The 56,642-nt window shown below is 67.2% G+C and carries 49 protein-coding genes and 1 pseudogene (2 of these 50 running past the window's edge); 24 read left to right on the top strand and 26 right to left on the bottom strand.

Annotated elements, in window-relative coordinates:
• Positions 1-467: the beginning of a thiolase family protein gene (locus tag H9645_RS02695; protein ID WP_191728173.1), read on the bottom strand. 709 nt of this gene lie to the left of the window's left edge; the window shows 467 of its 1,176 coding nt (coding positions 1-467); it begins with the start codon at positions 465-467; its stop codon lies beyond the left edge, outside the window.
• A 167-nt stretch (positions 468-634) separates the two neighbouring features.
• Here H9645_RS02695 and H9645_RS02690 point away from each other — a divergent pair, with 167 nt between their 5' ends.
• Entirely contained in the window at positions 635-3,475 is a 2,841-nt protein-coding gene (locus H9645_RS02690; RefSeq protein WP_225217919.1) for an autotransporter serine protease, read from the top strand.
• A gap of 117 nt (positions 3,476-3,592) precedes the next feature.
• Here H9645_RS02690 and H9645_RS02685 read toward each other — a convergent pair whose 3' ends face one another.
• The 3 genes from H9645_RS02685 to H9645_RS02675 form a co-directional block, all read right to left on the bottom strand.
• Positions 3,593-4,750 (bottom strand): isovaleryl-CoA dehydrogenase, encoded by a 1,158-nt coding sequence (locus H9645_RS02685; RefSeq protein WP_191728172.1) that lies wholly within the window; start codon positions 4,748-4,750, stop codon positions 3,593-3,595.
• Between the two features lie 109 nt (positions 4,751-4,859).
• Complete coding sequence (locus tag H9645_RS02680) at positions 4,860-5,963, bottom strand: Glu/Leu/Phe/Val dehydrogenase (RefSeq protein ID WP_191728171.1); 1,104 nt, start codon at positions 5,961-5,963, stop codon at positions 4,860-4,862.
• Between the two features lie 272 nt (positions 5,964-6,235).
• Positions 6,236-7,834: a phospholipase D family protein gene (locus H9645_RS02675; protein WP_425490184.1), complete on the bottom strand. Its 1,599-nt coding sequence runs from the start codon at positions 7,832-7,834 to the stop codon at positions 6,236-6,238.
• Positions 7,835-8,068: 234 nt separating this feature from the next.
• On the opposite strand from H9645_RS02675, the gene H9645_RS02670 reads away from it, so the two are divergent.
• The 6 genes from H9645_RS02670 to H9645_RS02645 all read left to right on the top strand — a co-directional run bounded on the left by H9645_RS02670 (position 8,069) and on the right by H9645_RS02645 (position 18,950).
• Positions 8,069-10,162: a C1 family peptidase gene (locus H9645_RS02670; RefSeq protein WP_191728170.1), complete on the top strand. Its 2,094-nt coding sequence runs from the start codon at positions 8,069-8,071 to the stop codon at positions 10,160-10,162.
• Between the two features lie 93 nt (positions 10,163-10,255).
• Positions 10,256-10,849 carry a biliverdin-producing heme oxygenase gene (locus H9645_RS02665; RefSeq protein ID WP_191728169.1) on the top strand — a complete coding sequence of 198 codons (594 nt, stop codon included), beginning with the start codon at positions 10,256-10,258 and terminating at the stop codon, positions 10,847-10,849.
• The gene (locus H9645_RS02660) at positions 10,846-12,546 is read left to right on the top strand and encodes a GAF domain-containing protein (RefSeq protein ID WP_191728168.1); all 1,701 of its coding nucleotides are present in this window, start codon (positions 10,846-10,848) and stop codon (positions 12,544-12,546) included. Before H9645_RS02665 ends, H9645_RS02660 begins: the two co-directional genes overlap by 4 nt.
• Positions 12,547-12,651: 105 nt before the next feature.
• Positions 12,652-16,215: a methylmalonyl-CoA mutase family protein gene (locus H9645_RS02655; RefSeq protein ID WP_191728167.1), complete on the top strand. Its 3,564-nt coding sequence runs from the start codon at positions 12,652-12,654 to the stop codon at positions 16,213-16,215.
• A gap of 41 nt (positions 16,216-16,256) precedes the next feature.
• Positions 16,257-18,185, top strand: coding sequence for a DUF262 domain-containing protein (locus H9645_RS02650; protein WP_191728166.1), 1,929 nt, complete (start codon positions 16,257-16,259; stop codon positions 18,183-18,185).
• A 6-nt stretch (positions 18,186-18,191) separates the two neighbouring features.
• Positions 18,192-18,950: an AlbA family DNA-binding domain-containing protein gene (locus H9645_RS02645; RefSeq protein ID WP_191728165.1), complete on the top strand. Its 759-nt coding sequence runs from the start codon at positions 18,192-18,194 to the stop codon at positions 18,948-18,950.
• An 89-nt stretch (positions 18,951-19,039) separates the two neighbouring features.
• On the opposite strand, the gene H9645_RS02640 is transcribed toward H9645_RS02645, so the two are convergent.
• The 4 genes from H9645_RS02640 to H9645_RS02630 all read right to left on the bottom strand — a co-directional run bounded on the left by H9645_RS02640 (position 19,040) and on the right by H9645_RS02630 (position 23,697).
• Positions 19,040-19,198: a hypothetical protein gene (locus tag H9645_RS02640; protein ID WP_191728484.1), complete on the bottom strand. Its 159-nt coding sequence runs from the start codon at positions 19,196-19,198 to the stop codon at positions 19,040-19,042.
• On the bottom strand, positions 19,161-20,405 hold the full coding sequence (locus H9645_RS14380) for a J domain-containing protein (protein ID WP_191728164.1): 1,245 nt from the start codon (positions 20,403-20,405) through the stop codon (positions 19,161-19,163). The genes H9645_RS02640 and H9645_RS14380 overlap by 38 nt, the downstream gene beginning before the upstream one ends.
• Before the next feature lie 203 nt (positions 20,406-20,608).
• On the bottom strand, positions 20,609-21,238 hold the full coding sequence (locus H9645_RS14130; protein ID WP_225217918.1) for a DUF3427 domain-containing protein: 630 nt from the start codon (positions 21,236-21,238) through the stop codon (positions 20,609-20,611).
• Positions 21,205-23,697, bottom strand: a complete 2,493-nt coding sequence (locus tag H9645_RS02630) for a DEAD/DEAH box helicase family protein (protein WP_225217917.1) — start codon at positions 23,695-23,697, stop codon at positions 21,205-21,207. Before H9645_RS02630 ends, H9645_RS14130 begins: the two co-directional genes overlap by 34 nt.
• A 109-nt stretch (positions 23,698-23,806) precedes the next feature.
• Between H9645_RS02630 and H9645_RS02625 the strand changes: the two genes are divergently transcribed.
• Positions 23,807-24,175: a hypothetical protein gene (locus H9645_RS02625; protein ID WP_191728163.1), complete on the top strand. Its 369-nt coding sequence runs from the start codon at positions 23,807-23,809 to the stop codon at positions 24,173-24,175.
• 10 nt (positions 24,176-24,185) lie between these two features.
• On the opposite strand, the gene H9645_RS02620 is transcribed toward H9645_RS02625, so the two are convergent.
• Positions 24,186-25,076 (bottom strand): nuclease-related domain-containing protein, encoded by an 891-nt coding sequence (locus H9645_RS02620; protein ID WP_191728162.1) that lies wholly within the window; start codon positions 25,074-25,076, stop codon positions 24,186-24,188.
• 140 nt (positions 25,077-25,216) lie between these two features.
• Positions 25,217-25,741, bottom strand: a complete 525-nt coding sequence (locus tag H9645_RS02615; protein WP_191728161.1) for a hypothetical protein — start codon at positions 25,739-25,741, stop codon at positions 25,217-25,219.
• Between the two features lie 233 nt (positions 25,742-25,974).
• On the opposite strand from H9645_RS02615, the gene H9645_RS02610 reads away from it, so the two are divergent.
• Together H9645_RS02610 and H9645_RS02605 are read left to right on the top strand one after the other, a co-directional pair.
• On the top strand, positions 25,975-26,670 hold the full coding sequence (locus H9645_RS02610; protein WP_191728160.1) for a hypothetical protein: 696 nt from the start codon (positions 25,975-25,977) through the stop codon (positions 26,668-26,670).
• A 72-nt stretch (positions 26,671-26,742) separates the two neighbouring features.
• A complete protein-coding gene (locus H9645_RS02605; protein ID WP_191728159.1) occupies positions 26,743-27,069 on the top strand; it encodes a hypothetical protein in 327 nt (108 codons plus the stop codon).
• 6 nt (positions 27,070-27,075) lie between these two features.
• On the opposite strand, the gene H9645_RS02600 is transcribed toward H9645_RS02605, so the two are convergent.
• Positions 27,076-27,519: a VOC family protein gene (locus H9645_RS02600; RefSeq protein ID WP_191728158.1), complete on the bottom strand. Its 444-nt coding sequence runs from the start codon at positions 27,517-27,519 to the stop codon at positions 27,076-27,078.
• A gap of 139 nt (positions 27,520-27,658) precedes the next feature.
• Between H9645_RS02600 and H9645_RS02595 the strand changes: the two genes are divergently transcribed.
• The 3 genes from H9645_RS02595 to H9645_RS02585 are packed head-to-tail and all read left to right on the top strand — an operon-like array spanning position 27,659 to position 28,125.
• Positions 27,659-27,814 (top strand): hypothetical protein, encoded by a 156-nt coding sequence (locus tag H9645_RS02595; protein ID WP_191728157.1) that lies wholly within the window; start codon positions 27,659-27,661, stop codon positions 27,812-27,814.
• Entirely contained in the window at positions 27,807-27,962 is a 156-nt protein-coding gene (locus tag H9645_RS02590; protein ID WP_191728156.1) for a hypothetical protein, read from the top strand. The genes H9645_RS02595 and H9645_RS02590 overlap by 8 nt, the downstream gene beginning before the upstream one ends.
• On the top strand, positions 27,931-28,125 hold the full coding sequence (locus H9645_RS02585) for a hypothetical protein (RefSeq protein WP_191728155.1): 195 nt from the start codon (positions 27,931-27,933) through the stop codon (positions 28,123-28,125). The genes H9645_RS02590 and H9645_RS02585 overlap by 32 nt, the downstream gene beginning before the upstream one ends.
• Positions 28,126-28,246: 121 nt before the next feature.
• Here the strand turns inward: H9645_RS02585 and H9645_RS02580 are convergent, their stop codons facing one another.
• Entirely contained in the window at positions 28,247-29,410 is a 1,164-nt protein-coding gene (locus H9645_RS02580; protein WP_191728154.1) for a threonine aldolase family protein, read from the bottom strand.
• 214 nt (positions 29,411-29,624) lie between these two features.
• Complete coding sequence (locus tag H9645_RS02575; protein WP_225217916.1) at positions 29,625-30,617, bottom strand: AraC family transcriptional regulator; 993 nt, start codon at positions 30,615-30,617, stop codon at positions 29,625-29,627.
• Positions 30,618-30,754: 137 nt separating this feature from the next.
• On the opposite strand from H9645_RS02575, the gene H9645_RS02570 reads away from it, so the two are divergent.
• From H9645_RS02570 to H9645_RS02550, 5 genes are all read left to right on the top strand, one after another.
• Positions 30,755-31,492: an SDR family oxidoreductase gene (locus H9645_RS02570; RefSeq protein WP_191728153.1), complete on the top strand. Its 738-nt coding sequence runs from the start codon at positions 30,755-30,757 to the stop codon at positions 31,490-31,492.
• A 30-nt stretch (positions 31,493-31,522) separates the two neighbouring features.
• A complete protein-coding gene (locus tag H9645_RS02565) occupies positions 31,523-32,287 on the top strand; it encodes an SDR family NAD(P)-dependent oxidoreductase (protein ID WP_191728152.1) in 765 nt (254 codons plus the stop codon).
• A gap of 26 nt (positions 32,288-32,313) precedes the next feature.
• A complete protein-coding gene (locus H9645_RS02560) occupies positions 32,314-33,162 on the top strand; it encodes an SDR family oxidoreductase (RefSeq protein ID WP_191728151.1) in 849 nt (282 codons plus the stop codon).
• 129 nt (positions 33,163-33,291) lie between these two features.
• Positions 33,292-33,753 (top strand): Rrf2 family transcriptional regulator, encoded by a 462-nt coding sequence (locus tag H9645_RS02555; protein ID WP_191728150.1) that lies wholly within the window; start codon positions 33,292-33,294, stop codon positions 33,751-33,753.
• A 35-nt stretch (positions 33,754-33,788) separates the two neighbouring features.
• Entirely contained in the window at positions 33,789-34,418 is a 630-nt protein-coding gene (locus H9645_RS02550; RefSeq protein WP_191728149.1) for a class I SAM-dependent methyltransferase, read from the top strand.
• Positions 34,419-34,646: 228 nt separating this feature from the next.
• Here H9645_RS02550 and H9645_RS02545 read toward each other — a convergent pair whose 3' ends face one another.
• On the bottom strand, positions 34,647-34,937 hold the full coding sequence (locus H9645_RS02545; protein ID WP_484497232.1) for an alpha/beta fold hydrolase: 291 nt from the start codon (positions 34,935-34,937) through the stop codon (positions 34,647-34,649).
• A gap of 31 nt (positions 34,938-34,968) precedes the next feature.
• Positions 34,969-36,085: pseudogene (locus tag H9645_RS02540) on the bottom strand (IS3 family transposase).
• Positions 36,086-36,901: 816 nt separating this feature from the next.
• Here H9645_RS02540 and H9645_RS02535 point away from each other — a divergent pair.
• Positions 36,902-39,484 carry an esterase/lipase family protein gene (locus tag H9645_RS02535; RefSeq protein ID WP_191728147.1) on the top strand — a complete coding sequence of 861 codons (2,583 nt, stop codon included), beginning with the start codon at positions 36,902-36,904 and terminating at the stop codon, positions 39,482-39,484.
• A 52-nt stretch (positions 39,485-39,536) separates the two neighbouring features.
• Here H9645_RS02535 and H9645_RS02530 read toward each other — a convergent pair whose 3' ends face one another.
• Positions 39,537-39,749 (bottom strand): hypothetical protein, encoded by a 213-nt coding sequence (locus H9645_RS02530; protein ID WP_191728146.1) that lies wholly within the window; start codon positions 39,747-39,749, stop codon positions 39,537-39,539.
• Entirely contained in the window at positions 39,746-39,934 is a 189-nt protein-coding gene (locus H9645_RS02525) for a VOC family protein (protein WP_191728145.1), read from the bottom strand. Before H9645_RS02525 ends, H9645_RS02530 begins: the two co-directional genes overlap by 4 nt.
• 226 nt (positions 39,935-40,160) lie before the next feature.
• Between H9645_RS02525 and H9645_RS02520 the strand changes: the two genes are divergently transcribed.
• A complete protein-coding gene (locus tag H9645_RS02520; protein WP_191728144.1) occupies positions 40,161-41,405 on the top strand; it encodes a hypothetical protein in 1,245 nt (414 codons plus the stop codon).
• Between the two features lie 53 nt (positions 41,406-41,458).
• Here H9645_RS02520 and H9645_RS02515 read toward each other — a convergent pair whose 3' ends face one another.
• Genes H9645_RS02515 through H9645_RS02505 form a run of 3 tightly spaced genes read right to left on the bottom strand, consistent with a single transcriptional unit; the run spans position 41,459 to position 43,853 of the window.
• Positions 41,459-42,613: a threonine aldolase family protein gene (locus tag H9645_RS02515; protein WP_191728143.1), complete on the bottom strand. Its 1,155-nt coding sequence runs from the start codon at positions 42,611-42,613 to the stop codon at positions 41,459-41,461.
• Positions 42,613-43,098 carry a YaiI/YqxD family protein gene (locus tag H9645_RS02510; protein ID WP_191728142.1) on the bottom strand — a complete coding sequence of 162 codons (486 nt, stop codon included), beginning with the start codon at positions 43,096-43,098 and terminating at the stop codon, positions 42,613-42,615. Before H9645_RS02510 ends, H9645_RS02515 begins: the two co-directional genes overlap by 1 nt.
• A 56-nt stretch (positions 43,099-43,154) precedes the next feature.
• Positions 43,155-43,853, bottom strand: coding sequence for an SIMPL domain-containing protein (locus H9645_RS02505; RefSeq protein ID WP_191728141.1), 699 nt, complete (start codon positions 43,851-43,853; stop codon positions 43,155-43,157).
• Between the two features lie 206 nt (positions 43,854-44,059).
• Between H9645_RS02505 and H9645_RS02500 the strand changes: the two genes are divergently transcribed.
• A complete protein-coding gene (locus tag H9645_RS02500; protein WP_191728140.1) occupies positions 44,060-44,608 on the top strand; it encodes a type 1 glutamine amidotransferase domain-containing protein in 549 nt (182 codons plus the stop codon).
• A 121-nt stretch (positions 44,609-44,729) separates the two neighbouring features.
• Here the strand turns inward: H9645_RS02500 and H9645_RS02495 are convergent, their stop codons facing one another.
• The 4 genes from H9645_RS02495 to H9645_RS02480 all read right to left on the bottom strand — a co-directional run bounded on the left by H9645_RS02495 (position 44,730) and on the right by H9645_RS02480 (position 49,241).
• Complete coding sequence (locus H9645_RS02495) at positions 44,730-46,586, bottom strand: glycerophosphodiester phosphodiesterase family protein (protein WP_191728139.1); 1,857 nt, start codon at positions 46,584-46,586, stop codon at positions 44,730-44,732.
• A gap of 140 nt (positions 46,587-46,726) precedes the next feature.
• Positions 46,727-48,250, bottom strand: coding sequence for an FG-GAP repeat domain-containing protein (locus H9645_RS02490; protein ID WP_191728138.1), 1,524 nt, complete (start codon positions 48,248-48,250; stop codon positions 46,727-46,729).
• 87 nt (positions 48,251-48,337) lie between these two features.
• Positions 48,338-48,739, bottom strand: coding sequence for a hypothetical protein (locus H9645_RS02485; protein WP_191728137.1), 402 nt, complete (start codon positions 48,737-48,739; stop codon positions 48,338-48,340).
• A gap of 91 nt (positions 48,740-48,830) precedes the next feature.
• Positions 48,831-49,241, bottom strand: a complete 411-nt coding sequence (locus H9645_RS02480; protein ID WP_191728136.1) for an RcnB family protein — start codon at positions 49,239-49,241, stop codon at positions 48,831-48,833.
• A gap of 301 nt (positions 49,242-49,542) precedes the next feature.
• Here H9645_RS02480 and H9645_RS02475 point away from each other — a divergent pair, with 301 nt between their 5' ends.
• Positions 49,543-50,514, top strand: a complete 972-nt coding sequence (locus H9645_RS02475; protein WP_191728135.1) for a DUF4344 domain-containing metallopeptidase — start codon at positions 49,543-49,545, stop codon at positions 50,512-50,514.
• A gap of 16 nt (positions 50,515-50,530) precedes the next feature.
• Here the strand turns inward: H9645_RS02475 and H9645_RS02470 are convergent, their stop codons facing one another.
• Positions 50,531-51,499 (bottom strand): TerC family protein, encoded by a 969-nt coding sequence (locus H9645_RS02470; RefSeq protein ID WP_191728134.1) that lies wholly within the window; start codon positions 51,497-51,499, stop codon positions 50,531-50,533.
• Between the two features lie 292 nt (positions 51,500-51,791).
• A complete protein-coding gene (locus H9645_RS02465) occupies positions 51,792-54,608 on the bottom strand; it encodes a hypothetical protein (RefSeq protein ID WP_191728133.1) in 2,817 nt (938 codons plus the stop codon).
• Positions 54,609-54,893: 285 nt separating this feature from the next.
• Here H9645_RS02465 and H9645_RS02460 point away from each other — a divergent pair, with 285 nt between their 5' ends.
• Together H9645_RS02460 and H9645_RS02455 are read left to right on the top strand one after the other, a co-directional pair.
• A complete protein-coding gene (locus H9645_RS02460; protein WP_191728132.1) occupies positions 54,894-56,495 on the top strand; it encodes a tetratricopeptide repeat protein in 1,602 nt (533 codons plus the stop codon).
• A 99-nt stretch (positions 56,496-56,594) separates the two neighbouring features.
• Positions 56,595-56,642, top strand: the 5' end (the start) of a protein-coding gene (locus tag H9645_RS02455) for a PH domain-containing protein (protein ID WP_191728131.1). It continues 330 nt past the right edge of the window; the window shows 48 of its 378 coding nt (coding positions 1-48); the start codon lies at positions 56,595-56,597; the stop codon falls past the right edge of the window.

Below are 56,642 nucleotides of genomic sequence, written 5' to 3'. Positions count from 1 at the left end.
GCCTTGCCGTCGTAGGGATTGGTCAGGCCGTCGAAGGCCATGTGGTCGAGGAACTCCGCGCTGCCGTAGCGGATGCCGGTGCGCGAGCCGTTGAGCAGGTGCGGCGCATTGGTCATCGACTCCATGCCGCCGGCCACCACCACCTTCGCCGAGCCGGCCTTGATGATGTCGTGCGCCAGCATGATCGCTTTCATGCCCGAGCCGCAGACCTTGTTGATGGTCGTGGCGCCCGCGGCGTCGGGGATCCCGGCCGCGCGCGACGCCTGCCGCGCCGGGGCCTGGCCGAGGCCGGCCGGCAGCACGCAGCCCATGACCACTTCGTCGACCTGGTCGGCGGCCACGCCACCGTGGGCCAGCGCGCCTCCGATCGCCGCGGCGCCGAGGGTCGGGGTGGGCACGCCGGTGAACTGGCCGAGCATGGAACCGATGGCGGTGCGCTTGGCACCGACGATGACGACGTCGGTCATGGTGGAGCTCCGATGGATATGTCCGGCCATTATCGCACTGCAGCATGGGTCCGCCATCGGCCGTTCGTCCGGGACACAGTGCCCGGTTGCGGGCCTCCCCACTTGGCCCGCCGCGCGTTTTCCCGTAATCAGTCCACTGCTTGCCAACCGCTCGGGGAGAGACGGACATGTCCACGACCACACACCGCCGCAGGATGCCGCTGTCCCTGCCGTTCGCCGCGCTCGCCACGGCCATCCTCGCCGCCTGCGGAGGCGGCGGTGGAGGCGGGGGCAACCTCCGGCCCGACCCGCCGCCGCTGGCGCCCCCCCCGGCCCCGCCGCCGCCGGTGGTCGGCACGCCCGATCCCGCCTACAGCGGCCACATCGCGCAGACCAACACCGCCGCCGCGCACGCCGCCGGCCTGACCGGCGCCGGCTATCGGATCGGCATCGTCGACAGCGGCGTGAACCGCGACCACCCCGCCTTCGGCGACCGCGTGGTCGACAACCTCACCTACATCAGCGGCAACGGCAACAACCTGTCGGTCGACGACGTCGTCGGCCACGGCACCGCCGTGGCGCAGGCCGCGGCCGGCCAGCCTTTCGGCAACTGGCCCGGCGGCATCGCGCCGGGCGCCGGGATCGTCTCGGCGCGCATCATCAACGACGAACCGCCCGAGGACGACGGCTCGGGCGAGGGCAACGAGGTCGACGGCCCGCTGGGACTGGCCGGCATCCACGACGACCTGATCGCGCGCGACGTCCGCATCATGAACAATTCCTGGGGTGGCCTGTACTGGACCAACCCCAACGCCACCTCGGGCATCGCATCGGAGTACCGGCGCTTCATCCTCGACAACGACGGCCTGGTGGTGTTCGCCAACGGCAACTCCGGCTTCGACGATCCCTCCGACATGGCGGCGCTGCCCAGCCAGTCCGGCCCCAACGGCAGCCTGCCGGCAGCGGAGCTGGAGCGCGGGTGGATCGCGGTGTCGGCGCTGGACCGCGACGACCCGACCCAACTGGCCGACTACTCCAACGCCTGCGGCATCGCCATGGACTACTGCATCGTGGCGCCCGGGTCGGTGGTGGTGACCGGCACCGACGATCCGCCGGACGCCCCCGACTACTGGCGCTGGACCGGCACCTCGCTGGCCGCCCCGCTGGTCTCCGGCGCCGCGGCCCTGGTGTGGGAAGCCTTCCCGTACTTCGACAACGACGCCGTGCGCCAGACCCTGCTCGGCACCGCCACCGACCTCGGCGCACCCGGCGTCGACGCGGTGTTCGGCCATGGCGCGCTGGACGTCGGCAGCGCGGTGCTCGGCCCGTCGCGCCTGGACTGGGGCGACCTCGACGTCGGCTTCAACGGCGGCACCTCGACCTGGGGCAACGACCTCTCCGGCGATGGCCGCGTGGTCAAGCGCGGCACCGGCACCCTGGTGCTCGAGGGCGATGCCGGCAACGCCGGCGGCCTCCGCGTGATCGGCGGCCGCCTGGACGTGGACGGCGACGTGGCCGGCGACGTGCGCGTGGATGCGGGCGCACGGTTCGGCTTCGGCACGGCCGTCGAGGGCGACGTCGACAATGCCGGCCGCGTGGACGTGCGCGGCACCGCCGACGGCGCGACCCAGACCGCCACCCTCCTCGGCGGCGACTACCTGCACCGCGACGGTGCCACGCTCGCCTTCGAGCTCGGCCAGCGCCTGGACGTGGACGGCCGCGTCGACATCCAGGGCGGCGACCTGCACGTGGCCGGCGTCAAGCCGGGCTACACCGCGGAGCGCCGCCAGGACCTGGTCACCGCCGGCGGCGGCCTGACCGGCAGGTTCGACGACCTCACCTGGGGCAGCGGCCTGTTCCTGCAGGGCACGCTGCGCTATGGCGACGACATCCTGTGGCTCGACATCGTGCGCCTGGACGTGAGCGCGACGGTCGCGTTGATGGGCGGCTTCACGCCGGCGGCGCTGGCGTCGGCCGAACGCGTCGAGCGCGCCTTCCAGGTGCTCGACCGCCACCAGCCCGAGGACGGCACCGCGGTGGCCAGCGGCTTCATCCGGGTGGCCGGCGCGCTGCAGCAGGTCGACAGCCAGGCGCGCGCCGCGCAGGCGCTCTCGAGCCTGTCCGGCGAGCTCCACGCTGCCTCGGTGGCGATGACGCTCGACACCATCGACATGGGCCGGCGCGCGCTGTCGTCGCGCTTCGATGCCTTCGACGGCGGCACCCATGGCGCCGGCGTGTGGAAGCGCAGCCTGGGCGGCGGCGGCGAGGGCGGGTTCGTCGGCAACGGGTTCTCCGTCGACGGCTGGATGATCGGCAGCGACGCCGCGCTCGGCCAGGGTCGCGTGGCCGGCTTCGCCTTCGGCGAGTCCCGCGCGCACGGGCGCGTGGCCGGCCTGGGCGACCGGTCGCATGACCGCCAGACCTCCGGCACGGCCTATGCCGGCTGGGTGCAGGGCGACGCCTGGCTGCTCGGCCAGGTGGGCAGCGGCCGCTTCGAGCGCGACATCGAGCGCCGCCTGTTCGCCGGCGACGCCGTGTCCGGCGTGGCCAGCCGCTATGCCGGCGACTACGCCACCGCCAGCGTCGAGGCCGGTTACCGTTTCCGGGCCGCCGGCTTCGCCGTGGCGCCGTACCTGGGCGCCGAGCACGTGCGCCTGGACAGCGACGGCTTCAGCGAAGGCGGGGCCGACGGCTTCGGCCTGCGCGCCGACGCCTGGGAGGCCGAACGCACCCAGGCCCTGGCCGGCGTGCGCGTCCAGCGCGAGTGGAAGGGCCTGAGCCTGCAGGCCCACGGCGAATGGCAGCAGACGCTGTCGGCCAGCGGCTTCGACCTGCAGGCCGGCTTCGTGGGCGTGGACGCCTGGGCGCCGCTGCCGGGCCACGACGCCACGCGTTCGGGTGGCACGTTCGGCTTCGGCGTGCAGTCGTGGGTGTCGCGCGATGCCGTGGTGGGCTTCGGCTACGACCAGCGCTTCGGTCCGCGCGGCAGCGACCGCCTGGTGTCGCTGCGCTTCGTCCAGGGGTTCTGAACGCCCGCCTGTAGGAGCAGCTACAGCTGCGACCGGGGATCGCGATACACCCGGTCGCAGCTGTAGCTGCTCCTGCAGAAGTCGGCGCCGCGGCGGAAGGAATCCGCCGCGGACGCCTCAGCCGCGGCCTTCGAACAGCTCGCGGCCGATCAGCATGCGGCGGATCTCGTTGGTGCCGGCGCCGATCGCGTACAGCTTGGCGTCGCGAAGGATGCGGCCGGTCGGGTATTCGTTGATGTAGCCGTTGCCGCCCAGCGCCTGGATGCCCTCCAGCGCCACCTGCACCGCGGCTTCCGACGCGTGCAGCAGGCAGCTGGCCGGGTCGATGCGCGAGCGGTGGCCGGCGTCGTAGTCGCGCGCCACCTGGTAGGCGTAGGCGCGGGACGACTGCAGCGCGGTGTACATGTCGGCGATCTTGCCCTGCATCAGGCCGAAGGTGCCGATGGCCGCGTCGAACTGCCTGCGCTCGCGCACGTAGGGCAGGGCGGCGTCCAGCGCGGCCTGCATCAAGCCGATCGGCCCGCCGCTCAGCACCAGGCGCTCGGTGTCCAGGCCCGACATCAGCACCTTGACGCCCTGATTGACCTCGCCCAGCACGTTCTCCGCCGGGATCTCGCAGTCCTCGAACACCAGCTCGCAGGTATTGCTGCCGCGCATGCCGAGCTTGTCCAGCTTCTGCGCGGTGCGGAAGCCCTTCATGCCGCGCTCGACGATGAAGGCGGTCATGCCGCGGCTGCCGGTCTCCTTGCCCGCGGTGCGCATGTACACGATCAGCACGTCGGCCTCGGGGCCGTTGGTGATCCACATCTTGTTGCCGTTGGCGACCCAGGCGCCATCGCGGAGTTCGGCGCGGCAGGCCATCGAGCCGACCACGTCGGAGCCCGCGCCGGGCTCGCTCATCGCCAGCGCGCCCTTCCACTCGCCGCTGCACAGCTTCGGCAGGTACTTCGCGCGCTGGGCGTCGCTGCCGTTGTGGTGCAGGTTGTTGACGCAGAGGTTCGAGTGCGCGCCGTAGCTCAGGCCGATCGAGCCCGAGGCGCGCGAGATCTCCTCCATCGCCACCAGGTGGGCCAGGTAGCCCATTTCGCTGCCGCCGTATTCGCCCGGCACGGTCAGGCCCAGCAGGCCCATTTCGCCCAGCTTCGGCCACAGGTCCTGCGGGAAGGCGTTGTCGCGGTCGACGGCCTCGGCGATCGGTGCGATCTCGGCCTCGGCGAAACGGCGCACGGCGTCGCGCAGCGCGTCGAGTTCTTCACCCAGCGGGAAGGTGCGCATCTCGGGTCACTCCATGGTCCTGGCGCCGGCGCGTCCTGCGCGCGGCGCGGTGTTTCGCAAACAACGACGGGGCGCCAGGCCCCGTCGTCGTGTCACTCGTGGCGCGATGTCAGGCGCCGCCGCGGATGCGGCCGTGGAAGCGCGGCGTGGTCCGGCCCATCGGCAGCTTCAGCTTGCCCATGACCTCGATGCGCTCCTCGGCCATGCGGTCGGCGGCCTTGTAGGTCGGGATGCCGTCGCGCTGGGCGATCTCGAAGATGCGCGTCAGGTTGTGGTAGATCGTGCGCATCTGGCGCATGGCGCGCTCGCGGTTGTAGCCGGTCATCTCCAGCGCCACGTTCATCACGCCGCCGGCGTTCACCGCGTAGTCGGGCGCGTACAGGATGCCGCGCTTCTCGACCTCGTCGCCGATCGCGTTGGTGGCCAGCTGGTTGTTGGCCGAACCGCAGATCACCTTGGCCTTCAGGCGCGGCAGGGTCTCCTCGTTCACGGTGCCGCCCAGCGCGCAGGGCGAGTACACGTCGGCGTCGACGTCGTAGATCTCGTCCAGGCCCACGGCCTCGGCGCCGTACTCGGCCACGGCCTTGTCGACCAGCTGCTGATTGATGTCGGTCACGAAGATCTTCGCCCCGCGCTCCTTGAGCAGCTTCACGAACTCCATGCCGACGTGGCCCAGGCCCTGCACGGCATAGCTGTAGTTGCCCACTTCCTCGTTGCCGAACTTCACGTTCAGCGCAGCCATCAGGCCCTGCAGCGAGCCGTAGGCGGTGAACGGCGACGGGTCGCCCGAACCGCCGTGGACCTGGTGCACGCCGGTGACGAACTCGGTCTCCTTGTAGACGTGCTCCATGTCGTTGACGTCGATGCCGACGTCCTCGGCGGTGATGTAGCGGCCGCCCAGCGACTGCACGGCCTTGCCGAACGCGCGGAACAGCGCCTCGGACTTGTCGGTGGCCGGGTTGCCGATGATCACGGCCTTGCCGCCGCCGATGTCGAGGCCGGCCACGGCGTTCTTGTAGGTCATGCCGCGGCTCAGGCGCAGCACGTCGTTGAGCGCGTCCTGCTCGGTCTTGTACGGCCACATGCGGGTGCCGCCCAGGGCCGGGCCCAGCACGGTGTTGTGGATCGCGATGATGGCCTTCAGGCCGGCGTCCTTGTTGTGGCAGAACACGACCTGCTCGTGGCCGTAGGTATCCAGGTGCTCGAAGATCATTCGGGACTCCGCAGCCGGCTCACGATCGCGCGCTGGGCGCGGAGCGGCCGTTGGTTTGGGTGGGGTGCTGGTTGTGCGGCCGCCGGAGCGCCGGACACGGGTCCGGGGAGGGCGACAGGCGCGGCATTCTACGCCGCCCGCGACTCGATTTCCCGTGCCCGCCCGTACGGCGCCATGCTGCAAAGCAGCATCCGCCGCCAATGCACGACTGTAGGAGCAGCTATAGCTGCGAACGGCGGGTAGTGGGAGGCGGGTCGCAGCTATAGCTGCTCCTACAGCTGCGATTCGAGGGGCAGGTGGCGGAAGGCCCAGGCCTGCAGGCGGCGCCAGCGGCTGGCGTCGGGCTCGGCGCGCAGCAGGCGCGGCGGTTCGGCGGCGCCATCGAGCCACGCCAGGTCGCCGTCCGCGTCCAGCCCCACCTTCCAGCTGAGCGCCGGGCCGGCCAGGTGCAGGTATTCCGCGCGCAGGTCGGCGGCCAGGCCCGGGTCGTCGAAGAACACGCCCATCTCCGTGTTCAGGTACGCCGAGCGCGGGTCGAGGTTGTAGGAGCCGATGAACCCGCGGCTGGCATCCACCAGGAAGGCCTTGGTGTGCAGGCTCGCGCCGCTGCTGCCGGCGGGCCCGGTGCGCGGCCGGACGTTGGACGGGCCGGTGCCGCCGCCCTCGCCGTCGCCGGCCGCCTCGGGCCGCAGCTCGTACAGGTGCACTCCGCCTTCGAGCAGCCCCCGGCGGTACTTCGAGTAGCCGCCGTGCACCGCCGCCACATCGTTGGCGGCCAGCGAGTTGGTCACCACGCCCACGTGCACGCCGCGGCCGGCCAGCGCCACCAGCAGGTCGGAGGTGTCCTCGCCGGGCACGAAGTAGGGCGATACCAGCAGCGCCGCCTCGCGGGCGCCGCGCAGCGCCCGGTCGACCTGGCCGACCAGCCAGTCGCCGGTGTCGTCGCCCGGTCGCTTCAGCGGCGGGTCGGACACCACGCGGATGCGGTCGCTCCAGTGCGGCGCCAGCGACTGCTGCAGGTAGGCGCGCACCGTCGGCGAACCCTCGACCCGCTCCATGTAGCGGCGCGCCTCCGCCGAGCGCGCCTCGCTGCCGATCGCCTCGACCGTGGCGCGGATGTCGTCCAGCCCCAGCGTGCCCAGGTCGGACAGCGGCACCACCGCCTCGCTGTTCCAGAACGCGTCGAAGATCGCGCTGGCGCGCTCCACCTCGGGCCCGAACAGCAGCAGGTCGAGGTCGTGGAAGTTGCTGGCGTCCGAGGCGCCGAAGTACTCCAGGCCGACGTTGCGCCCGCCCACGATCGCCACCCGGCCGTCGGCGATCCAGGCCTTGTTGTGCATGCGGTGGTTGAGGCTGAAGCCGCGCTGCAGCATCTCCAGCAGCCGCGCGATGCCGTCGCGGTTGCGGAAGGGGTTGTACAGCCGCACTTCGATGTCGGGATGGCCGTCGAGCACGAGCAGCGGCGTGTCCTTGCCGCCGGCGTTGATGTCGTCCAGCAGCAGGCGCACGCGCACGCCGCGCTCGGCGGCCAGCCAGGCTTCGCGCGCCAGCAGGCGGCCGGTGAGGTCGTCGTGCCAGATGTAGTACTGCAGGTCGAGGCTGCGCCCGGCCTGGCGCGCCGACATCGCGCGCGCGGCGAAGGCATCGATGCCGTCGACCAGGGTGATGGCGCCGGTCTGGCCAGGGTTGCGCGCCAGCAGCGGGCCGAGCTCGCGGTCGAGCGCGGTGTGGTCGTCGGCGACGGGCAGGGCGTAGGAGGGCCGGCCGGTATTGGGCGGCGTGAGGTGGTCGGCCAGCAGGAGCCCGCTGCCGACCAGCATGAGCAGCGAAAAGCCTCCCCACAGCACGATGCGTCGCGCCCTGCTGATCAAGTCCCGTTCCCCATTCTCCCGACCCCACCATTGTAGGAGCAGCTACAGCTGCGACCGCATCCCGCGACGAACACCCCCCCGGCATCCGGCATCCGGCATCCGGCATCTGCGATCCCGGGCCATCGTCCCGCCTGGCCCCGGGCGGGGCGCGCCGGGGCTTGCGGCCGTGTGTGGTCGCCGCTATAGCTGCTCCTACAGGGAAGGGGGGATGCGGGTGACTGGGAGGGGCGTGGCATGGCCGTGACCGTATCCGCTGCACCGCCGGCGATCGCCGGCCTCGACACCGGCGTCCGCCGCGTCTTCGACGCGCGGCCCGACACCGCCGACTTCCGCGACCGCATGTTCGAGCCGACCCTGGTCGACGTGCCGACCGAGTCGCCGCTCGAACACTTCCTCGCACAGGGCGTGCCGGTGCTCGACCAGGGCAGCGACGGCGCCTGCACCGCCTTCGGCCTGGCCACCGTCGCGCACGCCCTGCTGCGCCGGCGCCGCCCGCAGCCCGACACCACGCCGGTCAGCACGCGCATGTTCTACGACATGGCGCGCCGCTACGACGAATGGGAAGGCGAGGGCTACTCCGGCTCCAGCTGCCGCGGCGCGATGAAGGCCTGGCACCGCCACGGCGTCTGCTCCGAAGCGCTGTGGCCCTATGTCCCGGGCCTCGCGCTCGAGCCCTACACCGACGAGCGCGCCCGCGACGCCCTGCGCAATCCGCTGGGTGCCTACGCCCGCGTCAACCACAAGGACCTGGTGGCGATGCACGCCGCCTTCGCCGAGACCGGCGTGCTCTACGCCTCGTCGGCCGTGCACGAAGGCTGGGACGCGCCCGCCGCGAGCGGCCGCATCCGCTGGGCGCAGCAGCCGGCGATCGGCTGGCATGCCTACGCCATCGTCGGCTACGACCGCGGCGGCTTCTGGCTGCAGAACTCCTGGGGCGAGGCCTGGGGCCAGCACGGCTACGGCTGGCTGAGCTACGACGAATGGCTCGAGCGCGGCACCGACGTCTGGGTGGCGCGACTGGCGGTGCCGGTCGAGCTCGAGCGCGCCAGTTCCGCGGCGGTCAGCAATTCGCCGCTGGGGCGGCAGTCGGTCGGCTACTCGCAGGCCGACCTGCGTCCGCACGTCGTCAGCCTCGGCAACAACGGCGCGCTGCGCTGCGAGGGCCGCTTCGCCTGCACGAAGGACGACGTGCGCAACCTCGTGCGCCGCGACATGCGCGCGATCACCGCCGGCTGGAAGAAAAAGCGCGTGCTGCTGTACGCCCACGGTGGCCTGGTGGGCGAGGACGCCGCCATCCAGCGCGTGGCCGACTTCCGCCAGACCATGCTGGCGCAGCATATCTACCCGCTGTGCTTCGTCTGGAAGACCGACCTCTGGACCACGCTCGGCAACATCCTCAAGGACGCCGCGCGCCCGCGCACCGAGGGCGTGGTCGACAAGGCGAAGGACCTGCTGCTCGACCGCATCGACGACACCATCGAGCCGCTGGCACGGGCGATCGGCGGCAAGGCGATGTGGGACGAGATGAAGGAGAACGCGACGCTGGCCACCACCGCGGTGTCGGCGGCGGTCGGCGGCGGCCTCGTCGAGAACGGCGGCGCGGCCCAGGTCGCGCGCCTGGTCGACGAATGGCGGCGAGAGGACCCCGACGTCGAGATCCACCTCGCCGCGCACAGCGCCGGCTCGATCCTGATGGCGCCGCTGCTGCAGCTGCTGACGCGTCCCGGCCAGGTCATCGGCGGTCCGGCGCACGGCATGCTCGGCATGGGCGGCCGCGTGGCGAGCCTGAGCCTGTGGGCGCCGGCCATCGACATGGACACCTTCATCCAGGCCTGCATGCCGGCGATCGAATCGCGCGCGGTCGAGCGCGCCGCGCTGTTCACGCTCACCGACGCCGCCGAGCAGGACGACCACTGCCTGCGCATCTACAACAAGTCGCTGCTGTACCTGGTGGCGCGCGCGTTCGAGCGGCAGCCGCGCAACTGGATCGACCGCCGCCTGCGCCAGGGCACGCCGCTGGCCGGCATGGCGCGCTTCATCCAGGCCGCCGAACCCGCCGACCAGGCATGGGGATACGAGCGCGTGCACAAGGCGATCGCGAACGGCCGCCTGGACTGGGTGCAGTCGCCCAACGACCATCCGCTGGGCGATGCCGGCGCGGCGCGCGCCAGCACGCACGGCGGCTTCGACGACGATCCCGCGACCGTCGCCGCGCTGGTCGCCACCGTGCTCGGCAAGCGTCGCAGCGGCGCGCGCATCGGCCTGCACGCGACCGCGGCGTCGCGTGAACAGCGCCGCGATCGCGTCGTGGCGGGGCTCGACGAATGAACATGAACGGGTTCAGTCGCCGCAGGTGGTGAAAGCGTGGTGGGGATGCTTGAATGCGGACTCGCAGGCGGCCGTCGCCGCCATTGGATCCGGATGCCGATACACACAGCAGCTGCCGCCAGGGGCTCCGCGGACCGTGGCGTACTCGCCCAGGTCCGCCTCGCAACGCGCGGCACGCACGACGCCCTGGATGCGCTGTTGCCGGTGGGCCTGCGTGACCTGCATGACTATCGCCGCTACCTGGGCGCGCTGCTGCCGCTGGCCGAGTGGCTCGCGCACGGCGATCGCCCCGACTGGCCGCGTGCGAAGACCGACTGGGATGACGGCCAGCGCCTCGACTGCCTGCGCGCGGACTGCGCCGCGCTCGACGTCGCCACCACGCCCACCGCCGCGCCGTCGTCGGCCAGCTGGCCGCACTGGCTCGGCGGCTGCTACGTGATCGAAGGTTCCGCGCTCGGCGCGCGGCTGCTGTCCCGCCACGCCGCCGGCCTGGCGGAGGAACACGCCGAAGTGCGCGGCGCCCGCCGCTTCCTCGGCCACATCACGTCCGACCCGCCCCGCTGGGGTCGCTTCGTGCGCCTGCTCGACGCGCTGCCGGAAGGCGACGCGGGGGCAGCGACTTCCGGCGCGCGCGACGGCTTCGCCATCGTGCATTCGCGCCTTGCCCCTGGAGGAGCCCCGGCATGACGCCAGACCCCGCCCTGTTCGAACACGCCCTCGCCGCCTGCGCGCGCGAGCCGATCCACGTCATCGGCGCGGTGCAGCCGCCGGGCGTGCTGATGGTCTACCACGCCCGCGACCTGCGCATCGTCGCCGCCTCCGCGAACGCCGTGGCGCTGTTCGACACCGGCGACATGGACGCGCTGATGCACCAGCCGATCGAAGCGCTGCTCGACCGCGCCTCGCTGGCGGCGATCAACCGCGTCCTCGCGCGCGGCGAGCAGGGCGCGTCGCAGTTCGCCTGCGCCACCAACGTCGGCCCGATGGGCACGCTGCACGACGTCTCCGCGCACGCGTCCGGCGACCTGGTCCACGTCGAACTGGAGCCCTCCGGCCTCGGCCAGCCGCTGGAAGGCGGCCACGCCATGGTCGCCGGCCTCGACGCCGCGGCCGACGGCACCGACTTCCTGCCCAGCATCGCCCGCCAGGTGCAGCGCATCTCCGGCTACGACCGGGTGATGGTCTACCGCTTCCTGCCCGACTACAGCGGCGAGGTGGTGGCCGAAGCGCTGGCCGGCGAGCTGGCCTCGTACGACGGCCTGCGCTATCCCGCCTCCGACATCCCGCCGCAGGCGCGCGCGCTGTACCTGCGCAACCGCGTGCGCGTGATCGCCGACGTCGACGCCGAGCCCCAGCCGCTGATGCAGTCGCCCGAGCTCGATGGCCCGGTGGACATGAGCTTCGACGTGCTGCGCGCGGTGTCGCCGGTGCACCTGCAGTACCTGCGCAACATGGGCGTGGCCGCGTCGATGTCGATCTCGCTGGTGGTCGACGGCCACCTGTGGGGCCTGGTGGCCTGCCACCACGGCACGCCGCGCCCCGTCGACGCCCGCCAGCGCACCGCGCTGGAGATGGTCGGCCGGCACGCGTCGATGATCCTCGACGCGCACGAGCTGCGCGGCCGCGCCCGCGCCGAGGCCTCGCGCCGCAGCCGCCGCGACGCGCTGGAAGGCCGCCTCCACCGCGCCCAAGACCCGAGGGCCGTGCTGTCGGGGATGATGGACCTGGCGCTGGGCTCGGTGGACGCCGATGGCCTGGCGCTTTGCCTGGACGGCGCCTGGCACGTGCACGGCGACACCCCGGACAGCCAGAGCCTCGCCAACGCCATCGCCTGGGCCGGCACCCAGGGCCATCGCGGCACCGCGGCCACCGCGCGCGGCGGCGACTGGCATGCGGACGCCCCGCAGGCCGCCTGCGGCCTGCTCGCCGCGCCGCTGGGGCAGGGCGCCGGCGACTGGCTGCTGCTGTTCCGCCGCGAGCAGCGCGAAACCGTGCGCTGGGCGGGCCGGCCCGACGCGCCGTTCCAGATCGATCCCGACGGCACTCGCATCGGTCCGCGCGCCAGCTTCGACGCCTGGGAGGAAGACGTGCGCGCGACCTCGCTGCCGTGGAGCGGCCGCGACTTCGAACTCGCACGGCGCCTGCGCATGGTGCTGGAGCGCTATCTCTCCGGCGCGGCCCGCCTGCGCGCGCCCGGCCAGACCGTCGCGGAGCCGGACATTCCGATGCTGCGCTGGGATGCGCGCGAACAGGCCGAGCGCCTGCGCCGGCTGGCACAGCTGCTCGACGGCGCCTCGCCCGACCGCGAGCGCCTGCGGCGCATCCATGGGCTGCTGGAGCAGATGGAAGAGGAACTCGGCGCTCTGGCCGACGCCCTGGGCTGACCGCGCGCCCCGCGCGCCCCGTGCCGCCGTACGCCGGCGCAGGGGCGGGGCGCGGCCCCGCGCGGCTACAATCGAACCGTTTTCCTTCGATCAAGACGGTTCCCGATGAGCGTTCCCGCCCCCCAGACCCCCGTTGCCGCCCGCGACGCCGCCACCCCGCTGCGCTTTGTCACCGCGGCCAGCCTGTTCGACGGCCACGACGCCGCCATCAACATCATGCGGCGGCTGATCCAGGCCCAGGGCGCGGAGGTCATCCACCTCGGCCACAACCGCTCGGTGGAGGACGTGGTGCGCGCCGCGCTGCAGGAGGACGCCGACGGCATCGCGCTGTCGAGCTACCAGGGCGGGCATGTCGAGTACATGAAGTACATGGTCGACATGCTGCGCGAGCGCGGTGCCCCGCACATCCGCGTGGTCGGCGGCGGCGGCGGCACGATCACCCCGGAGGAGATCCGCGAGCTCGAGGCCTACGGCGTCGAGCGCATCTACCACCCCAACGACGGCATGAAGCTGGGCCTGGTGGAGATGATCGAGGACGTGGTGGCGCGTGTGTCCGGCGCCCGCGATGCTGCGGCCGCGCAGGCGCGCGAGCCCGCGAGCACGCGCCCCGAGCTGACGGACGAGATCGCGATTGGTCGCGTGCTGTCGGCGCTGGAAGACGGTGGGTATTCCGAGTCCGAACTCGCCATGCTGCGCAAGCAGTGGGCAGCGGGCGCGGCCGGGCACGCCGGCCCGACGCCGGTCATCGGCATCACCGGCACCGGCGGCGCCGGCAAGTCGTCCGTGACCGACGAGCTGCTGAACCGCTTCCTCGCCAGCTTCGCCGAGATGCGCATCGCCGTGATCTCGGTCGACCCAACCCGCCGCCGCACTGGTGGCGCGCTGCTGGGCGACCGCATCCGCATGAACTCGCTGCGCAGCCACCGCGTGTACATGCGCTCCATGGCCACGCGCCGCCAGAACGTGGCGACCAATGCCGTGCTGAAAGACTGCATCGGCTTCCTGAAGGGCCTGGGCTACGACCTGGTGATCGTGGAGACCGCCGGCATCGGCCAGTCGGACTCGGAGATCGTCGACCTGGTCGACTTCCCGATGTACGTCATGACCAGCGACTACGGCGCGGCCAGCCAGCTCGAGAAGATCGACATGATCGACTATGCCGAGCTGATCGTGCTCAACAAGTACGACAAGCGCGGCGCCGAAGACGCCCTGCGCGACATCCGCAAGCAGTGGAAGCGCAACCGCGTGGCCTTCCAGACCGCGGACGAAGACGTGCCGGTCTACCCGACGATTGCCTCGCAGTTCAACGACCCCGGCGTCAGCTGGATGTTCGCCAACCTGTGCCGGCTGCTACGGGAGAAGGTGCCCGCGCTGGCCGAGGCCGGCGCCACCGCGCGCTGCAGCTTCCAGCCGGACATCGACACCTCGCTGCGCGAGCCGCGCGCGACCGTGCTGATCCCGGGCAGCCGCATCCGCTACCTCGCCGAGATCGCCGAACAGGGCCGGGCGATCAACGCCTCGATCGAGAAGCAGGCCGAGGCCGCCGACCGCGCGCAGTCGTTCTGGCAGTCGCTGAAGGAACTGGGCGATGACAGGCTGCCGAAGGCGCTGGACCTCTTCAACGGCGAAGACCTGACCGTCGAAGGCGACCGCTCGCTGTCGACGCTCCGCCAGCGCTACAACGACGCCGTGCAGTCGCTGACCAGCGAGAACCTGCGCAACCTGCGCGAGTGGCCGCAGCGGCTCAAGTTGATCACCGACGAGGTGAACGAGTACCAGGTGCGCGGCAAGACCATCCGCGTGGAGAACTACCGCGAATCCTTGAGCCACCAGAAGGTGCCGAAGATCGCCGCGCCCACGTACCGGAGCTGGGGCGAGCTGCTGACCTTCCTCGGCAAGGAGAACCTGCCGGGCAGCTATCCCTACACCGGCGGCGTGTACCCGTACCGCCGCACCGGCGAGGACCCGATCCGCATGTTCGCCGGCGAAGGCACGCCCGAGCGCACCAACCGCCGCTTCCATTACCTCTCGGTCGGCCAGCCCGCCGCGCGCCTGTCCACCGCGTTCGACAGCGTCACCCTGTACGGCGAGGACCCCGCGCCGCGCCCGGACATCTACGGCAAGATCGGCAACTCCGGCGTCAACATCCCCACGCTGGACGACATGAAGAAGCTGTACTCCGGCTTCGACCTGTGCGCGCCCACCACCAGCGTCTCGATGACCATCAACGGCCCCGCGCCGATGATCCTGGCGATGTTCATGAACTGCGCCGTGGACCAGCAGGTGGAGAAGTACCTGAAGGCCGACGATGCCCGCTGGCAGCAGGCGCAGGCGAAGCTGGACGAACTGTTCGAAGGGCGCGAGCGCCCGCGCTACCACGGCGAGCTGCCGCCGACCAACGACGGCCTGGGCCTGGGCCTCCTGGGCGTGTCCGGCGACCAGATGGTGGATGCCGAGACCTATGCCCGCATCAAGGCCGAGACCCTCAAGACCGTGCGCGGCACCGTGCAGGCCGACATCCTGAAAGAAGACCAGGCCCAGAACACCTGCATCTTCAGCACCGAATTCGCCCTGCGCATGATGGGCGACATCCAGCAGTACTTCGTCGACAACGGCGTGCGCAACTTCTATTCCGTGTCGATCTCCGGCTACCACATCGCCGAGGCCGGCGCGAACCCGATCAGCCAGCTCGCCTTTACGCTGTCGAACGGCTTCACCATCGTCGAGTACTACCTCGCCCGCGGCATGAAGATCGACGACTTCGCGCCCAACCTGTCGTTCTTCTTCTCCAACGGCATGGACCCCGAGTACACCGTCATCGGCCGCGTGGCCCGCCGCATCTGGGCGCGCGCCATGCGCGAGCGCTACGGCGCCAACGAACGCAGCCAGATGATGAAGTACCACATCCAGACCAGCGGCCGGAGCCTGCACGCGCAGGAGATCCAGTTCAACGACATCCGCACCACGCTGCAGGCGCTGTACGCGCTGTTCGACAACGCCAACTCGCTGCACACCAACGCCTACGACGAAGCCATCACCACGCCGACCGAAGAGAGCGTGCGCCGCGCCGTGGCCATCCAGATGATCATCAACAAGGAGTTGGGGCTGAACTTCATCGAGAACCCCTGGCAGGGCAGCTTCGCGGTGGATTACCTGACCGACATCGTGGAAGAGGCCGTGTACAAGGAGTTCGAAGCCATCAGCGAGCGCGGCGGCGTGCTGGGCGCCATGGACACCATGTACCAGCGCGGCAAGATCCAGGAAGAGAGCCTGTACTACGAGCACAAGAAGCACGACGGCAGCCTGCCGCTGGTGGGCGTGAACACCTTCCTGCCGAAGGAGCACGCGGGCGAAGTGACCACCGAGATCGAGCTGATCCGCTCAACGGAAGAAGAGAAGGGGCAGCAGATCGAGAACGTGCGCCTGTGGCAGACGGCCCGCAACGTGCTGGCGCCGGTCGGGGAGACCGAGCATGCGCACGTGGTGGAGGACGATGCCGCGGCGGCGACCGAGCCGCATGACGGGCATGGCCTGGGCTATCTGCAGAAGACGGCGCGGGAACGCAGGAATGTGTTCGAGGCGCTGATGGAGGCGGTGAAGACGCATAGCCTGGGGCAGATCAGCCATGCGCTTTATGATGTGGGTGGGGAGTATCGGCGGAATATGTAGCGTCCCGGTCCAGAGAGATCAATACAAATCAGGGGGAAAGAATGTCAGGTCTCAAGGTTGAAGCAGTTGGCATATCCCAATTGCTTAGTCTGCTTCGCGACAGCTCGTGGCTAGTGCCATCGTTTCAGCGGGACTTCGTTTGGTCTGAGTCAGACGTCGTGGGTCTCGTCCATTCCGTGATCGAAGCGCGGCCAATCGGCATGGCTACTTTGTGGGAGCAACCCGATGGTTCGGAACTAAGTCTCGAGGCAATCTCGATTCCCGACTCGTCGAATCCAGATGCGCAGCCTGTAGCGCGCTTCTCTGATGTGGCGGCGGAGAACCGCCCCAGAAAGTTCTTTGCGATATTAGATGGCCGCCAGAGGTGCACAGCGCTAGCCATGGCTTTTGGAGGGCTCCGCGCACAGGGTGCGCGCTCGAAGTTTTCGGGGCGCTACTTCTTAGATGTACGGGCTAGGGACGACGCAGCTCGTATTGCGTACCTAAAGGAAGTTGAGATTGTTCGTCGTGGGCTCACCTCTGAGGCGGTGGCGATTGCGAACGGTCTATTTCCTCTTGCGAGCTACGAGGCGGGCGAAGAACTGTTCCCGCAGTGGATGCGTTACCTGCAAGCGATCCGCAATCCTGCGAACTACCCTGGCGGCGTCTTGCCAGATCCGGAGGAGCTTGATCGTCGCGACGTAATTCTCAAACAAGCCTTTTCTGGCATCAATAAGACACTGCTCGCCGTCTATGTCGTCCCGCAAGATTACGGACTTGGCGACATCTGCGAGATCTTCGAGACTCTCAATACCACTGGCACGAAGGTGTCAACTGTCGATCTGCTTCACAGCTGGTTGTACAACGATACGGTCAACAGCGATGATCCTGTCTTGCTTCGTGATTGGATCGACGAGCTCGGTCAGATGGATGGGGCAGTAGGTTGGGCAGATAAGAAGGACAGACCAGAACTCGTCGCGCAGGCGGTTACCGCATGCTACATCGCGCTCGATTCGGAGAAGGCAGCGCCTAGACGCGTTGGGAGACGGCAGGTTGCATCGATCACTAGCGTGAAGGCAGGGGATCTTCTGGCGACACCCCCGCAGTTCTGGAACGACGTCATCGCCCAGCCGGAACGGCTGGCCAGCTATTTCGGCAGTTTCCAAAATGTCGTAGCGGGCGGCTCTTTTGGGATGAAGGACTGCCCCTATCCAGTATCGTCAGTAATCTTCCTAGCATTGCGCTGGTATATGGATAACGACGCCAGGTTCCGTGATCATTGGACGATGGCCGAATTAGATGCAGCATATCGTGCCTTCTTTTGGATTAACTCCTTGACCGGACGATACGATCAAGGGTTCTTGACCCAAAGCGCTGCGGATTTGAAGTTCTTAAAAGAGCTTCTCTATAACCGGGCAGAGCATGCAAGTTTCGGTGCGTGGGCCAGTATTGCGCAGGAGAAACTTGACGCCTTCATGGAGCGCAGTGTTCCAGCGCGCGATCATCTAGTTGATCGCTTGACAGACAAAAAGCCCTCTGGTGCGTTTGGCAAGGCACTTGCACTGCCTATGATTGCGCGTGCGCATAGAGACCTGTTGGATCCGTCCGTGGTCTTGGAATTTCCGTCAGAAACTGGTGTTGAGCTACATCATATTTATCCGCGCGATTGGTGCAAGAACAACGCGGCTGGCTCCTTAGCGTCCATTCTTAACCTCAGGATGGCTGGGCGGAACTACTGCGAGTCACTAGCGAATATGATCCCGCTCAGTCGCGAGAGTAACTTGTGGTGGCGCTCTCGCGTGCCCAGCGCGGCGTTGCATGAGAAGGCTGTGTCTTATGATAGTTCGCGGTCAATTCTTGAACGAGCGTTCATTTCGTCCGCTGCGTTTGAGTTCCTCGTCGCTGATGAACCTCGACCGAAAGATTTTTGGGATCGGCGCGCGACCGACATGGCGGACTACTTGCTGAGTCTCACCCGAATCTCTGGGTGAGAGGCCATGGTCTTGGTCTCGCGCACGTTCGAACAGGTGGTTGCGCAGGCGCTGCAGGGGGCTGGCACAGATGTGACTTTGGCCGACCTCATCGCGCTGTGCGGCCTTGACCTCGGTGACGAGCTGGGTAGCGCGCTCGCAGTAAGGGAAAGAATCCAGCCGTTTGGCTTGGACCTGTTGCCGGGCTTCAATGAGGGAGGACTAAAGACTGGAAGAGTGCTGCGGGTTTCGGGAGCGTTGGCGCCCATCGACGTTCCTGCTCTCTTGGGTCAGTACGATGAGTCTTCGACGCTCGAGCTAAAGAGCTCTTTGCTGTGTGACATCAAGCGACACGAGGCCACCGGGCAACGGCATCGAAGTGATTCGGTCGCACATGAGATTCTAAAGACGATCTGTGGGTTCGCAAATGCAGACGGTGGGATCCTTCTGGTTGGGGTAGACGATGAGAAGCGCATCTGCGGCTTGGAGGCAGACTATGCCCTCGGTATTAATGGGGCGGACCGATGGCAGTTGGAGCTGTCTAGTTTAATCGCAGGCCGCATTCGCGATGGACGACGGGTGGATCCGTATGTGGATGTACAGATTGTGACTATCGAAGGTAAAAGTGTGGCCGTGCTGCGGGTAGTGGCAAGGCATGAGCTTACGTTTGTGCGATCCATTGATGGGAAGCGGTGGGAGTACTACCTTCGTAACGGAAATAAGACGATCCGCATCGATATTGAAGACTTTGAGGAGCACTTGCTTCGAAAGAGATCGTATCGATAGAGTGGCGAGTCGTTGGCTCTTGCTCTTCTTCTATCACAACGCTCATCTGTCTCCGTGTAAGAGTTACACCTGAGCAGGAAATCACGGGGTCAGTAACGGCGTTTGCCAGTAATCACTGGTACGGCCAAACGGGGCAGATCACCGGTTGTTAAAAAATCCATTTTTGGCGGCAGTTGGTTCGCGATGGGATTGCCGTCCACGACGAGCGCGCTATTGATCGCGACAGAACGCTGAGTGGTATGCTTCAAGTTTGGAGCCTGGCTCTAGCGGTTCTTTGAATTTGTCGCCAAAGTCTTGAGCGTAGAGGACTCTCCCGAACCTATTTTTCTCGATAATGACTCCCCAAGAGTAGGTTCTCTCGTGGCAGTACAGAGTCCAGTTCGTGAACTTATCTGGGTACTCGATGCCGGATGATCTGATGTACGCTACCAAGTGTCTTTTGCGCTCCCAAAAGGTGATCTGCCCGTCTCTGCGTCGAAGGGTTTCATTGTGGATAGATAATTCCACTTCCGTATTTAAGTGGGTCGTCACCCAGTTGGCCCCATCGTGGACCACGTCATAAGCCGGGTGATCGCTAGGGATCAAGAGTTCCCAACTATCCGGTTCGTCTGGTTCTTGCGATTGTGCCGTTGCTGGAGGCCTACCTTGCGGTGCGTCATGTACGGGCTGGTGGCGGGGAGTATCCGAAGCCGCGTTCGGCGGGCCGCCTTGCACCAGCAGGTTCAGAAGGGTCAGTGCGGAGAGGCCGATAACAGTCGTGTTCAACCAGCCAAGACAGAGAACGACCTTTGTGAGCGAGCTCCAGATGGTAGGCCCCTGATATCTCGTCGCAGCACGCCAGCAGCCGATCGCAAAGGTGATCCAGTAAGCTAAGTAGGCCAGTATTGCTAATAGAATCCAAAAAGCGGCTGTTCTTATGGCAGCCAGGGGCTCTATGACCGCGAACGCAAGATTAACGGCGAGCCAAGGAGCCAGCCCGAATACCCAGTAGGTTGTGGCGAGGCCAAAATGACCATTTATCAGCTTTGACCAGAACCCCGGACTATCTGCCCTCTGCTGGCGTGCTCCGCCATCTCGCGGAAAATCGGGATCTTCACTCGGCGTGTCTGCGCGGGGCGGTGGAGGTGGGGGAGGCGGCGGTGGTGGTGTGGGAGGCGGCGGTGGAGGCGGCGGTGGTGGGGTTGAGGAAGAGTGCGAACCAGATCTCGCTGTTGCATTCGAGTGCGACAGCTCCTCTTGCGCTATCCATTTGTCATGCAGGACGCGCCGACTGGGATTGGAGAGAATTTCATAAGATTGATTGATGATTTGGAGCGCTCGTGTTGCGTGCATATCCCCGGGGTTCTTGTCCGGGTGGTGCTTCTGAACGAGTGCCTTATAGGCGGCGCGGATGACCACGTCCGGCGCATCACGCGCGACCTTAAGGTTGTCGTAGTGTGTCCGAATTTTCCCCATTTTCCGTTCCCTGGCGCCGAGCCATTTTCATAATTGTTGTTTGGATCGAAGTGTCGCTGCATTGACCTGTGCCGTTTGCCGTGCCAGTGGTTATTGGCAAAGCCCGGTATTGAAGGGTGCCGCGATGGTGCTGCTTCTGCTCCGATGGTCGGCGGCCAAGCGGACAGGCGGGATGCGGCTGCAGCTGCTGTGCGGTGACCTTACTAGGACACGGCTGCCCCGAAGCTGGCAAAGAGATCCCCTGGAAGTGCGTGCGCTAAACGCCAGGTAATCCCCATTGGGCGTTCTCCTTCATGACTCACATAAGTGGCCGGGCCCAGGAGCCAGAACGCACGATCATCAGGGGTGAGGCGGGCGAATGGCAGGACCCAGCTGCCACTACTCTCGTGGGTCTGGTATCGCCTGCCAGTTTCACTCCCTTCACGGGTGCGGGACTGGCTCTCCCAATGGATGCGCGATGGGCTAATCGCATAGTCCCGGTATCGGGTCGTTGGTGAGAAGCGACCACTTGTCTTGTCAAGCGTAAACGCCAACAAGTCGACTTGAGCTTCGGGTAGCCAACGCACGCCTTCCCGCCACTCGGGAACCTTTAGTTCGATTCCGTTCGCGAAGGCCGCCAGTACCTCTCGACGGGTGTATCTCGCATGGACACGCAGTGGGACGTCCGGATGGGTCGAGAGTGCTTGCTGTAGGTGCTCGATGCGATCCGCCAATACGTCCAGAAGCTGGCGCAGCTCGGCAAGGACTTGCGGATGTGCGCAGATGAGATCGGCTGCTTCCTGTAGCGTCTCATCACTTTTCAGTACGGTCTCGGTGAGGACGGTTGCGAGCATGTGGAGCAGTCGACGCGTCCGAATGTCCAGTGCTGCAACATCAGGCGCGGTCGGCGCTTCGCAGAAAGTCCGGTACTGCTCGATGCGCAGGGCGTCGTCGATATGAAGCAGGCGCCCGAGCGCCCGACGCAGCGGTGTTTCATGTGGCCCGCCAGGAAGCGTGGCAACGCCACCGCTTCGAGAAGATCGGACCAGCTCTTGTTGTTGGCGTAAACGTCTTCCAGCTCGATCCCGGTCTGGTCGAGGAAGTTCTTCAGCGTGACCGTCGCGTCAGCCTCGGCGACGCGCCGCAGCTCCCGCGCCCGGGTCGGCCAGGTGTTCGGGAGGCTCTGGCGGATGTTCTCCAGCACATGTTGCGAGGCTACCGCGTCGAGCTGCATGTGGCAGCCGCTCGGCAAGAACGGGAAGCCTTGCTCAATGGTGCGCTCGATCTGCTTCCGGCTCCCCCCAAGCAGGGCGGCGTAACGACGGTGCATCCGGAACTCTTTGCGGTGCTGGCCGACGAAGTCCAGCACGGTGCAGACGCTCTTGTTGGGCTCGCGCCGCAACCCGCGCCCAAGCTGCTGCAGGAATACGGTGGGGCTGTCGGTCGGCCTCAGCAGTAGCAGGGTGTCGACCGAAGGGACGTCGATGCCCTCGTTGAAGAGGTCCACCGAGAAGACGATACGGATCTCCCCGGCGGCCAGCGCCTGCAGCGCCTGCCGCCGCTCTTCGCGAGGAGAGTCGGCCCAAACTGCTACGGCGGGGAGGTTGGCGTCATTGAATTGCTCCGCCATGAACCTTGCATGCGCCACGGAGACGCAAAACCCGAGGGCGCGCATGGTCTCCGGATTGGGTACCGTCTGCAGCGCGTTGGCGATGATCCGGCGCGCCAGCACGTGATCACCGGTGACGAGTTGGCTGAGCTCCTGAGGGTCGTACCCGCGCCCCCGGCGCCAGCTGACGTTCCGATAGTCCGCGCCGTCGGCAATCCCGTAATAGGCAAACGGCACCAGCCGGTGCTGGTCGATCGCATCCCAGAGCCTCAGTTCCGCGGCAATCCGGCCGCCGAACCATTGCAGGATGGGTTCGTCGTCGCCACGCTCAGGCGTAGCGGTCAGGCCGAGGAGCTCTCGCGGGAGCAGGTGGTCCAGGAGCGCCTTGTAGGTGGGCGCCGCCGCATGGTGGAACTCGTCGATGATCACGACATCGAAGTGATCGGGCGGCAGGTTGTCGAGTCCCCGGGCGCTGAGGCTCTGGATGGATGCAAAAACATGTTCGAAGCGGGCGGGGCGGTCGCCGCCCACCCACAGCTCGCCAAAGGCCGCATCCCGGAGCGCATGTCGGAAGGTGGCCAGGCTCTGGTCGAGGATCTCCTTGCGATGGGCAACAAACAGCAGCCTTGAGCGCGGCAGACGCTTGCGTAGCCGCTGGTAGTCCAGGGCGGCCATGACCGTCTTGCCGGTTCCGGTGGCCGAGACCAACAGGTTCCGGTGGTGGCCCTGCAGGCGGGAGAGCTGGATCAGCTCCAGCAGGCGCGACTGGAACGGCTCGGGGCGGATCTCGACGGGGCTCAGGTAGACACGGGGGCCTTCTGCTCGCGTCTGGGTGAGATCGCGGAATTCCTCCGCATCAAAGTCCCGGAAATCGTCGTTCTGCCAATAGCTTTCGAAGACGGCCGAGAACTTGTCGATGACGTCCAGGTTGCGGGCGCCTGACACCCGCACGTTCCACTCCAGGCCGGTGACCTGGGCCGAATAGGTCAGGTTGGACGAGCCGATGTACGCGGTGGAAAACCCGGTATGGCGGTGAAACAGCCAGGCCTTGGCATGGAGCCGTGTGCTGGAGGTGTCGTAAGACACCCGAACCTGAGCCCCAAGGTCGCGCAGCGCTTCGAGCGCGGCGAGCTCGGTGGAGTTGGTGTACGTGGTGGTCAGGAGACGCAGAGGGCGGCCACCGTCGACGTGCCGGCGCAGCAGGTCGAGCATCGGTCGGATGCCCGTCTGGCGCACGAAGGCCATCAGGACATCGATGCGGTCGGCCGACGCGACTTCGGAGTTGAGCTGGTAACCGATGCGCGGCTCGCCCGGCGCATTCGTTAGCAGCCTGGTGTCGAGGAGCGGCGTGGCCGGAAGCGGGACGTCCTCGGGCTGCCCGTCGGGGCGGAGGGCGGCGATGGCGCGGAGGACGTCGCCGGTGGTGGAGAGGGCATCGGTGGCATCGACGCCCTTGCTCTCGGCCGCCAGCAGCCGGGTCACCTCACGCGCGAGCCGGGCGCCGACTTCGGTGCGCTGGCGGGCATCAAGCGCCGCCACGCTGCGGCGGACGAGGGCGGCCAGGTGGAAGGCAATCCGGTCTGCCGCCTCCTCTGGATGGAGGTGGGCACGTTGGGCTCGATGCTTCGGGTCCAACGCCGACAGGGCCTCTTCGAGCCCTTCGGTGACCAGCTGCTCGTAGAGGCCGCGATTGAGTCCTGACATAGGGGCGCCAGGCTAGCAGGTAAGGGCTCGGATCATGGGACCCCTCGCAGGTTGTGAGACCGACAATTCTTAGCCTCCTTCCATGGGTAGAACCTGGGAGACGGGTTTCATGGAAGGAAAGTTCACCGTGTTCGAGCACATGTACCGAGACGCAGGCAACTTCAAAACCGCGGGACGCCTGTTGCTCTCGGGCCAGGATGCCAACGCCGAAGCTGCAATCCGTGGCTGTCTGGAATGGTCAGACCAATTCGTGGCCGAGCAGATTGGCGTTCCGGCCTTGTGCAATGAACATTGGGAGTCAGTAGGCGAAGATCCTTCGGATCTTGATCACGCTTTTCACGAGTTCGTAGGGCTGAGGGACGCGACTAAAGAAGACCTGACCCTCACTGTGTGGGGCTTACTGGAACTAGTAGTCGGCCGGATGCAGATAGCCGCAGGGAAGTGGGACGTCACACTTTCTCCAAACTGTGACCTGTAAGTAGCGGGCGCTATTCCACGGTTGGGTATCGCAGCGCAAGCGCTTTGGCGATGAGCATGCGAGTCTGGGGCGGAACTACTTCATCTCCGTAAGAGAACCATTCGTATCCTCGGCCCATAGGAGTGAACACAAAGGTGTCAGCAGATTTTCTGTCGGCTGTTTTCTCGATGAACCAGCCCGGGAGAGAGACCGCTGGTGTGACTGGAATGGGCTCCCCAATACTTTCCCTGATGAGCGAGGCAAGGAACTTCGCCTGCCTCCGTGCTTGTGCGATTGGAGCATTGGTCGCGAAGTCACTGAACTTGAGTGTCGTGCCGTCGAACTTGACCTTGTTTGGGTCAGCGGTCGAACCTGACTTCGGCTTCCGGAAGGACTTGGTTTCGATCGCGTAGACGCCACGCGGCGCGATCACCACGTGATCAATATTGAAGTTCCCACAGGGAAGGTCGTGCAGAACGAGGCAGCCGTTGGCGACGAGCCGGTTGAGCTGCATCCCGGTTACGCGCTCGGCAAGCAGGCCGTCCCGTGCCTGTTCCTTACGGAGCGCGTGGCGTCTGTACTGCCAGAATCCGTAGGCGAGCATCAGGAGCCATCCGGCGAAGAAACATGCCTCGGCCACGCCGAAGGTGACCGACTGCCATTCAATGCGCATCGACGCCCAGACGAGAAAGAGCATCGGGAGCGCCATGATCATGACGTCGTAACCGAAGTCCGCCTCTCGATCCGCGTCGCCGATTCTGTCCAGGAGCTGTTGTCCAGGAACGTGGCCGATCTGCTTCCCATGAAGCGGCGAGCGCCTCTGGCGGACGGCGCGGAGGACTTTGAACAGCAGGATGATGAGCGCGGTCACAAAGACGGAGCTCAGGAACACGGCATGGCCGATGAACATGTGCCACTTCATTCCAAACTCTCCCCACTCGACATTTGATCAATCGCTATAACGCAGGTCACTTGCAGCTCGTTACCCATGGCCTCGTCGAGGGCGCTCTTCTTTCGACGTCCCATGGCAATCCTCCTTGTCAGGACGTGCGGCCGCGAACGTCAGGGCGCGTCGTTCGGATCCGCTGTCAAATCGTCATCGGCCCGCGGCGCCGCTGCGGTGGTTTGAGACGCTCCAGCCGGCATCGCGGTCCGCAATTTGGCGGTCATCTCTGCCACTACGTCGCTGATCACCCTGTTCTCGTCCTGGAAGCCATGGAAGGCGGAGTTCTTCCAGTCGCCGGTGACGAGCAGGTCGCCATTCCGTGCGTCGAAGATCTTGACGGCCAGGGAATGGAGGTACATCACCATGTCCCAACGCCAGACATCCACGTAACTCACGATGGCGTCGACTTCGCTGGACTGCCGGGTGCCCGCGGGCAACGGCGCCCGCACGGTAAAACCGTTCTCGACCAATGCATTGCGCAGGGCCCCATCCATGGCTTCGGAGTTGCCATCGGAAGGAACCTGGGCGATGGACACGACGGGCGGCGGCGCTGACTTCGCCAGCAGGACATCCTGATGGGTGGCGCAGGCAGACAGGAACAGGGCGGCCGCAATGGCGGCGCCGCGAGTGAGCAGTTTCATTGGTATTTCCCCCTGTGGAGGGAAAACTATAGGCGATCGAGGGCGCGTGGCGTACTCGCGCCATGGAGGTGAGCGGCCCTGGGAAGCGGGGTTCCCAGGTCCCGGTGTGCGTGACCAGAAATGTCACCTGCTGCCGGAGCAGGTGCGCATGTGAGTCTCGGCACAGCGGAGCAGCGACGGCCGCGGTGGCACGCATCGTGCTTCTCCTTGGCCGGGGACAGGAGGAACATCGAATGGAATCTTTCACCAGCCTGGCGATGGCTGCGGCTGCAGCGATATGCGTACTGGCCGGCTGCACGGAAGTCCCGCAGCCTGCGCAGCCACGCCCGCAACAGGCCGGCCAGCCGATGGACCCGCTGCGCACGGCCGGCCATCTGGCATCCATCCGCGGGTCCGCGCTGGTCGGCGACCAGGAGGGCGTGCACGACGGCCTGATGGCGATGCACGAAGACTTCCGCAAGGCGATCAAGCTAGCCGACCCTGCGCGCCGTGTGGACCGCGAGGCGGCACGCGCGGCGCTGCACGGGGTGGAAGGCTTGGCATCCGTCGTCTGGCTCGACCATGAAAACCTGTTCGTGCTGGTGGACCGCAATGAACTGCGCACGCAGGCCGTGATCGACGCGATCTGCATCCGGCTTGAACCGCTTGGCGACACGCTGGGCGTAGTGGTCAACCTGCAGAGCACCGCTGCCCGCACGGGTGAGGAACAGGCAACGCTCAGCCGCAACTGCCAGCTGCAGCCCGGCGATCGGGCCTTCTTGCAGCGGGAGCGACAGGTCGATGTGGTCCCCGGGCACATCCGCGCCCAGCAGCAGCGTGCGCAGGCCCAGGCCGACGCGCGGGGCGACCGCAGCCGGCAGACGCAGGCGAGCCTGGAGATCCTGATGGAGTCGACGCCGGAACTGCCAGCCGATCCGCGGCGGCAATGAGCTGCGGCTGATGCCTCGCTGTGATCGCTTTCAGAAAACGTACTGGTACGTCAGTCAATCAAGGGAAAATGGATGAGTGCTCAAGTAGAAGCCGTACCGCAGCCCGCAGTGGAACAGCGTGGCATCGTCGCAGGCGTGGTGGGTTTCTTCGAGACCCTGGTCGGCCTGGTTATGGTGGCGCTGATCGTGGTGGGACTGGTTGCTTTGACGCTGACCTGGCGATCGAGCGACGTCGAGTTCATGAGCGACGGGAAGCTTCGTGTCACTCAGTACACCTGGTGGGGTCTGCAGGAGGATGCCACCGTGATTTATGCGTCGCCATCGGATGGCTGGACGATCGAACGCCCGAACGGGGACAAGGTGCCGATGAAGACCCAGGCGATTCGCTTGCGAAACTGAAGGGCGTCACGAAGTGCCGAGAACCGCCGTATACCGCCGCTGCATCTCCTCGGGGCTGACGGTCTCGAGATGGTGGCCGATGTTCCAGCGGTGGCCGAAGGGGTCGCGGATCGCGCCGGAGCGTTCGCCGTAGAACGCATCGCTTGGCGCCATCAGCAGGGTGGCGCCGGCGGCGACCGCGCGCGCGATGACGGCGTCCGCATCGTCCACGTGCAGGTGCATCGTCGCGCTGTAGCCGGCGGCCGGGTCAGGGCTTCGGATGTCGAACTCGGGAAACTCGTCGCACAGCATCAGCGTGGTGCCGTCGAAGTCCAGTTCCACGTGGCCGATGCGGCCGCCGGGCTCCTGCAGGCGGAGCAGTTCGGTGGCGCCGAATACCTGGCGATAGAAATCGATGGCGGCGGTGGCGTCGGCGACACAAAGATAGGGAAACAGTGCCTGGTGACTCATGACAATCTCCCGGGTGGCGTCCGCCGAGAATACGCCTGAGTCCCGTGGTGCGGACTGCTCTCCCGCCGCCGGCATTCGACGGCGTTGCCGCCTTCACGGTGCCGGACGCCGCGGCGGCCTGCTGCGCTACGATGCCCGCATGGCCAGCCTGCTTGACCAGATCAGGGAAGCCCTCGTCGCCTTCACCCGGCTGCAGACGCCTCCGGCGCTGATCGACGGGCTCGCGCTTGCCGCGCACAATGTCGTCCTTGCGACGCGCGACGTCGACTTCCAAGCTCCAGGCCTACGTGAATGATCCGACCCGGACCCGCGACCTGGACGACATCCGTGCCCTGCTGCGCGCCCACCACGAATCGCTCGATCACGAGGCACTGACGACGTATTTCCGTCTGTTCGAACGGGAGGATCTGCTTGAAGCGCTCATCGACGAAGTCCGGGGTTGATCGCCGCGGCGTCGTCCTGGTGGGCGAGGGCGGTGTGCAGCGGCTGCCGGCGCCGGCAGACCCGATCCAGGCGTGGCTCGACCTCATGGAAGTGGTGAGGATGCTGCGCCCCGCCGGCGATGCGCGCCCGCCCGGCCCGACCCGTGGCCGCTTCCTGCTGTAGTCGGATGCGCGCATGAGGGTGAGCCAAGGTTCAACAGGCCAAAGCGTTATCGAGCTCTATGCCGGCATCGTTGAATCAAGATGCAGCTTGTTAAACCCTGTGAGTCGAGCTCCCGCTCTGATCAATCTATTGGAGCACCAGTCGCTGCGATGAACTTCCCGGCCAGCGTTTCCGCCGATACCCGAAGCAGTGTCGCGTTCACCTCCATCGCGAACCGGCCGGTGTCCGGATGGCCGCGGGACAGGGCAACGTCCTGCTTCGCGAGCCGTTCGCGGAGCAGATCCGGCGCGACCCCCGTCACTGTCATGAAGAACCGGCTGGTGCCGTGAGGGAGCTTCTCGAACGAGAACCGGCGATAGTCCTGCAGCAGTGCAATCAACCGATCAGCGACCTGCCAGGACTTCGCGTAGTCCTCCAGGTAGCCGTCGACGAACTGCAATGCCACGGCGGCCGCCGGCCAGGCATGCGGCAGGGCGCCGCCGAACATGCGCCGCTGGTGAAACAGGCCGTCGATGAAACCGGCATCCCCTGCGAGGATCGCGCCGGAGGCGGCGTTGAAGTGCTTCCAGAGCGAGACGTACACGGTGTCGAACAGCGCGCTGTACTCGTGGAGACTCTTGCCCGAGTGGAGTGGCAGGTTGAACATCCGCGCCCCGTCCAGGTGCAGGCGGATGCCGCGCTCGCGGGCGAGGCCGCTGACGCGGCGGAGTTCATCGAAGTCGGCCATTTCGTGATGGCGCCGACGCACCGGCGACTCGATCGCGATCACGCCGACGCGGGTCTCGACCCGGCCGGTGTCGGAGCGCGCCAGCCAGTGCTCCACGTCCTCGATGGGAAGGGTGCTGCCTCCTTCGGCCAGAGGCACGAGGTTCAGCCCGCTCAGGGTCTGCGCGCAGTCGCCGCTGTCGTTGTAGAAGTGGCTTTCCGCCTGCACCAGCACGCGACGATCGTCCCCGGCGAGCCTGCGCACCGCGAGGTGGTTCGCCAGCGTTCCGGTGGGCAGGTAGATCGCGTCGTCCTTGCCGAGCAGCCGGGCGAACTTGCGTTCCAGCTCACGGATAGCGCCGCCCTGTGAGTAGTAGTCGGGTTCGAAGCCGTCCTCCGCCACGACCTCGCCCAGCAGTGCTGCGTACTCGGCGGGGCTGAGCCCAAGCCCGTCGGACGCGAAGTTCACGCGCTTGAACAATGTCGCGGTGGCGTTTGCCGTGGCGGGTGTGCCCAGTGCGGCCAACATCGGCGACGCGGCGGCAGCTCCACTCACGCCAAGGAAGCGGCGACGATCCATGTGTAGTCCTCAGGGCAGGGCGGCAGCGACGCCTGCCATCAAGCATAACCAACGCCGGGGCTGGCTCACGGCCACGTGGTGTGTTCTTTCGTCTTCGACCGCACGGTGGAATACAACGAATGGCGGCTCAAGAACGCGCCTCGGATACCCCCAACCCCGGGCTCCAAAGCCGACCGCTACTGAAACCGGGAAGCGTCAGACCCTGAGCGAGGATTCAGTGAGATATGGCGAATCCCGAGACCTGCACTGCAGGCGACAGGGCAAAGGAAACCCGCAGGTCGCGCACTTCCTCAACCGGGCTTCGTCCGAAGAATCGTTTGAACTCACGACTGAACTGCGAGGGGCTTTCATAGCCGACGCGAGCTGAGGCAGCGGCTGCGGTAAGGCCATCGCGAATCATCAGGAGCCGGGCTTGGTGCAGCCGCGTCGACTTGATGTACTGGATCGGCGAGGTCTGGGTAACGGTCTTGAAATGCGCGTGAAAGGCCGGGACGCTCATGCCGGCCTCGCCCGCCAGGTGGGCGACGCCGAGGGCCTGCGCATAGTCGGCGTGGATGCGCCGCAGTGCCTTGGCGACCTTGCCGAACTGCCCTTGGTGCGCCAACGCCGCCCGCATGGCGCCGCCCTGGTTTCCGACGAGCACGCGGAAACAGATTTCCCGCACGATGGCCGGGCCGAGGATCTTCGCTTCGAGCGGGGAGGCCAGGACCTCGAGCAGACGCAACGTGGCATCGGCCAGGACTCCCCCGAGTGGAGTCGAAATCATGCCGCGTGGCGCAACGTTTGTGTGATCCCGCGACTGGCCGATGGCCAGTACCAGGTCTGCCACTGCGGTCAGATCCAGGCGCAGGGAGACGGCCAGCATCGGCTCCGCTTGGCTGGCTTCGGTTTCCGTAGAGAAAGGCAGCGGGACCGACAGCACCAGGTAATGCTGGGCATCGTAGAGATAGATCTCGTCTCCCAGGAAACCGCGTTTGCGACCCTGGCAAACGATCACGATGCTCGGCTCGTAGAGCACAGGGGTGCGACCCAGGGGACGATCGGAGCGCATGAAGCGGACACCGTCCAGGGCAGACAGGGTGTAACCCTCGTTGGGCGCGAGTTCTGTCAGCAGGTTGGTCATGCGTCGGGAGACGGTGACGTCGGCAGTAGGCATGCTTGATTCAGTCGGTTCAAAAGGGGTCTCGCGATAGGAATTGTCGATCAACGCCCGGTAATTGTCGATCGAGATCGTCGTTTGTTATAGCAATAGGCAATAGCCACAGAGTTGTGGGTATTCGCACGACAGGGCGTCGTTCCTAGCATGGGCCATCCGCGGAATGTCTCCGCAAAAGGGAAGCCGACATGTCCGGAACCATCGAGCCCAAGGTCATTCTCGTCACGGGAGCCAGTAGCGGCATCGGCGAAGCCACGACCCGCCTTCTGGCGGCCCAAGGGCATCACCTCGTCGTCGGCGCGCGCCGCACCGAGCGGCTGGCAGCGTTGGTCGGCGAGATCCAGGCCAGTGGTGGCTCAGTGCGCTACCGCGCACTGGACGTCACCTCTTTGAAAGATGTCCAGGCCTTCGCCGGGTTCGCCATGGATGCGTTCGGCCGGATCGACGTCATCGTCAACAACGCCGGAGTCATGCCGCTGTCGCCGCTGGCCGCGCTGGACGTGGACCGATGGAATCGCATGATCGACGTGAATATTCGCGGCGTGCTGCATGGCATCGCGGCGGTGTTGCCAGGCATGCAGGCACAGGGCCATGGCCAGGTGATCAACATGTCCTCCATCGGCGGATTGGCCGTCTCGCCCACGGCGGCGGTGTACTGCGCAACGAAATTCGCAGTGCGCGCCATCTCTGACGGTCTTCGCCAGGAGAGCGACAAGATCCGTGTGACCGTGATCTGCCCAGGCGTAGTCGAATCCGAGTTGGCCGACACGATCTCTGACGATACAGCCCGCAGTGCCATGCGCGAGTTCCGCCGCATCGCCCTATCCGCTGACGCCATCGCACGGGCAATTTCCTATGCGATCGAGCAGCCGGCGGAAGTGGATGTGAGTGAAATCGTGGTGCGGCCAACAGCCAGCCCCTATTGATTGCCAGCCCAGGCAAAAAGGAAGACGAACATGACACCCAGCACATCAAGTACTGAAGCAACGTTCGACGGTAAGGTCGCCATCGTGACAGGTGCGGCAAGTGGGATCGGGCTCGCGACGACGGAGCTTCTGCACGCGCGAGGCGCAAGGGTCATCGCGGTGGGAAGGAGTTCAAACGTCGAAAGGCTGGCTCGCCCTGGCATCGTTCCGCTCGTTGCCGACGTGGCAAACGAAGAGAGTGCGGTGCGCGCGGTGACCCTGGCGAAAGAGACCTTCGGAAAGCTCGATGTTCTCGTCAACAACGCCGGCATCATCATCAACAAGCCGGTCGTGGAGATGACACTCGACGAGTGGAATGGGATCCTGGCGGTCAACGTGACAGGCGCCTTTCTGTTTTCCCGCGAGACGATGCGGCTGATGATGCCCGCGGGGCAAGGCGCGATCGTCAATGTTGGCTCCTACGCCTGCTATCAGGCCTTCCCAGGCATCGCCGCCTACGCAGCCTCCAAGGGCGCACTTGCGCAATTGACCCGGGCGCTCTCGCTTGAAGCGATTGACCACGGTATCCGGGTCAACGCGGTGGGTTCGGGCGATGTAGTGACCAACATTGCCAATCACATGCATGCAGACGGCCCGGGATTCCTCGCCGAGCACGGCAAGAACGCACCCATCAAGCGCGCAGCCAAGCCTGTTGAAATCGCCGAAGTGATCGCTTTCCTGGCCTCGGACAAAGCCAGCTACCTCGTCGGGTCGGTTGTCATGGCCGACGGCGGCATGAGCGTAGCCCTCAAATAGCCGCACACAACCACAAAGGCCATACCATGAATACAATCCCGAAAACCTGGTTCATTACAGGCGCAGCAAAAGGCATCGGCGAGGCGTTGGCGCGCCAGCTACTGGAACGTGGCGACCGCGTCGCCGCGACCTCGAGGTCGCTCCGGTCACTCGAAGCCGCGCTCGGTCCGCCCTCGGAGCGCTTGCTGCCGCTGCAGGTGGATCTGACGGACGAGCGCAGCGTCCAATCCGCTATCGAACGAACAGTCGCCACATTTGGCCAGCTTGACGTCGTCGTCAACAATGCGGGCTATGGGCAGCAGGGAACGATCGAGGCCCTGTCGGATACCGAGTTGCGCAAGAACTTCGAGGTGAATCTCTTTGCGCCAGTGAACGTGTTGCGCCATGCGTTGCCGCATCTTCGGCGCCAGCGGTCGGGCCACATCTTCAACGTCGCGTCCATCGTCGGCTTTCAAGGCGGCTATGCGGGCTGGGGCAGCTATGTGTCCAGCAAGTTCGCTCTGGCTGGCTTGACCGAGTCCCTGGCGGCCGAGGTCGGAGAACTGGGCATCAAGGCGACCGTGCTGTATCCCGGACCCGTGCGCACTGACTTCCTGTCACCCGGATCGCTGGTCGTGGCCGAACGTCAGATCGGCGACTACAAGGAGGCGCAGGTCTCGCTGGAGCTGCACCTGGGAACCTACGCCGGCAATCAGTCCGGCGATCCCGCGAGGCTGGCTTTGTTGATTATCCAGGCCGCTGATGACGCCAAGCCGCCGCTTCATCTGTTTGCCGGCCATATCGCCAACGAACTGGCGGTACAGAAGATGCAAGCGATAGGTGAGGAGATGGAGATCTGGAAGGTCTCATCCGAGGCAACGGACTTTCCTGTCTGAGCAAATGCAAGCTGCGTGCTGCCGTTCTGCCTCGTGCGGTTCGGCAGCACGCAGCTCAGCATGGGGCGCATGCGACGTCGGTGCTCCACGCCGTTGACCTCCGCGCGCTCAAGTAATACGATAACTTACATGAGGCGGGATAGCCGATTGTCTGGAGTGCTTCACCTTTTGCTGCACATGGCGCAGCAGAGTGGCCCGGTGACTTCCGGAGTCCTGGCGAAAGCGATGAGCACCAATCCGGTGGTGATCCGCCAGGTCATGGCTGGCCTGCGGAATTCCGGATACGTCCGGTCGGAAAAGGGGCATGGCGGCGGGTGGACGCTGACCTGCGACCTGTCGGAGGTGACGCTGCGCGATGTCTACACTTCACTCGGCTGCCCTTCGCTATTGGCCATTGGCAACCGCACGGATGAGACCGGCTGCCTTGTCGAGCAGGCCGTGAATGTCGCTCTTGACAGGGCATTCCGGGATGCGGAGGCGCTGTTGCTTTCGCGCTTCGGCGAGGTGACGCTCGCGGCGCTCAACGCCGACGTTTGCAAGCGCCTCGCCGCCCGGGGCGGATCCCATGATCTTGAGACGAATCATGCGTAAGCCCATTCTCTACCCAGGCAAGAGTCGTGACCCACATGGCTGAGCTCTGGGAAACTACCTTCGTTGAGAAGCAGCTGATGTGGGGGTCCGAGCCGACGGCCTCTGCAATCTTCGCCAGCGACTACTTCGCTCGAATGGGCGTCAAGGATGTCCTGATACCCGGCGTTGGGTACGGCAGGAACGCCAAGGCGTTCCTGGACCAGCGCATGTCAGTCACTGGGATCGAGATATCGGCCACTGCAATCGCGCTTGCCCGATCACGACTTGGCCTCCAGATCCCTATCCACCACGGCCCGGTGGCAGACATGCCATACGACAGCAGGCAGTACGACGGCGTCTTCTGCTACGGACTGATCTATCTCCTGGGTACGGACGGGCGCACAAAGCTTGCCCGGGACTGTTACCGACAGCTGGCACCAGGTGGGTACATGATCTTCACAGTCATCTCGAAGAAAGCGCCGATGTATGGGCAAGGAGCAAGGCTGGGCGACGATTGGTACGAGAGAGGACCAGGCCTGCAGATGTTTTTCTACGATGCAGCGTCGGTCGAGCGGGAGTTCGCTCCATATGGGTTGATCGAGTTCTCCGCGATTGATGAGCTGATGCCCGGCGGGGGCAGTTTCCCGTTCATCAATGTGGTTTGTAAGAAGGGCGATGACCTTTGAGGGATCAGCCCTTGCAACGTGCCCATTGAAGAACATCGAGGGCTCATCGGCCAGACGTTATAGACGGTTCGTTGCCTTATGAACGTGTGTTGTTAGTAGCTTGCTGACGTAGAACTTGCTTCAACAGCGGGGTCGCGTTGTGTGCAACATGAGGCTGTATCAATACCAACGAAGCGAGAAAAGCCGACCATAGGGGCAAGCCATGGTCGGCCCAATTCAGCGGTTCGCTCAGCTCTCGATGAAGTCCAGAAGATCCTGGTTGAAGCGCTCCTTGTGTGTGTCGGTCAGGCCATGCGGTGCGCCGGGATACACAATAAGCTTCGCCTCTCTGATCTGTGCGGCAGACGCCTTTCCGGAGATGTCGAGCGGCACGATCTGGTCGTCGCCGCCGTGGATCACCAGCGTCGGCACATCGAATCTCTTCAGGTCCTCGCGGAAATCCGTGGCCGAGAATGAGGCGATGGAGTCGTAGGTGTTCTTGTGGCCGGCTTGCATGCCCTGTGCCCACCAACTGTCGATCAGTCCTTGCGAGACCGACGTCCCCCCGCCTTCAGTAGCGGTCGGCTTTAGAGTCCGGGGTTAGGGTATCCGAGCCCGCCAGGGTTTTGGCATAGGCTCCTGGGTCAGCCCGCCGAGCGCGTTCTTTGGCCGTTCTTCGTTGTATTCGCGGCGCCAGGTTTCGATGACCGTGCGGGCGTGCAGCAGGCTGGTGAACCAGTGCTCGTTGAGGCATTCGTCGCGCAGGCGGCCGTTGAAGCTCTCGACGTAGGCGTTCTGGTTCGGCTTGCCCGGCTCGATCAGGCGCAGGGCGACGCCACGGTTGTGAGCCCACTCGAGCATGGCCTTGCCGCAGAACTCCTTGCCGTTGTCGGTGCGGATCACCTCAGGCAGGCCGCGCTGGACCGCGAGACGTTCCAGGATGCGCACCACGCCGTGACCGGAGATCGCGCGCTCCACCTCGATGGCCACCGACTCGTGCGTGGCGTCGTCCACGATGGTCAAGGCCTTGAGCACCCGTCCGTCTGCCGTCCGATCGAACACGAAGTCCATCGACCAGACCTGGTTGGCGCGGTCTGGCCGCAACAGCGGTTGCCGTTCGCCCACTGGCACCTTCTTCCGCTTCCGGCGCCGCACCTGCAGCTTCGCTTGCTGGTACAGCCGCTCCACACGCTTGTAGTTCACGAGCACTCCTGCTTGCCTGAGCTTGAGGTAGATCATCCCGACGCCGTAGCGCTTGTATCGCTGCGCCAGCGCCAGGGTGCGCTCCCGAAGCTCGACGTTCCGATCAGGCGCAGGTTGGTAGCGGTACGCGCTGGCGCTCATGCACAGCACCGCCAACGCCCGCCGCTCGCTCAGCCCCTTGGTCACCATGTAGCGCACCTGCTCGCGTCGAGCCGGTGCGCTCACCACTTTTTTCGAAGGACGTCCTTGATGACCTCGTTCTCGAGAACCTGCTCGGCCAGCAGCTTCTTCAGCCGGCCGTTCTCGGTCTCAAGCTCCTTCAGGCGCTTGGCATCGGGCACGGTCATGCCGCCGAGCTTGCTCCGCCACAGGTAGTACGACGCCTCGCTGAAGCCGTGCTTGCGGCACAGCTCCTTGACCGGCAGTCCGGCCTCGGCCTCGCGCAGGAAGCCGATGATCTGATCTTCGGAAAAGCGCTTCTTCACGTCCAATCTCCTCGCTTTGGGGAATTGGACTCCAGTTCGCCGTGCTACTCAAAACCGGGGGGACGTCGAGGAACTCCATGTCTGTGAATCACGTCCTTAGTCTGGATACTACAAGGGGATTTGGACTTCTCCAGTGATGCAGGCTGCGGTTTGCGACGGCGGTGCGGCAAGGAAGGTGGCGTCCTTGATCCGCCCGCTGCCGATCCTGGCTTGGATGCCCCCCAAGCAGGTCGGGACGCACAGCTCCAGACGCGCTCTGCATCAGGGGGTGGCGGTGTATCGCGAGGGCCAGGTCGAGGTCCTGCGTCCGGCGGGAGCCACAAGGTTGAATAGCCGGGGCTGTTATTGAACGCTAAGGCCGCGGGATTCGACAAAGGGAGACATGGTGCTTCAGTTGCGCCACGATCTTCATATTATTTCGGCGCGACAAGTATTGGATGGCGCGATTGTGGCGCGATTGTGGCGCGGTTCAAGCGGTACGTTGAGCGTCAGCGAGAGGCTGCCGAACGGGGCGGCGTCCTCGCCCGGATCAACCTGCTCGACCCCGACAAGATTGCCCGGAGGCGGCGTTGAAGCGCTTCCAAAGCGAGACGTACACGGTATCGAACAGCGCGCTGTATTCGTGGAGGCTCTTACCCGAATGGAGCGGCAGGTTGAACATCCGCATGCTTGACGGGGAAGCTTACGGACTGTGCTGGCGAACCGAGTTGCCAGGCGGGGCGGGGGGCGATAGGCTCGGCACACTAGCCGGTTTCGGGGATCGCGCACGTGCGAGGGGACGGAGTCGGACAGCGACGCAGCGGGTGTGAGCGCGTCATGGCAATGGTGGTGGCCATGATGCTCACCGCGGCGATTGCTACGGGTGGCGGGCCCGCGGTGGCCGCCGCCGACGCCCACGCATGCGGTCCCTTGCCCGAGTCGGTCGACATCGTGATCTCGTTCGAGCTGAGTGGGTACCGGGAGGAAGATCCGGACCACTCCCACCGCAAGTTTGACTGGAACCAGTCGGTCCAGGTCGAGGGCACTCTGTACCAGCAGTACGGCGACGGCGTTTATAACGTTGCGTACCCTGGATCGAAGGTGAAGGCCAGCGGTTCGCTTTCGCATAGTTGGAGCGAGGTCTACAAGAAGACCGACGTCATCGGCGAGGGCGGGGCCAAGGGCGGGGAGCTGTCGTCCGAATCGACGCTCCGGCTCGTCGTCAAAGACGATAGTGGCACCTGCCGGTTCTTCGTCAGCTACCAGCCCCTCTTCGATGGCGTTCAGTTCAAGTCGCACTATTCGAACAAGGCGCCCCAGGAGTCGATCAGCGGCGAGGGCTTCGGCAGTTTCGTAGTGCACGGTGAGCTCAACGCCAACTGGACGGGCCAAGCTGGCGCGTCGGGCACTATTCCCCTCGGCACCACCACGCTTGTCGTTGGTGACGACGAGCTCAATGGGCCGAGTGGCACGTCGCTCAGCGTCGAGGTGGCGCTAGGCGAGCGGCCGTTGACGCCGTCGGCGGAACTGGTGGTGGAGCACCTGGATGTGCCGTCGCTGGAGGACTGGGTGGAAGTGCCGCCGTCGGGCACGTTCGAGGGCAATGTCGTGCGCCTGACCGCGCTGGTCGGCAACCCTTCGACCGCCGCGACCGCCGAGGTCACGATCCGCGACGCGAGCCGCGACATGCTAATCGCGGGACCGGTCCACGTCGCGGCCGAAGCGGGCGAGAACGAGTACCAGTGGGAGCTGGCGACCGAGGGGCTCACCTGGGACGACGGAGAGCGAGCCGACGACCTGGACCTGCGCCTCGAGGTCAAGATGTACGGCATGGCATCCCGCGACCAGGCGATGCTGGCGGTCAACCCGCGTCCGGTCGTGCTCGTGCACGGATGGAACAGCAACGCCGCCGGGTGGGACGGCTATGCGAAACTGCTGCAGACACGCGACCCGGACTGGGAAGTCCATGCCGTGGGCGACGGGCGCTTCGAAGGCACGATGCAGACGGGTTCGATTGCCAACCCCCTGGACCGGGGCAGCGGCCTGGTGGCCAACGCCGGGCAGCTCGGCACCTATGTCGAGGATCTGCGCGACGAGCTCGATGCCCAGCGCGTTGACCTCGTCGCGCACTCGATGGGTGGACTCATCTCCCGGTATTACGTGGCCATGCTGATGGCGCATACCAACGGCACGCCGGTCGCCACCCGCCTGTTGATGCTCGGCACCCCCAACCTCGGGTCGCCGTGCGCCTCGATCATCCCGCACTCCTCCGCGTTCGACCTCGATCCCGCGGTCATCGCCCAGTTCAACGCCGTGGTCTCCGCCACCTATGGCGTCCAGCTCGCGATCCTCGCCGGTGACGCGTGGCCAACCACATGCCACGTCGCGGGCGAGGGCGACATGGTCGTGCAGGTCGAAAGCGCGTTCGCCCTGCCTTACGTTACAGACCGCCGGCGCACCGGCACCGACCACGTCTCGATGACCCGCTCGGTCACCGATGCGGAGGATTACGTCCTGCCGCGCCTTACGCGCTCTGCTGCCGGTGACACCGGCCGTGTCGCCGCCCTCAGTGACGCATCGGTCATCCAGGCCAATGCCTCCGCCGGAGCGTTCGCCCCGATCGTGGTCGCGAGCGGCATCGCCGAGATCGACAGCCTCGGCAGCGTCGAGATCCCGATCACCGTCGACGCGCTCGACCGCATCGGTGCCACCGTTGCTGCCATCCCCGGCATCACTGCCGAGCTCGTTCCGCCCGCACTGGTCGCCGCCGCCGTCACGACCACCACCGACGACAAGCGCACTTTCGCCTCCACCGACGCGGTCGAGAGTCCCGTGGTGGGCAACTGGACCTTGCGGCTCACCTCTAATGCGAGCGAGCGCGCCTCGGTTGCCTACGCGGTCGCAGGCTACGCGACCGCCGCTCCCACGCTCGCCGTTGAAGCCTCAGGTGACGGGCTCGTCACCACGGTCACCGGCGTGGCCGCAGGCTCGACCGCCACCGTCGAGGCCGTCATCGTCGACGCACATGGTCGCAGCACTGTGCTGCCCGCAACCGTCGGCGGCGCTGGCCGCCACACCGTGGTCGTGCCCACGTCGGCCGACGGTGCCACCGTCGTGGTCACAGCACGGGGCGAGGGCTGGCAGCGCGTCGTGCGCGCCCCCGTCGTCGACGGGAAGACCTTTCCTGTTCAGGATCGCCGATTTCCCGACCCCATCGCGCTGGTCACGTCGCCCGAGCCGATCGAACCCGACCAACCCTCAGCAGACGCGACCACCCCGAACGCCACCACCGACGATAGCGGCGACGGTCTCCCCGTCGTCCTCATAGCCATCGTTTTGCTCGCTGCCGGCGTAGCCGGCGGGGGCGTCCTGGTCCTGCGCCGGCGCTGGATCGCGGCCACCCGCCCGCCCAGGCCTTGACCTTTTGGGCGATCCCGGTTTGGCGCTGAGGCGGTGACGGTACTCGACCGGATCAATCTGCTCGACCACCAGCCGCACTGATGAACTCCCCTGCGAGACCTTCGCGGAGCAGGCCAGTGTTCACCCCGGTCACCGTCATGAAGGAACGGCTGGTGCCCTGCGGGAGCTTCTCGAACGAGAACCGGCCCATCACCTCGCGGCTGCCCTCGGATAGCGCGTCGAACCAGCCCCGCGCCTCGGCCGCATCTTCGTTATGCAGGGTCATGTCGAACCCGTTCTTCGGTTCCTGGACCGGTAGACCACCAGCCTGGTGTCGCCGGTGCGGTAGTCCAATACGTCGTCCATGGCCTGGTCGCTGGGCTCGAGGCCGAGGGTGCCGGTGTAGAACTCCCGCGCGCGCTCGTGGTCGCTGACCGCGACGATGGCGCTCGAATTCCTGTCCTTCAGCATGGACGCCTCCGCTGTCGCTTCGGTGCGGGACGCGACGGGCGCCGGCCGCGGGGCTGCGAGACTGCGCCGGACGGTGTTGGAAACGCGTCAAATACCTGTTCACCGGTCACGAGTAGTGCTTCGCCTGCGTCCTGTGCCTGGCACGCCCGGGCTGGCGGGCCGGTAAGGTGTCTTCAGGGAGCGACGCAATGGATTGGAGAACGTGATGCGCGTGATCGCAAAGGTCTTGGCCGCGCTGGTCGCGCTGCCGGCCATCGGGCTGCTGCTCCTGGTCGCCATCAACTGGCGTGACCAGCTGCCTTCGGCCGACGCGGAGCGGTTCGACGCCATGCTGCGTGATCGCCCTGCGCTGGCCGATGCGGAGAACGCGTATGTCCATCTCATGCAGCTGGCGGGTCCGGGTGACCCGGCATACAGGGATGCGCGAAGCGCGGACGTCGACGCGCTTTCCGCGGCGTGCCAGCAGGTCACGGCGTGCGCGGACGCGCTGGAGAAACATCCCGACGTGCTGTCCGGCTGGCTGTCTTCGGAGCAGTGGCTGCTGGACCGCTATCGCGGGATGCTGCACGCCAGTCAGGGCTGGCGGGAACCCGTTCCTGCCGATCTGGACGCGACGTTCCCCGCCTTCGGGCCCGCGAGGGACGCGCAGAAGCTTCATCTGCTGGACGCCTGGGCGCGCGCGCGGGCAGGCGATGCCGGAGCGGTGCGCGACATGCTCGATCGCGACCTCCGGTTCTGGCGACGGGTGGTGGCGTCGTCGGACCTGCTGATCTCGAAGATGGTGGCCACGGATGCGGTGGAGCGGAACTTCGAATGGGGCGCCATGGCGCTGCGTTCGCTCCCCGCCGATGCCGTGGACGGCGCCGTGCCGCCCTCGTGGCTTGAGCCGATCACGCTGTCCGAGCGTTCGCTGACGCGGGTGCTGGGCGGGGAATGGAATTTCATGGCGTCGACGATCCGCTCCGCACTGGTGGCCCCTGGAGAGGGCGAGGACGCGGGAGTCCTGTCGAGCCCCCTGCAGCGCGTGTTCTTCCAGGAGCAGGCCACGCGCAACCTGTTCGCGGCGAACCTGGCGGAGATGGGGCGGGTGTCGGAGCGCCCGTATCCCGAGCTGCGCGATGCGCTCGACGCGGTGGCGACGGCGGAGCGGGGAGGGATGAAGTCCTGGCTGCGCCCGTACAACCCCGTGGGTGCCGTGCTTGCCGCCATCCCGCCGCCGGCCTATGTGGACTACGTCGCGCGCGCGGCGGACCTCGAGGGCCGGCGTCGCGTCACGCTGCTGGCCGCGACCCTGCACGCGACCGGCACGCCACCTGCGGGCGTCGCACAGGCGCTGGCGGAGACGCCCTTGCGCAGCCCGTACGACGATGCAGCCTTCGGCTGGGATGAGGCCGGGGGCCGCCTGGTGTTCCAGGGCCTGCGGTCGGGAGAGAAGGGGCGGTATGCCATCGCGCTGTATCCGGAGCCTTGAGGGCGGCGGCTGCCGGACAGCGGCTCGTGGCCAGTGACCTTGAAGCGATCCGCTCAGCCTCCGACGGATTCGCTGAACTTCATCGCCAGTACCTCGGCCGGCGTCCGCAGGAGCGTCGGGTTCACCTGCATCGCGAACCTGCCCGTCTCCGGATGCCCATGCGACAGCACCACGCCGCGCCCGGCAAGCCGTTCGTGCAGCAGCTCCGGGGCCACGCCGGTCGCGGTCATGAAGAAGCGGCTGGTGCCGTTGGGAAGCTTCTCGAACGCGAACCTGCGGTCGTCCCGCAACAGCGCGATCAGCCGGTCGGCCACCTGCCACGCGTTCGCATAGTCGTCCAGGTAGCCGTCGACGAAGCGCAGCGCCACGGCGGCCGCGGGCCAGGCATTGGGCAGGGCGCCGCCGAACATGCGCCGCTGGTGGTACAGGCCTTCGATGAAGCCGGCGTCTCCGGCGAGGATCGCGCCGGAGGCGGCGTTGAAGTGCTTCCACAGCGAGACGTACACGGTGTCGAACAGCGCGCCGTACTCGTGCAGGGACCTGCCGGAATGGAACGGCAGGTTGAACATGCGCGCGCCGTCCAGGTGCAGGCGGATGCCGCGCTCGCGGGCCAGGCCGCAGACGCGCGCGAGCTGGTCGAAGTCGACCATCTCGTGGTGGCGCCGCCGCACCGGCGACTCGATGGCGATCACGCCGACGCGGGTTTCGACCCGGCCGCTGCCGGAGCGCGCCAGCCAGCGCTCGACCTCGTCGAAGGTCAGCGTGCTGCTGCCCTCCGCCAGCGGCACCAGGTTCAGCCCGCTCAGGGTCTGGGCGCAGTCGCCGCTGTCGTTGTAGAGGTGGCTTTCCGCCTGCACGAGCACGCGGCGGTCGTGGCCGGCGAGCTTGCGCACCGCGAGGTGGTTGGCCAGCGTTCCGGTGGGGAGGTAGATGGCGTCCTGCTTGCCGAGCAGCCGGGCGAACCTGAGTTCCAGCTCGCGGATGACGCCGCCGCGCGAGTAGTTGTCGGCCGCGAACCCATCCTCCGCCGCGACCTCGGCCAGTATCGCTGCGTATTCCGGCGGGCCGAGTCCGAGGCCGTCTGATGCGAAGTCCACGGTCGTGGGGGCGGGGCGGCCGGCACGGGTCGCCACGGGCGCGGCGGTGGCGGGCAGCAGCGGCGACGCGGCGGCAAGGCCGCCGACGCCCAGGAAGCGGCGGCGATCCATCAGGGCGCCTGCTTCCGCCGCGCTACCCAGCCGTCCAGCTGGTTCGCGAAGGCCTGGCGGTCGCGGGCGCCGAAGGCGGCGGGACCGCCGGTCTGTACGCCGGCGCCGCGCAGTTCTTCCATGAAATCGCGCACCGACAGGCGCTCGGCGATGTTGTCCGGGGTGAAGCGCTCGCCGCGCGGATTGACCGCATCGGCGCCCTTGGCCAGCACGCGCGAGGCCAGCGGGATGTCCTGGGTGACGACCAGGTCGCCCGGGCCGGCGCGCTCGGCGATGGCGTCGTCGGCGGCATCGAAGCCACCCTGCACCTGGATCGCGCGCACGAAGCGCGAGCCGGGCGTGCGCAGCCACTGGTTGGCGACCAGGGTCACCTGCATCTGCGTGCGCTCGGCGGCGCGAAAGAGGATCTCCTTGACGGGGCCGGGGCAGGCGTCGGCGTCGACCCAGATCCGGGGAGGCCGGGGCGAGGTGTCGGTATCGGTCATGCGGGGATGTTAGCCGCTGGCCGGGCCGAGGCCGGGCTCATCCCGCACCTGCCTGATCACCGCGCAATCTCGAACACCGCCGACACCCGCTCGGTGAAGTCGATTTTCGGCTGCAGGTAGCGGCCGCTGTCGATGCGCGATCCGGTGACCTGGATGCGATCCAGCGTGGTGTTCCCATACCCGTGCGCCTGCATCGAGTTGAGGCTGTTGATGCTGTACACGGGCCCGAGCCGGCCGCCAAACGCCACGGCAAGCCCGCCTGCCTTCTCCCGCGCATCGGCCACGGCACGCGCCCGCGCGTCCTCGCGCAGGCGAGCCTCCTGGCTGGACTTGAAGCTGACGTCGGACACGTCGGTGAAGCCCGCCGCCAGCGCGGCGTCCATCCACGCGCCCAGCCGTTCCAGGTCGTCCAGGCGCACCTTCACTTCGCGGCTGGCGACGTGGGCCGAGGGCAGCCGACGGTCGTTGTCGTCGTACTCCTGCTCTTCCCGCAGGGCGAGGTCGGAGGCGGTGATGTCGTCCGGGTCCACGTCGAAGTCGGGCGCCACCTTCAGCAACGCGGCGACCGCGCGGTCGACGACGCGTTTGGCCTCGCCGGCATCCGCGGAGCGGTGCCGCGCGACCATGGACACGGTCGCCGAGTCGGGTGCAACGCTGACCAGGCCTTCGCCCTGCACGACCACGTGCGGGGCGTCGGGCAGCGGGGTGCCTGCGACGACTGCGGCAGGGGACAGGGCGAGGGCTGCGGCGATCATCCATGTGCGCATGGCGTGGGCTCGTTCTTGGCGGAAGGAGTGTGCAGCCTACCCGCGCTCAGCCGGACTGTGCTGGACACGGGCCGGCGGTCGGCCGCCGGGAACCCTCTGCGCATGCGACCGACCATGTCCTGCCGCCGATCACGCTGCGCCAATGGCCCCGGGCCCATCCTGATGCGCCCACAACGTCAAACCGGGAGCACTCCATGGGCAAGTCCCTCGAAGGCAAGACCGTCGCCATCCTCGCCACCGACGGCGTCGAGCAGGTGGAACTGACCGAGCCGCGCAAGGCGGTCGAGGCCGCGGGTGCCACCGTGCGCCTGCTGTCGCTGAAACCCGGCGAGATCCAGGGCATGCACCACGACAGGAAGGGCGACAGGCTGCCCGTGGACGGCGTCGTGGCGGACGCGCGCGTGGATGACTACGACGGGCTGATCCTGCCCGGCGGCGTGCAGAACCCCGACACCCTGCGCATGGACGAGAAGGCGGTCGGCTTCGTGCGCGACTTCGTGGAAAGCGGCAAGCCGGTCGGCGTGATCTGCCACGGTCCGTGGGTGATGATCGAAGCCGACGTGGTCCGCGGCCGTCGCATGACGTCGTGGCCAAGCGTGCGAACCGACCTGCGCAACGCCGGCGCGGACGTGGTGGACGAGGAAGTGGTGGTGGACCAGGGCCTGGTCTCCAGCCGCAAGCCCGAGGACCTGCCGGCCTTCTGCCGCAAGCTGGTGGAAGAGTTCGCCGAGGGGCGCCACTGAGCCGTGCAATTCCGGCGCTGGCGTGGGCGCACTGCGCGGCGGGGGCTGCGCGCCTCGGGTCGGGGCGCGTCGACGCGCCGAGCTGGCGACGCTTGCGCTGGTTCGCCTCCGCGGGATGTCGTCAGTGCCGGAACCAGCTGTGCAGGCGCACCAGCAGCAGCTCGACCTCGGTCAATGCCGCCCGTTCGTCCCGCAGCCGCACCGCGAGTTCCGGCACGTCGGTGCTGATGTCGTCCACGCCCAGGTCCATGTAGCGCGCCATGCGCACCGGATCGTTGACCGTCCAGGCCTGCAGCCTGTAGCCGCGGCGGCGCGCATCCGCGACGGCACCGGCATCCACCTGCAGATGGTTGAGGCCCAGCATGTCGAAGTCGGTGCGACGTGCGGTGCCGGGCAGGGCGGCGTTCGCGAACAGGGCCAGTCGTGCCCCGGGGGCAGCGAAGCGCGCGGCGCGAACGAGTTCGGGGGACAGCGAGGCCAGCACGACGGCGTCCTGGTAGCCGCTGCGCCGGATCTCGCGCAGGGTGGCCGCGAGGAGGGCGTCGGCGTTGTCGGCGTCGGGCTTGAGCTCGACCAGCGCAAGCGCGCGTCGGTCGATGAAGGCGAGGGCTTCGTCCAGCGTCTGGATGCGCTCGCCGGAAAAGCGCGGATCGAACCAGCTGCCGATGTCGATATCGCGCATGTCGGACAGCGCCGTCTCCGCCACCGGGCGCGGGTCGTTGGCGACCCGCCGGAAATCGCTGTCGTGGAACACGACGACGGCCCCGTCGGCGCTCAGCCGGACGTCGAATTCGATCGCATCCGCACCGGCGTCGATCGCCGCCTGGAACGCCGCGAGGGTGTTCTCCGGTGCCATCAACGCGGCGCCGCGGTGCGCGGTCACCGTCACCTCGCGGCGCAGGTTCATGCTGCCGACCGCGATGCTGGCCTGCACCAGCGCGACCGCGAGGAACGCGGCCTCCGCACCCCAGACGAAGCGGCCCGGATGGTGCGGCGTGGCGTCCAGGGCGCGGGACCCCCGTGCGCCGCCCAGGCGGTGGAACAGGGCGCGCACCAGCAGCGTGTTCGCGGTGGTGCCGAGCAGCAGCGCGCCCAGCAGCGTCGCTGCGTTGAGCGTGAGGTAGGCCACCATCCCGAGGCTCAGCAGCAGACGGTGTTGGGGAAGCCAGTCCAGCAGCGGCGTCGCGGCCTGCTGGTACAGCCAGGTCACGGCCAGCGGCAGGGCCGCGACGGTGAGCGCGACGCCGGCCACCAGCGTGGAGATGCGCAGGTGCCGGCCGCGGGTCAGCGTGCGGCTGCGGCGCAGTGCGCCCAGCGGCGAGTGCCCCTCCAGCACCAGCGCCGGCGTGGCGAGCAGCCAGCGGAAGTACAGCGTGGCGTGCAGCAAGAGACCGATCGCGAGCACCGGCAGGAAGCCGCCCAGGAACCACCAGAGTGCCGCGGGCCGGGCCACCAGCACGAAGTAGGGGTCGTAGCCGCGCAGCAACAGCCAGTAGAGCGCGGCGCCGATCGCGAGCCACGGCATCGCCAGCACGGCGTGCGCGGTGACCTGCAGCGCGGCCAGCGCCGCCAGCGGAACGGCCCGGCGCAGCATGCCCAGCAGGGCCGCCGCGGCCGTGCGGTAGCGGCAGCCGTGGCTGGCGGAGACCAGCAGCATGCCGGCCTGCTGCAGCATGACCACGTACCAGGACAGGGCGCCGGCCAGCACCAGCCAGGCGAGCGCCAGCAGGTTGTCGAGCACGCCATCGAGATCGCCGGCGAAGGGGCGTTCGATCCAGTGCAGCAGCGCCGCCAGCGACCAGGTGGTCAGCGGTGCCGCCGCCACCGTCGCGAACGCGGTGAACAGCAGGTACCAGGCCAGCATCGGGCGCAGGTGGCGGCGCAGGTCGCGCCGGATGTCGTGCACCAGGATGCCGCGCAAAAGCGCGCGGTCATCGGCGTCGGGTGCGGGGGCAGCGGGCGGGGCCGGGAGGGGCATGCCCGAAGTGTTGCACGTGATGTTGCGGCGGAGATCCTGCTTGCATCCACGCAGGAGTTTCCAGGGGATCCGCGGGTGGCCTGTGCTGGACTAGCTGGTCGGCTGCCCCGGAATCCCAAACAGCCGGCCGCCAGTGGGACTCATTTCACGCGCTCCGGCAGCCCGGTCATGACGCGACGCGACGCGGTGCCGGTGTTGTTGGCCAGCTCGATTTCATGCGTGAGCGTGGTTGTCGTGGCGGAGACCGTGACCACGGCGCGGCGATCCCGCGTGGTCATCGCCAGCGGCACGTGGATCCACTCGCTGTCGTTGGCGGCCAGAGCGTCCCGCGAGCACGTGAAGCGGATCGAACCGGCGTCGCGATGTTCAACCGGGCAGGGGGCCTGGGCGTCGACGAGTGCGCCCTGCGACACCTTGATCGTGACCCGGGTCTCCACCGCCTCGGCATTCCGTCCGCCCACATTCGCGAGGTGCAGGGACAGCTGTCCGTCGTCCAGCCGGGCGTCGAGGGCCAGGTCCGCCACGGCATTGCAGCCTTGTCCCTTGTGGATGACCAGGCCGGCGTTGTAGTTCGCCACGGCCACGTCGGGGCAGCCATCGCCGTCGAGGTCGCCGACGCCCATCCCGTGCGGATTCAGGTGGGTGGCGTACAGGCCATCGATCCACGTGCCCTGACCCAGGCCCTTGGCGTCCTGCAGGAAGAAGCTGATCCCACCGCCGCCGTGCAGGATCAGCAGGTCGTCGCGGCCGTCGAGGTCGAGGTCGCGTCCCAGCATCGCGTTGGGGTAATACTCGGTCGTGATGCTGCGGTCGTAGACCAGGGTGCCGGCGTCGTCCTGCAGATAGATCTTCACTTCCGTGTGGTCGCCAACGAGCGCAAGGTCGTCGCGTCCGTCATTGTTGAAGTCGCCCACGCCGACGGCATCGCCGCCCCAGACACCATCCGTCGGGTCGATAGTGGTCGGGCCCTTGAATGAGGGCGTGCCGTCATTGAGATAGACATAGGCGTTGGTCTCGCCCTGTCCGGACTGCACCACGAAGTCCTGGTAGCCGTCGCCATTGAAATCTCCGCTGTCCAGGTCGTTGTAGCCGTCGGCGGGTGTCGGCAGGTGCACGGATTCCCGTACCCCGCCGCGACCGTCACCCATGTAGATGACCGCACCTTCGCTCCAGCCGTGCGCCACCACGTCGGGTGCGCCGTCGCGGTCGGCGTCCAGCAGCGCGACATTGGTCGCCCTCCAGCCGATTTCGTGGGTGTGCATCGTCGTGCGGACCACCGGCCACAGGCGTTCCTGGTCCCAGTCGATGATCATGATGCCGCCACCGTGGCCGAGGACGATTTCCTGTGCCGCATCGCGATCCAGGTTGCCGACGACCAGGCTGGTCTGGTTGGCGAATCCGTACGGGAACCGCAGTGGCGGGGCGAGCGAGCCATCGGCCTGCTGCAGGTAGACCAGCACCTGGTAGTCGTTCCCTTCGTCGAAGTAATACGTGGTGGACACCACCACGTCGTCGCGGCCGTCGCCGTTGACGTCACCGACCGCCGCAGCGTCGGGCCAGCTCCCGATCGGGTGGACTTCAGACGGTGCGAGACCGTAGGCGGCATGGACCGTGGGCGCGGCCAGCATGAAGCCTGCCGCGAGGATACGCGCTGTATCGAGCATGGTGTTCCCCTGTTGCGCGAGCGAATGCGCGCACTTTCCAATGTATTCCGTGCAAGCGGGCGCGTGCACGGCAAGCGTCCTTTCCACTCAGGGCTGGTAGCACGCTCCGCCGGGATCCACCTCGATCTGCACCAGGTCGCCGCCAGCGCCGCCCCAGATGTTGCCATCGGTGAAGATCAGGCAGCCTTCGCCGCGGTACAGCACCTGCATGCGACGCGCGTCATTGCCGTAGTAGAACGGAATCCAGCGCTTGCCGGATTCGTAGCTGTGCTGGCGATCGGGCGCGCGGTCCATGACATCCTGTACTTCGCTCGGCGTCATGCCGATGCGCAGTCGGGCGAATCCGCTGTCCGGCGCCGCCTGGCCGATGACTTCACCGGTGAAACTTCCATCCATCGAAAGTGTTTCCACGCCGCGGGCCGAGTCTTCGCCCCCCTTGTTGCCCGTGCTGGCGCAGGCGGCAAGAAACAGCGTGGCCGCGCCGACCATGGCTCCGTATACCTGGTTCATTCCAATCCCCCCTGTCATGGAAGCCGAAGTGTGCCAGACACCGGGATCGGCCGGGGGCTGCCCCGGCGCCTCACTCCCCCAGGATGCGGGCCACCAGGCCGGAGGCGAGTTCGATCATGTAATAGGTGTCGTCCTGCGGATAGGGGCGCACATAGGTGTAGCCGGCGGGCGGCGCGGCCAGGCCATAGCTCCGGTAGTCCTGCACGTAGTAGCGCGGCTGGCGGTACTCGACCGGGATGTACTGGCCGCGGGCCCATCGGCGGTACGCCTTTTCTTCCTCGCGGACGGCCTTCCTGTAGTCGCGCTCGGCCTTTTCGTAGTCCTTCCGGGCACGGCGTTCGGCCTTCTCGCGATGCTTCCAGTAGTCGCGTTCGGCCTTGCTGGCGTGGTGGCCATGGCGATGGTTGTCCCGCGCTTCGGCCATGCCGGTGGCGGAGACGGCGACGGTGGCGAGCGCGGCGGCGAGCAGGAGGCGTTTCATGGCGGCGACCTCATCGATCGGGATCGGGACCCCATCCTGTCGGACGCCGGGTGAATGCACGGCGGACGCACGGACTGATCCCGATCCGCATGCAGGTCGCGGTCAGGGACGTCAAGGCCGTCGTGACGGCAGTCGGCTTGCCGCCGAGCACACGTCGTAGGCCAGCGCGAGCGTCCACGATGGCGTGTTACAGGCGATGGCGCCGTTGCTCCACGAACAGGGCCCCGGCCATTGCGCATGGCGCTGGTCCGGCATACTGATCGTGGATCGCGGAGGGGTTGCCCTGGTCGGACGGATGGGAATGATCGCCTTGCTGGCGGCGGTGTCGGTGGCCGCCGCCGGCTGCGTGGGCGTGCCTGGCGCGTCGGCCGACGACCCGGCCTCGCGCGCGGCGGTGCAGCACCGGCCCGCGACGCTTCGGCCCGGTGTGGCCTGGCCGCGGACGGTGGTCCGTGCGAAGCAAAGCCCGCCCGGCGCCGCGCCGGAACCCGCGGTCCCGACGTTCGACTACGCCTACGCGCCGCCGGCTTCGCCCGCCCTGCAGCCGATCCACGACCGCGTGCGCGACGCCGACCTGCTGCGTCGCCTGCCGGAACTGCAGGCCCTGGACGGGATGTTCGTGTTGCCGCGACGCCTGCGCTACGTCACCGCCGAGTGCGGCGAGTTCGGCTCCTTCTACCGCCCGGCCGAGGCCGAGGTGGTGCTGTGCTACGAAACCCTGCGCACGCTGTACGAGCGCGGTCGGGCGCAACAGCAGCAGGGCGGCCTGGATGACGCATACGCATTCGCTTACGTCCGCGCCAACATCCGCTTCATCGTGCTGCACGAAACCGGCCACGCGCTGGTGCACCTGCTCGACCTGCCGGTGACCGGCCGCCAGGAGGACGCCGTCGACCAGCTGGCGGCGATCCTGATGCTGCGCTTCGCCGGCCTGGACGAAACTTCCGGCCAGGTGATCGATAACCTGCGCATGGCGGCGGACTGGCTGCTGTCGCGCAGCACCGGCGCCTACAACCTCGACGCCTACGCCGACGAGCATGCGCTGGGCGAGCAGCGCTACTTCAACCTGCAGTGCCTGATCTACGGCACCGACCCGGCGGCGTTCGCCAGCATGGTGGACGCCGGCGACCTGACGCCGTCGCGTGCCCGCGGCTGCGCGCGCGAGACGCGGATGGCGACCAGGGCGTGGCTGCGACTGCTGCTGCCACATCTGGCACCGGGCCTGGAACCCTACGAGCAGGAAGCGGCGCGCTACCTCGAGCAGAGGGGATGAGATCCCCCGGAGCCTGCTAGCGCCCCGGGCCGGCCGGATGCGGCTTCAGCGGGCGCGCCAGGCTGAGCGCGACGGTGCTGGCCAGGATCACCGCGACCGCCGCCAGCGACCACAGCACCGGGATCTTGTACACGTCGACCAGCAGCATCTTCGCGCCGATGAACACCAGCACCACCGCCAGTCCGTAGGGCAGCAGGTGGAAGCGATCGGCCAGGCCGGCCAGCAGGAAGAACATCGCGCGCAGGCCCAGCACCGCGAACACGTTCGAGGTCAGCACGATGAACGGGTCGGTGGTGATGGCGAAGATCGCGGGAATGGAGTCCACCGCGAAGATCACGTCGGTGATCCCGATCATCACCAGCACGATGAACAAGGGGGTGAACTTGCGGCGGCTGCCGCTGCCCAGCCACAGCGCGCTGCCGTGGTAGCGGCGCACGAACGGCACGTGCGCGGTGAGCCAGCGCAGCACCGGGTTCTTCTCGAGGTCGGGCTCCTTGCCGGCGGCGAACCACATCTTCACGCCGGTCAGCAGCAGGAACGCACCGAACACGTAGAGCATCCAGTGGAAGTGCGCCAGCAGCGCGGCGCCGGCGAAGATCAGGATCGCACGCAGCACGATGGCCAGCAGGATGCCGATCACCAGCACGCGCTGGCGCTGCACCTCGGGCACCGCGAAGTAGGTCATCAGCATCAGGAATACGAAGATGTTGTCGACCGCCAGCGCCTTCTCGACCAGGTAGCCGGTGAGGAACTCCAGGCCCACGCGCCGGGCTTCGTCCGGACCGGCGGTCTCGCCGAGGTACCACCACAGCGCGGCATTGAAGGCGAGCGCCAGGCCCACCCAGCCCAGGCTCCACCACGCGGCTTCCTTGAACGTGACCTTGTGCGCGCCGCCGTGGCGCATCAGCACCAGGTCCACCATCAGCGCGATCAACACCAGGCCGGAGAAGCCGGCCCACAACCAGACGTTGCCTATCGTTTCCATCGGGATTCCATGCAAGGGGAGGGGGCGGCCGCGGACGCAGGCGGCTCGGAACCCTTGCTCGGAGATCCGGGGACGCACCTTCGCCGTCGCGGCGAAGGTCTTGCTCACAGCCGGTGGGCTGCCGTGGGACCGGAGCATCGCTGCTCGAACTGACGGCCTGCACGCTGGGAGCTACTCCCCTTCGGCGGCAAGTGTGCGGTGGCCGCTTGTGTCGGTCAACCTTGCGGGCGCGATGCCGGTGCGAGCGGAGGCGCCGCCCCCCGGAGCTCCCGGGAGGCGGCGCGGCCGATGCCTACCTGTCGCGCGGCCGTTTGATGTGCCAGTGGCTGTTGTGCACGGCGTTGTACGTCAGCCGGGCCTGGTCGAAGCCCCAGGCACCCAGCCCGCTGTCGAGCGTGGCGCCCGATGCGGCCAGCGTGCCGTGGACCAGCAGGGTGCGCGCCCAGCCACGCGGCAGCTGGATGCCCTGCGCGGCGTGGGCGTTGCCGATCATGTAGTAGACGTGCTGCGCGTCGGTGTCGGTCAGCACGGCCGCCAGCGTCTGCCGGGTGCTGGACACCCAGGCGGCGATGTTGGCGCGGTCCTGCACCGCCTGGTCGGCGGGCGCGGCCAGCGCCCGGGCCACGGCGTTGCGCAGCAGCTCGTAGTTGTTCCCGCCGCTGTACGCGCCCGGGAACGTGAAGGTGTGGAACAGGTCGATGTCGGTGCCGGCATCGTGGGTCTGGTGGCCGATATCGCGGCCATGCTCGCCGGAGATGTCGTCGATGCGGGTCAGCAGCGCACCGTGCTGGCCGATGTACTCCCACGTCCGGGCCGACAGCCAGTCGTCGTGGCCGTTGTCGCGCCGGCCGTAGCGCCGGGCCGGCTGCCGCCAGGCCTCCTGCATGCGCCACAGCGCCCGCATGATCCGGCTCGAGCCTTCGCCGGAGATCTCCTCGCCCTCGGCGTTCTCCGCATACACGGTGAAGCGGTAGGTGATGTTGTGGGCCGGCGGCGGCACGGTGCCCCGGTCGGAAGGCAGGGCGCGGGTCACGCGGGCGCGCAGCATGCCGGCGGACGGGCGCTGCACGTTGGTGCCCGGGGCCTCGTCGTACAGCGTGGCGAGCACGGTGTCGGTGCTGCCCAGGAGCTCGGCGCGCACGCGGGTGATCGTGGCGCCATCGGGCACGTCGACATCCATCAGGAACCAGCGGTGCAGGGTGTTGGTCTCGCCCTGCAGCGGCTGGCTGAAGGTTTCGTGGTTGCGCGCGTCGGCGAGCTGCTCGGCGCGCACGCCCGACACCACCAGCCGGTCCGCGTCCACGCTGACCTCGGCGTCGACGACCGTCGGCAGGCGGTTGTCGCCCACGTTCATGGCGGTGGCCGCAAGCACGATGTCGGCCGGCCCGGCCGCGGTGAGGGCGGACACGTCGAAGCTGTGTTCGATGTCACCGGTGGTGCCGTCGGCGCGCCAGACCGGCGCATTGGCCAGCTGCGAGTTGACGTTGCGGCTGATGGCGTGGAACTGCTGCCCGGACTGGCGCGCCAGCACGGACAGCGACCACGTGTCGTTGTACACGCTCTGCTGCTGCACGTAGACGGGGTATTCGGCCGACGCCACGCGGTAGCGCAGGTACACGCGGGCGGCGCCCTGGGGCGCGGTGAGCGTGACCGAGCCGTTGACGTTGGCGTTGGCCTGTCCGGCCGATACGCGCAGGGTCCGGGTGGATGCGTTCTGGGGCACGAAGGCCGCGGGCAGGCCCGCCTCACCCGTGGCCGCGCTGGTCCGTTCCGGAACCGGCAGGGTGATCGCGTCCTGCGCCGCCTGCGGGCCGGTGAAGGGCGCGAGCTGGTAGGGCGGCACGCCGGCCTCAACGTCCTCCGCGTGGCGCATCACCATCACCACGCGCGCGGCCTGCCCGGCGAAATAGACCGCTTCGCCGTAGTACTTGCGACCGCCCTGGCTCACGTGCGCGGTCAGCGCGGTGTTGCCGAACGGCACCTGCCCGAAGCCGGCCAGGCCGGTGGCATCGCTGCTGCGCGCCAGGCGCAGGGAGGTGCCCATCAGCGCGTAGTCGATCTGCACCTGGCCAAGCGCCAGCGCGGGATTGGACGGCGGTGCGACCAGCTGCACCTCCAGCCCGTGGCTGGTGATGAAGAACGTGGTGCGCGCGGACAGGGTGAAGCCGAGTGCATCCTCGCCCTCGGCCTTGAGCACGAGCTCGCGGCCGCGGTACCCGGCCAGCGCGACACCGAGCGCGGCGACGTTGGTCGGCTGCAGGTTGCCTTGGGTGTCGACCGTGAACGCGTCGGTCAGCGGCAGCAGGGTGTTGCCGATGTCGTCCTCGATCGCGACTTCGCTGACGTACTCCAGCGGGCGGTGGGCTCCGCCGTTGAAGAGCTGGATGCCGAACGTCGTGAAGTCGTGAGGCAGCAGGCCGTCCTGCATGGCGTCGACCACGGCGGTGGCCGGGAACACCACTTCCTTCGAGTCGTCCAGGACCAGGGCGATGTCCAGGGTTTCACCGGCGGCGACCTCCACGGTCCCGGTCGCGAGCGCCGTCGAGGGAATGACCGCCATCAGCTCGAAGCGGCCCGCGGGCACTTCGAACGACGCGCGCCCCTGGGCATCGGTCACGGCCACCGGCAGGTCGTCGACATAGAGCCGTACGCCGTCGCCGGCGGGCGGGCCACGCTGGTCCGGTGCGGTCTCGTCGAGCAGGTAGGTGCTCACCTCGAGCAGCGCCGTGTTGGCGGGGGCCTCGCTGTTGACGCAGGCCCTGAAGTCCTGGATCGCCTCGGCAGTGATCGCCTTGCTTTCGGGCGTGGCGCCCAGCGTGCCCGGGTGCGACAGGATCAGCAGTGCGCTGTCGATGCGACGGTTGACGTCCTCCAGCGGGCTGCCCTGCCAGAACATGCCCCAGGCCTGGGAGACGTGGGTCCGCACCTTCGATGCGTGGGGTTCGAGGATCTCGCCCAGGATGGTGCCCTGGGCTTCGGTGTACTGCGCATGGCAGCGGTGGTCCGGGTCACCGTCGCGCACGCTGGCGGATGCGATCGGCATCAGCAGCAGGCAGGCGAACAGCGCCCAGACACAATGGACGAACGGGGTGTTCCTGAAGGGGTTCAAGCCTCTCTCCTTGGCATGGTTCGGGGTGACGGGGGCTGGACCCGCGTATGCCATGTGCACCGTCGCGCCCCCTCCGGGGCATGCCCGGAAAGGTGCGCGTCGAGATGGCCGGGCGGCCCCCCGCCGCCGACGCGTCCTGCGTCCCCGCGCCGAGTATATGGCCCGTTCAGGTTCACTCCGCAATGCCGTTGCGTCGCAAGAGTGACGCGCGTCGCCATCACCGCGTTCGCCGACGACGGACCCGCTCGACTATCATTTCCCCGGGGAAAGAACGGGGAACACCGCATGGACGCACGAATCCGCGCAGCGCTTGCCTGCGTCGCGCTCGCGGCCTGCCTGGCCGGACACGCCGCCGAACCATCCGGGCCGCTGCCGCCGATACCGGACCGGCCTGAGGCCGCACAGTTCGGATCCGCACCGACGCCCTGGCGCGAGCACCTGATGGCCGTCCGTGCCGTGCAGGACATCGAGGATCCGCTTGAACGCTGCCTCGCCTGGCCGGACCTGCCGGGCAACCAGTGGCCCGCGGGTCACATCGAGGCGCATTGTCGCTACCACTTCACGCCCGTACCGTCTCCCGCCGACGTGGATGCGCTGCTTGCCGCGGGCCGGGTCGCGGACCTGGAGGCGCAGCTGGCCGCGAGGTTCGAGGGCCACGGGCGGGCGCACCATCCCGACGAATCCGTGCACCGGTTCTTCCACGCCTTCACCTGGAGCGGCGACACCCTGAAGGGACGCGAAGCCGATCGCATCACCCGGCGCTGGCTCGAACTGGCGCCCGACAGTGCCTTCGCGCTGGTGGCGCGCGCGACGATGCTGAAGTCGCGGGGCTGGGAAGCCCGGGGCTCGGCCTGGGCGAAGGACACCACGCCGGCGCAGTTCGACGGCATGCGCCAGCTGTTCGGCGAGGCGGTTCCGCTGTACCGGCGCGCCCTCGAGATCGAGCCCGGACTGACCGATGCGCACATCGGCCTGGTGTCGATCTCCACGAGCACCGTCGGTGGCAGCGAGGCGCGGCTGGTGGACGACGCCAGGCGCGTGGCGCCGGGCTGCGCAGAGGTGGCGCTTGAGTTCATGGAGGCGCTGGAGCCGAAGTGGGGCGGGTCTTACGAGGCGATGCTGGCCTACGCCAAGGTGCTCGAGCCCGAGGTGACCGCGTCGCCGCTGATCGCCAACCAGCTGTCGGCACCCTTTGTGGTAGCGATCGACGCGATGCATCGCAGGGACGAGTTCACCGCCGAGGCCGCGCAGTCGATCGACGGGATCCTCGCGATGTCCTCGAACGAGGCGATGCTCGGTCTGGCGGCGACCGCGAACTTCCGCCGCTCCGATGGCACCGACGTGGAGGACGACAAGGCGGCGGCCCTGCTGTTGCAGGCGCAGCGCTTCAAGCCGCTGACGGCCTTCCAGGGCCGGCGGCTGGGGCAATACCTGGTCCAGCGGGAGCCGGAGTGGGCGCTTCGCGTGCTGGCTGCCGCGCTCGCGCTGGAACCGGATTCCGCCTGGGGCCACTACCACCTCGGCGGCGCCAACTACAACAGCCGGCGTTTCGAAGAGGCCGAGAAGCACTACCTGCTGGCCGCCAGGGATCCGGATCGCGCCGGCCCGGCGCTGGTGGAGCTGGTGGGCATGTGGATGCTGCACGCGGGACTGGCGCCGGACGACGCGGTGCGCAGGGCCGGGCCACACCTGGACGAACTGCTGCGACGCCATCCCGGGCATGCGCGTGCGCAGCTGTTCGCGCTGATGCGTGATTCGCATCTCTATGGCCAGGTCGACAGGTCGCGCCTGGAAGAGTGGCTGCTGATCGCCGACGCCGCGGATCCCGTGCAGAAGGCGATGATCGACAACTTCAGGGCCGCGTTGGAGGCTGACCCCAGGTCTTGAATTGCGCGAGGCAGGGCCTGGCCTCGGCAGTCCGGATCGGCCACGAGAAGACGCGCCAGGCTGCCGGCTGATTGATTGTTGACTAGAGGGAGATGGGCAATGGGACTTCTTGACGGTCTGCTCGGAAACGCTTCGAAAATCGATCCT

This window comes from Luteimonas colneyensis (genome assembly GCF_014836665.1).
Taxonomy (GTDB): domain Bacteria; phylum Pseudomonadota; class Gammaproteobacteria; order Xanthomonadales; family Xanthomonadaceae; genus Luteimonas; species Luteimonas colneyensis.
The sequence above is the reverse complement of the archived record's forward strand: the minus strand, read 5'-3'. Positions and strand labels throughout refer to the sequence as shown.

Excerpts from the sequence above, each read along its gene's own strand:
- H9645_RS02690 (WP_225217919.1), top strand. The coding sequence starts at position 635 with ATGTCCACGACCACACACCGCCGCAGGATGCCGCTGTCCCTGCCGTTC.
- H9645_RS02685 (WP_191728172.1), bottom strand. The coding sequence starts at position 4,750 with ATGCGCACCTTCCCGCTGGGTGAAGAACTCGACGCGCTGCGCGACGCC.
- H9645_RS02680 (WP_191728171.1), bottom strand. The coding sequence starts at position 5,963 with ATGATCTTCGAGCACCTGGATACCTACGGCCACGAGCAGGTCGTGTTC.
- H9645_RS02670 (WP_191728170.1), top strand. The coding sequence starts at position 8,069 with ATGGCCGTGACCGTATCCGCTGCACCGCCGGCGATCGCCGGCCTCGAC.
- H9645_RS02665 (WP_191728169.1), top strand. The coding sequence starts at position 10,256 with ATGCCGATACACACAGCAGCTGCCGCCAGGGGCTCCGCGGACCGTGGC.
- H9645_RS02660 (WP_191728168.1), top strand. The coding sequence starts at position 10,846 with ATGACGCCAGACCCCGCCCTGTTCGAACACGCCCTCGCCGCCTGCGCG.
- H9645_RS02655 (WP_191728167.1), top strand. The coding sequence starts at position 12,652 with ATGAGCGTTCCCGCCCCCCAGACCCCCGTTGCCGCCCGCGACGCCGCC.
- H9645_RS02650 (WP_191728166.1), top strand. The coding sequence starts at position 16,257 with ATGTCAGGTCTCAAGGTTGAAGCAGTTGGCATATCCCAATTGCTTAGT.
- H9645_RS02645 (WP_191728165.1), top strand. The coding sequence starts at position 18,192 with ATGGTCTTGGTCTCGCGCACGTTCGAACAGGTGGTTGCGCAGGCGCTG.
- H9645_RS14380 (WP_191728164.1), bottom strand. The coding sequence starts at position 20,405 with ATGGGGAAAATTCGGACACACTACGACAACCTTAAGGTCGCGCGTGAT.
- H9645_RS14130 (WP_225217918.1), bottom strand. The coding sequence starts at position 21,238 with ATGCTCGCAACCGTCCTCACCGAGACCGTACTGAAAAGTGATGAGACG.
- H9645_RS02630 (WP_225217917.1), bottom strand. The coding sequence starts at position 23,697 with ATGTCAGGACTCAATCGCGGCCTCTACGAGCAGCTGGTCACCGAAGGG.
- H9645_RS02625 (WP_191728163.1), top strand. The coding sequence starts at position 23,807 with ATGGAAGGAAAGTTCACCGTGTTCGAGCACATGTACCGAGACGCAGGC.
- H9645_RS02620 (WP_191728162.1), bottom strand. The coding sequence starts at position 25,076 with ATGAAGTGGCACATGTTCATCGGCCATGCCGTGTTCCTGAGCTCCGTC.
- H9645_RS02615 (WP_191728161.1), bottom strand. The coding sequence starts at position 25,741 with ATGAAACTGCTCACTCGCGGCGCCGCCATTGCGGCCGCCCTGTTCCTG.
- H9645_RS02610 (WP_191728160.1), top strand. The coding sequence starts at position 25,975 with ATGGAATCTTTCACCAGCCTGGCGATGGCTGCGGCTGCAGCGATATGC.
- H9645_RS02605 (WP_191728159.1), top strand. The coding sequence starts at position 26,743 with ATGAGTGCTCAAGTAGAAGCCGTACCGCAGCCCGCAGTGGAACAGCGT.
- H9645_RS02600 (WP_191728158.1), bottom strand. The coding sequence starts at position 27,519 with ATGAGTCACCAGGCACTGTTTCCCTATCTTTGTGTCGCCGACGCCACC.
- H9645_RS02595 (WP_191728157.1), top strand. The coding sequence starts at position 27,659 with ATGGCCAGCCTGCTTGACCAGATCAGGGAAGCCCTCGTCGCCTTCACC.
- H9645_RS02580 (WP_191728154.1), bottom strand. The coding sequence starts at position 29,410 with ATGGATCGTCGCCGCTTCCTTGGCGTGAGTGGAGCTGCCGCCGCGTCG.
- H9645_RS02570 (WP_191728153.1), top strand. The coding sequence starts at position 30,755 with ATGTCCGGAACCATCGAGCCCAAGGTCATTCTCGTCACGGGAGCCAGT.
- H9645_RS02565 (WP_191728152.1), top strand. The coding sequence starts at position 31,523 with ATGACACCCAGCACATCAAGTACTGAAGCAACGTTCGACGGTAAGGTC.
- H9645_RS02560 (WP_191728151.1), top strand. The coding sequence starts at position 32,314 with ATGAATACAATCCCGAAAACCTGGTTCATTACAGGCGCAGCAAAAGGC.
- H9645_RS02555 (WP_191728150.1), top strand. The coding sequence starts at position 33,292 with ATGAGGCGGGATAGCCGATTGTCTGGAGTGCTTCACCTTTTGCTGCAC.
- H9645_RS02550 (WP_191728149.1), top strand. The coding sequence starts at position 33,789 with ATGGCTGAGCTCTGGGAAACTACCTTCGTTGAGAAGCAGCTGATGTGG.
- H9645_RS02535 (WP_191728147.1), top strand. The coding sequence starts at position 36,902 with ATGGCAATGGTGGTGGCCATGATGCTCACCGCGGCGATTGCTACGGGT.
- H9645_RS02530 (WP_191728146.1), bottom strand. The coding sequence starts at position 39,749 with ATGACCCTGCATAACGAAGATGCGGCCGAGGCGCGGGGCTGGTTCGAC.
- H9645_RS02525 (WP_191728145.1), bottom strand. The coding sequence starts at position 39,934 with ATGCTGAAGGACAGGAATTCGAGCGCCATCGTCGCGGTCAGCGACCAC.
- H9645_RS02515 (WP_191728143.1), bottom strand. The coding sequence starts at position 42,613 with ATGGATCGCCGCCGCTTCCTGGGCGTCGGCGGCCTTGCCGCCGCGTCG.
- H9645_RS02510 (WP_191728142.1), bottom strand. The coding sequence starts at position 43,098 with ATGACCGATACCGACACCTCGCCCCGGCCTCCCCGGATCTGGGTCGAC.
- H9645_RS02505 (WP_191728141.1), bottom strand. The coding sequence starts at position 43,853 with ATGATCGCCGCAGCCCTCGCCCTGTCCCCTGCCGCAGTCGTCGCAGGC.
- H9645_RS02500 (WP_191728140.1), top strand. The coding sequence starts at position 44,060 with ATGGGCAAGTCCCTCGAAGGCAAGACCGTCGCCATCCTCGCCACCGAC.
- H9645_RS02495 (WP_191728139.1), bottom strand. The coding sequence starts at position 46,586 with ATGCCCCTCCCGGCCCCGCCCGCTGCCCCCGCACCCGACGCCGATGAC.
- H9645_RS02490 (WP_191728138.1), bottom strand. The coding sequence starts at position 48,250 with ATGCTCGATACAGCGCGTATCCTCGCGGCAGGCTTCATGCTGGCCGCG.
- H9645_RS02485 (WP_191728137.1), bottom strand. The coding sequence starts at position 48,739 with ATGGTCGGCGCGGCCACGCTGTTTCTTGCCGCCTGCGCCAGCACGGGC.
- H9645_RS02480 (WP_191728136.1), bottom strand. The coding sequence starts at position 49,241 with ATGAAACGCCTCCTGCTCGCCGCCGCGCTCGCCACCGTCGCCGTCTCC.
- H9645_RS02475 (WP_191728135.1), top strand. The coding sequence starts at position 49,543 with ATGATCGCCTTGCTGGCGGCGGTGTCGGTGGCCGCCGCCGGCTGCGTG.
- H9645_RS02470 (WP_191728134.1), bottom strand. The coding sequence starts at position 51,499 with ATGGAAACGATAGGCAACGTCTGGTTGTGGGCCGGCTTCTCCGGCCTG.
- H9645_RS02460 (WP_191728132.1), top strand. The coding sequence starts at position 54,894 with ATGGACGCACGAATCCGCGCAGCGCTTGCCTGCGTCGCGCTCGCGGCC.